Here is a 57,671-nt window from a genome sequence, read left to right as displayed (position 1 = left end):
ACACACGTTTAATAGATCATCCTGATTGATCGAATCCTTCTTCAACAATAGGTGCGTTTCTTTAGAAGTGTGGGTAGCGTCAGGAGTAATTCCGATAGACTGCGATAAACTAGAAGTCGGAGTTAATGAAATACCATCATGGGACCAAACAGTAGCCACCCAACGATAAGCCCATGATGACATTTTGCCTTGCTTACATAATTTAAATGCTAGGTAAAAATAAATTGCATTCGAAACGCTAGGAAAACGAGCTCGCAATGATTTAAAAGTGACTGCCTCACACATTAGAGAATCATCATATAAGGACCAACGATTACGCCAAGTTGCCCACCCCCATGAACTGATAAATTCACCTTTAAAAAAAGGCTTAGCTAAACCTTGTCGAGGAGTAACAAAAGAATTGATTAAAAATACTTCATTTGAATCAGCGTATGCTGGAAGCATAACTCGCATCGCATCAAAATATGTAGAATCAATAATAACATCATCCTCATTGATAACACCAAATTCAACTTGCTCAAAAAACCAATCAATCGCTTTAGTCATAGCATACCTACAACCTAGGTTTTTTTCTGAGTATAAAATCCTGGATTCGTCTACGATATATTTACGAGCGACTTCACGTGCTGAAGCAACAGCAACGGATTCACCTGAATTTTTAGGTCCATCAAATGCGATGAATACATCAACAAAATCAATGCGAGACAGCTGTTCCAGCACTAATTGAACCTTATCAGGCCGATTATACGCAGTGACAAGAACGGGTAAGCGATCGAGTATCTTCATGAAATTTGGAATTTTTTAGGACTCATACGTATTCAAATTAAAATTACATTGAATCAAACCACTCTCGAACAATGAGGACTTTTAACATCTTTAATGTCTCCACTCGCATTAGCATCAAATAGGCCTGCAAGACCTCCGACAGAAAAAAACAAAATAAAATTCTGCTCTAGGCTAGAATTGAACATAGATAAAACCAATGAGTAAAAGAATAACACACACAGTAATTGCCCCAAGCTTGAAGATATAATTTCACATCTATTACGATAGAAATCTAGAGCAAACAGTAGTAGGAATAGAAACGATAGACCGGCGCCAAATGCACCAAACCGAATGAGTATTTCGATTACTATATTGTGAGGGTAATGACCCACATCATAGTCAGCTATCCCAAACATAACAGAACGAGCAGTATCCATCCACGAGTGGTAATAGTTCGCTAAAATTGTGTCTCGACCCGATGAAAAGCCTCCCAATTGTCCTTCGCTATAGGTAAAACGCTTAAAGACATATTGTAACTGATTCTTTAAAGGCGTACCAACATATACAAATATGCTACCTAAAAATATAATGACGGCCTGGCATCCAGATACACGACGATAGTTTATGATAGACAATAATAGCGCGGAAACACCTGCCGCAATAATTGCTCCGCGTGAAGCAGTAAAAACAACGATACATGCTGACGTCATTGATGCAATAAAAGCTATGAAAGCTCCTAAACCAACTCCACGAATAGCAGCAAACAACATAAGTAAAAACACTGCCGAATAATTGATAGCTAAGCCGACAGCAGAAAATGAGTCTTGATCGAAATTATAACGCTCGCCGGCAGAGATACCGCCTGACATAAACAATCCGATGACTGAAAGGCACGCAACGACAGTAGCAATATAGATCAGTATATTTATTCTACTTAGATCTAAACCATGTTTTCCAAATTCATAAGCAGCCACAAAGAACACACCACACTTTCCAAGTAGATAAAAGTACCGGAAATCAAATCCAACCTGAGCATTGATGATACTCACGACACTCAGCAAAACTAGACTCAGCGATAAGGCTAAGATGCGAGAGCCGATCATATAGCCCGAGCGACGGAGCTCCAGAACGGTCGCAATCAACAAAGTTAATAAGATTAGAGATAGTATTAATGGACGAGTTGAGGAAGGAAGGAATGCCGAAAGAGATGGACTAATCAAAATTCCAACCAAGCAATAAAATACTATAGAAGTGTAGTGCATTAGTATACCTCCGTATTCAGCTTCATTATAAACCTGCTAAAATAAACCTCTAAACTGTTCGACCGAACACCTGGACTGAACCCTAGAAAAAGACTGCTCATCTACAGGTTTAGCCACCACTTCAGAAACAGCTTCAATAAAACTATCCACTGAATTCAAAGTAAAAACTCTGCCACATTTCGTCTCACAGACGGCACGCCCGATTAAGCCATAATCAGTCGCTACGACCGGCTTTTGATACGATGCAGCATCCATAAGCACGCCTGAACTACCTCCAAAATCTATATAAGGTAACATCACAACATCAGCATTTTCATACGCTGACCGATAGTCAGATTCGCTTAAAAAACGATTATCTAAGATCACCTCCACACCCAGTGCTTCAATTCGCAACAAGGCCACCTCAATATCAGGATCTTGCAATACACCTGCGACATGAATACGATACTCAAAAGGGAGAGGATGCTGCACCAAGGCATTCAAGGCCCAAGCAGTCCCCTTTCTCTTGCCATGTGCTCCAATAAATAACAGCGTAGGAACCGCTCTCATGCCCTGATACTCTTGGAGAACTTCAGATGGATATGGCTCTTTCGCCCAGTAATCGCAGGGTTTCAATGATACGGAATGGGCAATAGACCTCGCCAGTAAATCATCGAGAAAAAACAACCGCTCGGTATCCTTTACCCATCTAGTAAGAAGCCAACGCGAGCAAGCCCCTTTAGCTTGGCTAATGAGCGAAGAGCGATACATGAAATTTGAACGAAACCAAATACCACCGATCGAAACTCTTGAAACAGATGCCCCTAAACCGAAAATGAGCCTTAAAAACACTGGAATATCCAGCTGATCTGCTTCCATCAGAAAGAACTCTGAAGGAGCACCATGGTCTCGGATATGCTTTTTCAGCATATCTATGCGCAAACGATGCGTCTTAGGAGGATCATCCGATACAGTGATCGACATTCCCTTTGAACGTTCAGCAAAATTCCGTAAATGCTTCGAGTCACCGACAAAACCAGTAATCGAGGGCAGATCACTGATACAACTGGTATAAAACAAGTGATGCCCCCCAGCATTAAAATCTACGATACAAATTGACATACTTAATTCAAATCAAGCGAAGTTAGAGCAGCCTCATCTACCAAAAATCCTTTAAGTGACTTATAGAAGTATAACAATGATAATGGAACACCGACTCCACCAACGCTAAGTAGTCCCACAACAAGAACCCCATCAACACCTCTCGAAACTGCAAATGGAAGTAACAAGCAAAATACCACTGCCGTAGATAAGTTCACCAAAACACATGCGGTCTTTAACTTCATAACGAATAAAGATAGTGTAAAAATGTGAAAAATACAATTTATGGAAAAATAGCACCCAAAAAGAAACATGATATGGTTCGAGATTGCAGCCTCCGCTCCGACCCAGGCTGTAGTTAATGCTTCACCATAAATTTTACCAATGAGCGCGAGCACAACTCCCATTCCAACAAATAGAAGTGTGATTTGGACGACTCTCCTAATTGCCCACAAAAAGTCCCCCGAAGTCCACGCATCCGACAGACTACCGAACATCGGCTGAGTGAGAGAAAGGGTAATTCCTCCTAAAATCGAAAGCAGGACCATCAGCAACGAATAGGTTGTAACATCCACAAGGGCTCCTTCGCTCGCGAATGTGAGTTTTGGAACTTCCCGAATAACTAATGGCAATACAGTTTGTGCAATAACAAAAGCCCCACCACCAAAGATCATACTCCGAACAAGAGAAGGACGCATACCGTCAAAACGAGGACATGTCTCCGGATGCCTTATCACAAAATGAATACTACTCAGTATCTGGAAGAATAAAGATGGCAAATAAAAGGCTAATAGATATGCAATCACATTCCCCGAAGGATTTACGTTATAGTATATCAGTATACTCACCGCCGAGGCAAATGAACCGAGACCGCCATATACGTTGTTATAGTACAGTTCCTGATAGGCATTTTGTGCAGAAATGAAAATCGAAATCATTAACTGCAACAGGCCAAAAAATAATACCAAGCATAATACGTCTACAACTAATTCAGGTGCGTAATCATAGACGCCGCCAAAAACTTCAGAAAGTCCGTAAATCCTACAATATCCATACAATAAGAAAATGAATACAAGTCCTACTGAAATTGTTGTTACAAGCGCATTTGAGAGTATTGCAGAAACCTCTCTTCCGCTGCTTTTTCGCGCGCTAGGAAGCAGGACAACAAGATATCCCCCAATTCCCAGATTTGAAAACATAAAGAAAGCAAGAATTGAACTCGACAAGGCGAATATTGCAAAATCCTGGACACCTAAAGACCGGACAACTAAAGGCAGAGCAAACAATTGAAGCGCGGCGCCACCGAATTTTGAGCCAAACGCAGTCAGCACTGACAATGCGATTCGCCCATCTCGACTAGCCTTAAAACTTTTTAAACGACTTAAAATCACTACTTAGATTTCCTGCAGCTTTAATTTTCGCCTCATGTATTTAAGAGCAAGCGGCATCAATACTCGCTGAGTGGCATGAGCCTCAGCCACAAATTCGGTTTTTTTAAATTCAACATTAACTTCTTTTACTCGACCCAGATACTTCAAGCATTGATGTGTAAGTTCCTCCCCAAGAGTCAGATAATTGAGTTGATGCTTCAAAGAAACCAGAGTCAAAATACTTTGATCATGTCGGTGGGCCTTAAACGATGAACTTTGAAACTGTTTTCGATCTTCTCCCACATCTCCTACTAAATTGAAATCGCGGCAACAATTTTCCCATTCAGTAATCGCAGCCATTGTGGATTCACTTTTAATCCACATTGAGAAAGTGGCCTGAATTTGAGGAGAGTTACGATATTTAGAAGTGTTACAGTCCATCTGTTCAAAACATTCTTTTCGTGTCCACTGCTGATTCGAACCAAACTGTGGAACTAAAACACCCGTAAACCCAGAAGAGCGGAATTCTTCGATCAAATACTTGGCTCCGGTGGAAAGTCTAAAACCACCATCGTACCGACCAGAGTCCGAATAGAAAACCAAACCACCTGGAGCAACATCCTCTAGAGCCTTACGAATAATGAATGGTTTCCACCAGAAATACATACTTCCAGTATGATCCTTAATATTCTTATCCAAACTCCGGTATTCAGGCGTCTCCATCAAACGCGCTCGATCCCAAACCTCTATGGCATCAAAAATGCCAAGCCCTTCCGCATCTCGGACGATTTGGTCACGGGGTTGCAGAAATACACCATCTCCATAGCATACAAAAACTGAGTTATGATCTCTTTGATCAACCATAAATAATCTAATAAATCCTAGACGTTCAATTTTATTAAAACCACTCAAACCGTCTCAAACTATCAAGCTCCCCCTGAGGCATAATCCTTCTGATACTGATCCTCGTGCTTACCATATCCATACTGGTAACGATAACTATAGCTTTCGTATCCATAATCAGCCGCACTACCATAGCCAGCAGCAAGACGTAAGTCCTTCACTCCATTAAAGACAACACCGAGGACGGGTGCCTTCGAACGATCCATTTGAGCCACAGAATGTCGTGTCTTTTGGCGTGTAGTTTCATTCTGACGAGCGACGAAGAGACAATGGTCTGCATAGTCAGCTACCAACGTCGCATCGTGAAAAACGCCAACGGGCGGGGTATCGAAAATAATAAGCTCGAATTCCTGCTTCAGTCGAGAGACCAAGGTATCCATTCGCTTATCTTCGAGTACCGCGCTGGCATGCGTGGTCGACCCACCGGAGCTTAATAAGAAGAGCTTGCCACTCTCTCCTAATTTTTGGACTCCGAGTTTCTCGTCAGCAAATAGATCCTCGGCGACTGGCGCACCTGAATGCAACCATTCAATCAGTCCCTGTTTATTCTCAAGATTATGGTAACGGTGCTGACTGGGGCGACGCAGGTCGCAGTCCACCACGATGGTTTTCATTCCATGTGCGGCCAGCTCCGCTGCCAAATTAGAGGCGATGACTGACTTTCCTTCGGAGGGCACGGAACTGGTCACGACTAATGAGAGCGGTGACGGGAATTGGCCCAAGCTCAAGCGCAAGCTTCCATAGATTGAAGCAAACGCCTCCCCTAACAGATCATCCTTAGTTTGCGCTAGCTCAGCGATTTCAACGTCAGACTTACCTTTTATTAAACGCACATCCCCCAGGACAGGCTTGCCGACGAATCGCTCAATATCTGAAAATGTCCGAAGGCGATTGTCTAGAAACTCAATTCCAAAAGGCACACCAACAAAGAAGAAACCACATAACATGACCGAAGCTAGACCAATTTTTTTCTTATCTGGCCAAACCGCATGCTTCGGCAAAGCCGCTAAATCCAAAATTCGAATCGTGGTCAAATTCATCTGCTGCGCGATGCTGGTTTCATTGAACCGTGAAGTCACTCGATCGAAAATATCGCGTTGCGCTTCAACCTTACGCGAAAGCACGCGATACTCAATTGATAAACTTTCCAGCCGACGAGCTTCCTGCTCGGCTTCGTAATACTTAGTTTCAAGGCTTGCAAGCTCCTCGGTAACGGCTTGCTGCTCTCCTTTGAATTCACTGCGCGCCTGATTGATCGCAGTCCACAACGCAGCCGTGACAGCCTCTTGGGAGGCCGCATTTTCAACCATCTTTGGATGCCTCTCAAGGTAGGTCTTAGACAGCACTTGCTCCTCCTTTCTTAAACGTTGCAGCTCAGTATAGATTTCAGTGACATTCTCACGACCGCCTATCAGTGCAATATTCATGAGTAAGTCTAAATCTTCGCCAGCGGAGCCGATCTGACTCAAACGACTTTCAACTCCCAGCAAGCGTAGCCGCGTCTTGGTAATCGCAGAACTCAACTCACTTAGGCGCTCCGTAACAATCAACTGATTCTGCTCAACAGTTACCAGATCGTTTTCAGCACGATATTTCTGCAAAGCCCCTTCTTCTTTTTCCAAACGATCGCGCAGCTCCACCGTCTGCTCATCAAGAAAGTTCACTGCAATATCCGTGGACTGCCCACGAAGCTCCGATTGCAAACGAATATAGCGATTCACATAGCGATCCGCGATAAGCTTAGCCATGTGACGGTCAGCTAACTTAATCCGCACACTCAAAACCTGCGAGTCTGGAAGCCAACTGATGCGCAGAATATCTTCAGTCAAAAGGCTCGCAGGATCGGGCAGCTCGACTTCAGGATCCCGCCCTTCAACCGGGCCTACAACAGCGAGCATGAGGCGCTCGACCTGATCAGCGTCCAACGAATCGACTACAATTTGCGCCAAGGTTCGGCTCCTTAGCCGAGCGATATGCGTATTCATTGCGGTTTCGAGCAGACTACTATTTTGCACACCACTCTCAACGACTTCCTGAACATTCACAACGTTGTCGGTATTGAGCTCCACGACCATCGAAGCCTCGGCCTCGTATTGAGGGGTTTGGTTAAGAAAATAAAAGGCAAAGAGCGCCGCCACAACGATACCGAAACTCGAACCCAAAATCCAGCGCTGCCGGATGATATGAAAGAGGTCCATAATTGAGATAAATTGTATCGAACTACTTGCGTTCGGAACATTGCCTTGCTGTGGAGAATTTTTCTCTTTCATTGTTAAAAAATTAAACTGTGCAAACCTAACGGCCTTTTTTTGTTCTATACCTGTCGTATCGCCGGTCGCTAGTTTCCTAAAACGCTACCGCCATTGGTCGTATTCTGGAAAATCCGGAAAAACCAATCTGACTGACTTTGTTATGAATGAATGTCCACATGGTGGAGTGATAACTTTAGGGCAGATGAATCAGCGGACACAGATAGGGTAAGCAATCCGCTGTGAAACAATGGAAGACAGAAATCACTCAGTGACTCCTAAATATTTAAGTGTTGTCTAACGAAAGAACCCGCTAAAACAGACGACGTGGGACGAAGATAATATCGTCCGGTAAGGCGAGAAAGAGCTGTTCGGCTTTAGATTTACCACTGGCTTGAAGAATGGCCGCAACATCCACATCGAATGAGACCTCATCGGTCTGCCCGGCCCCCGTGAGAGTGCGTGTCACCTTTACGTCAGCCTTTTGTGCAGCACCAGTAAAGCCCCCGGCTTGGGCGATCGCAATTTGAATAGGAATCCCATTGCGGCCCTGGGGGATCACGATGGACCCTGGACTCTCGACTTCTCCTAGCACCGTGACGACTTTAGGCGAGAACTCTTCAATACTGATCGTCACCACTGGCTTCACTAAATAGCGTTGATTTACAAAGGCTTCTTCCAGCAATTTCTGGGCTTCAAAAACTGGCAAGCCTCCAATAGTCACATCGCCCAGCAAAGGCATTGAGATCGCCCCTTGATCGGAAATGCGCTGCTCACTTTGCAAGTCATCCTGACCATAGACAGAGATAATTAGCTTATCAAAGGGCGACAGTAAATAAGTATGGCCGACAGACTGAGAGTTTTCTGCATTGAGTGCCGAACAGACGTTCGCACTATACGCGAGCACTATGAATGTGAATATACGAAACATTGAACTAAAATACTAAAATGCATGCGATACTTGCATGAATGACATCATACTGAGCCGTCACAGCATCCGAACTGTGATCTGCATAGCTTAAACGACCACGTAAAAGCCAACGATCTTCCACCAGTTGATAATCTCCGCTGACATAGAACGCTAATTCATCATCCGAACGACTGCCAACTGCTTGCTCATAATCCACTTCCTCATATCGCATGCCAATGGCGGCGGATAAGCGCTCATCGTATTCGTGCTGCAGCGTCAATTCGGTGAAAAAAGTCTCACTCGATTGATTCGCAGCCGAAGTCCCGTAATCATTACCAATCGAAGCAAGTAAACGTGAGCGATCAGCGATAAACCACGTCAACATGGCTTGTGCAAAGGCAGCTCCCTCATCATCGAAGTTGGATTGACTATCAAATTCACGGTACTGATAACCAACATTTATTTCATACTGCACCAAAGGTGAAAGCAAATCTTCGATAGCAAAGAACACGGCGTGATCATCGCTATTGGCGGCGGGTGTAACCTCGGAAACTTCAGTGTTTCTATAACGGTAGCCTAAACCTAAGTTAAGCGTCTCGTCGTATTTATAATACACTGCAAATGGAACTTCATAGGTTTCGAGATCCGCAAAGCCTGCCGTCTTAGATTCGCTATTAAGATAAGTGACCCCAGAGCGTAACGACACATATTCACTAATATAATAAGTCCCTAAGGCTGAAAGCGATAAGTCCTCGGTTTCAGTCACTTGCTGCAAAGCAGAGGTGGCACTGGTATTCTGGTTGAAGCCCGCATTTAGGACCAATGAATAATTCTCTCCCGCCATCTCGTCTGGAAATACGACGGTCACCCCACTCTTAAAGTTTTCAGAATCGTTATTATCCAATCGATCATAACGTAAAAGCTCGACTCCCACAAAAGCATCAATTGAAACCGCCCCGGCGTCCGATCTAAATTTAACGCTTGGTAGCGCAGAAAAAATAGTATCGGAGGTCTCGGCACTGGAAAGCGTCGCGTTTGACGTCGATTCAACTTTGGTATCTAATCCCAAAGCCAATGCGCCACTGTCACCAAGAGAAACTTCAGCATTTAAGTATGCGCCAGACAGCATCAATAACACATATAAAGAGTTTTTAGAACCTACATTCATAATATCATCCGAGTTAAACATTAGCTTATCCACTAGAGCGTAAAAGATTTTAGAATGAATAACCACTTATCATGCCAGATTAGCGATTCGACCATTTTTTCACACATCAAAAATTTGATACTATCCAAAAGCTGAACTGGCTCAAACTTCTCGAAAATACGTGTGTCGACGGAATCGTAGCCCACAAAAGCTCAAGAGTCATTATGGCATTTCGAAAAAAAAGACCGAGTGTCACCACTCGGTCTTGAAAAGTGCTAATGAGCGCGACCTGCAACCGGCCTACTCTACTGCCTGATTTCTAGTGCTTAAAGTGGCGCTTGCCGGTGAAGACCATCACCATATTACGCTCGTCAGCGGCAGCGATCACTTCGTCGTCGCGCACGGAGCCGCCGGGCTGGATCGCAGCCACGGCACCGGCTTCGGCTGCGGCGATTAGGCCGTCGGCAAAGGGGAAGAAGGCGTCGGAGGCCACGATGGAACCTTCAAGTGGTAGCCCGGCTTCGCCCGCTTTCCAAACGGCGATCTTAGAGCTATCGACACGCGACATTTGCCCCGCGCCGACGCCTAGGGTGCGTTCGCAACCTGCGTATACGATGGCGTTGGACTTGACGTGCTTGACGACGTTCCAACCGAAGATCATAGCGCGCATCTCTTCGTCGCTAGGCTGACGTTTGGAAACGATCTTCCAGTCGCTGGGGCGATCGGGCATGGTGTCGCGGTCTTGCATCAGAACACCACCGACCACCGAGCGCATCTCTTGCAGGGAGTCTGCGGGCAGGCTGCCCTTTACAGTCATCAGGCGCAGATTCTTCTTCTTAGCAAAGATTTCGCGGGCGGCGGGCGTAAAGTCAGGCGCGATGATGACTTCACAGAAGATCTTACTAATGATCGCAGCGAGGTCGGCATCCATGGTCTGATTAACTACGATAATGCCACCGAAAGGAGCTTGTTGGTCGGTCACAAAGGCTTGCTCCCAGGCTTCTACAAGTGTTTCGGCCGAAGCGACACCACATGGATTCGTGTGCTTGAGGATGGCAACGGTAGGCTTTTGGAATTCGCCGATCAGGTATGTGGCGGCGGTGATATCGATGATATTGTTAAAGCTGAGCTCCTTGCCTTGTAGCTGCTCGAAGCAATCAAAGAAGTTGCCGTAAAGTGCAGCCTTTTGGTGTGGGTTTTCACCGTAGCGTAAGCTTTGCACCTGTGGTAGTTGCAAATCCAACTTGGCAGGGATGCCGGAAATTTCACCAAGATCGGGGGCTTCCGCGACCTGCGCTTCGAGATAGGCGGCAATGGCACCATCGTAAGAGGAGGTGCGCTGGAAGACCTTGAGCGCTAGCTCGCGGCGTAGTTTGAGCAGCGCGGCTTCGTCGCTCATGGCTGCAAGCACGCGATCGTAATCAGCGGCATCGACCACCACAGAGACGGAGGCGTGGTTCTTAGCCGCGGAACGCAGCATGGAGGGACCACCGATGTCGATGTTCTCGATCGCGAGCTCAAAAGTAACGTCGGGCTTGGCAACAGTCTCTTCGAAGGGGTAAAGATTCACCACTACTAGATCGATCATTTCAATGCCGTGCTCTGCAGCTGCAGCCATATGATCCTCTTTGTCGCGGCGCGCCAATAGTCCACCGTGGATCTTAGGGTGCAGTGTCTTGACACGCCCTTCCATCATTTCCGGGAAGCCAGTGTAGTCACTGACCTCGGTGACAGGGATGCCCTCTTGCTCAAGCAACTTTGCGGTGCCACCAGTGGAAAGCAGGCGGTAGCCGTGTTGCTCAACCAGAGCTTTAGCGAAGGGCACAAGGCCTGATTTATCGCTGACGGAGAGGAGTGCGTTTTTTTGCATAATATGACGAGTTGATTAGAAAATAGAAAGTGAAGCAGCGGATTAAAGGGCCTACGCGAGATTCGCCAAGCGTTTTAGAAAAAATAATGCTGAGGCCGCAGGTGATTTTAAATTGCCATCCGCTCACAAAATATTCTGCGTGGCTTGATCTCTTAAGCGATAAAAGGTATCCCACTAACATGAAGCAGGCATCCACATTTAGCCAACTCAAACATGACGGCATCAAAATATCGATGCTAACGTGCTACGATTACCCGTCAGCCAAGATACAAGACGCCTGCGGCATCGACGTGATCTTCGTAGGCGACAGCTTGGCGACCAATGTGCTGGGGTACGCCCACCAGAACGACCTGAGTCTGGAAGAGATGCGCCACCATGTGCGTGCTGTCGCACGCGGAGTCGAGCGTTCGTATTTGTTGGCTGACATTCCTTTTGCGGCTTCCAGCAGCCTCGCCAGCATCATGGACGCCGCCGATCAATTGCGACAAGACGGCGTCGATGGCGTGAAAGTGGAAGGCTTCAAACCGGAGGTCTTTGAGGCGCTGGCCCAATCTGAAGTGGATGGTTGGGCCCATTTGGGCTTTACCCCGCAGCTGATTGAAAAGCCATCGATGCAAGCCAAAGACGACGAATCTGCCGAACGACTCGTGGACGAATGCTTGAAACTGGAAGCAGCCGGGGCGGTCGGTGTGATTTTGGAGCTAGTGCCGGGCCTAGTGGCCCAGCGCGTCAGCCAAGCACTCAAGATCCCAGTCATCGGTATCGGAGCTGGCCTCCACTGCGACGGACAAGTGCAAGTTTGGCACGATCTAATCGGCCTTGAAACACGAGTCTATAAGCACGCGTTTCGCCAATGCGATGCACACGCTGCCCAGACCGAAGCGGTCAAGGCCTACATCCGCTTAATTGCGGACTAGCACTTACGCATCCCGGGCACAGCGAAAGCCTAAATTCGTAGTGGCGGAATCAGGCGTATTGGCGGTGCGGGCCCCAAGACGATAGCGATTGCAATAACTCTCGTGACACAAGAAGGAGCCGCCTTTCATCACGCGGCTCTCGCCGCTACTGGGCCCCGTGGGATTGATACGAGTGGCCTCGCTTTCTTTCGCATGCCAGCTGGGATGAAACCAATCGGCACACCACTCCCAAACATTGCCGAGCAGGTTATAAAATCCGCTCTCATATTTACGATATGCGGTGACCGGAGCCGTCCACGCATAGCCATCTGCCTCTGAATTGACATGTGGGAAGTCCCCCTGCCACACGTTGCAACGATGCTTCCCGCCTGGTTCCAGTTCGCTGCCCCATGGATACATCGTTTGTACGTTATCGGGACCACGTGCGGCCACTTCCCACTCCGCCTCGGTGGGCAGACGTTTGCCTGCCCAATGCGCATAAGCCAGCGCGTCATTCCAAGAGACACTCACTACGGGGTGGTCCATGCGTTTCTTAATATTGGAGCCAGGCCCCTCAGGCTTACGCCAATAGGCCCCGTCGATGGCATACCACCACTGCAAGCCCTGCACGGTCTTTGTTTCGCGAAGCTTGCGTTGCTTTGAGTTCGAAAGCTGCCCGATAAAGACATAGGCCCAGCCAAATTTCTCCGACTCGGTGACATAGCCGGTTGCGGCTACAAATTCCGCAAACTGAGCATTGGTGACGGCAGTTTGATCCAGCCAATAAGTATCGAGTGTAATCGTTCGCACGGGGCCTTCGCCATCAGCCACCCACGCACCAGGACCTTCGTAACCAATCTTAAATTGACCGCCTTGAACGCGCACCATGCCCTGAGTCGATCCTAACTTGGCAGCGCCCTCCGCCGATCGTAAATCAATCACGGGGGCCGCAGCACCCGAACTGCGCTGAGGCGCACAGCATCCCTTTTTAGCTTCACTCATAGTCACAATTAACAGAACTGCTGCAACTGAGATCAAGCCAAACCGTCGACTTTCATAATCGCGCAAAAAGATGGCCTACTCGAATCCGGTCACCTAAAAGCGAAGGGGGAAGGTCGCAGCCGTCGCTACCATGTGGCCGCCAGCGAGATCAGCAAATGGCAGACACAGCTGGCAGAAGACGCAGGCATTTCGCTCTCTGCGGTGGCAAAACAAATTCGCGCACAGGTCACGCGCCCGCAGCGGCAAAGGGACCCCGTCGGCTACAAGGACGCTTTTTTAGACGATTACCAGCCGAATCAAAGCGCTTACTTGAGTGAATCCATCCGCCAAGATCTCGCGCAGGAAGGCCACGTTGGGGCCAGTCAATTACCTGCGGGCACCTATGTGCGCAAAGTTCTTGATCGTTGGTTGATCGACCTGTCTTGGAACTCCAGCCGGCTTGAGGGCAACACCTACTCAATCCTAGAGGCACAGCGTCTATTGGAACTGGGTGAAGCTTCCGATGGCAAGGCGACGGTGGAAGCACAAATGCTACTCAATCACAAAGCAGCGATCGAACTCTTGGCAGATCAAGTCGACGAAATCGGCTTCAACCACTACACCATTTGCAACCTCCATGCGCTGCTCGCCGATAATCTGATGCCAGATCCTGATAGCTGTGGTCGTATTCGCGAGCGCTCGGTCGGCATTGCTGCCTCGGTGTATTACCCGCCTGAAGGTCATCTCCGCATCAAGGAGCGCTTCAATGTGTTTTTAGAAAAAGCTGAAGCGATCGAGAACCCCTTCGAACAGGCCTTCTTTGCGATGGTGCATCTACCGTATTTGCAGGCCTTTGAAGACGTCAACAAACGAGTCTCGCGCCTGGCAGCCAACATCCCACTCGTCCGGCACAATCTGTGTCCACTCTCTTTCGTAGATGTGCCACAAAGTGATTACGTGCATGCGATTCTCGGAGTCTACGAGCTCAATCGGATCGAATACCTGCGCGAGGTTTTTGTGTGGCCTACAAACGCTCGGCAATGCGCTGCTCGGCCGTGCGCGAAACGCTCGGCGAGCCAGACCCTTTTCGCCTACAGCATCGGCACATCATCCACGCCTGCGTGCGCGAAATCGTGCAGCAAAATCACTCCCAAGCAGAGGCCAGCTCAAGTATCGAGGCCTTTGCACACGAGCTGGCTCCAGATGCTCGAGCACAATTCATACAAGTCATCCAGGTCGAATTAAACAGCCTACACGAAGGTAATATCGCACGCTACCGCTTACGTCCGCGAGAATTTGCAGCTTGGCAAGAGCGCCCCTAACTCACACTAACGCACAGTGCAAAAGATCAGTCTCGCACGACTGTCAGCACTGCAGACACATGCATGCCGAGACCACGACCGCAGTCGTTGAGGCCCTCGCCAGTGGTCGCGGTGATACATACATCCTCGACATCGATTGCCAGTAGGCTGGCCAAAGAGGCACGCAAAGCGGGCACTTTGGGGTCAATCTTGGGGCGCAAACATTCCACAGCCACAGACAGATGACTAATCTGCCAAGCGCCGCCCCCCATCTTTGCGAGGTCTTCCAGGGCCACTGCGAGGTAAGCCTTGCTGTCGGTAATGCCCTGCTTGCACATGGCATCGGCCACAGCACCAATCACCGTGCGCCCGGTGACTCCGCTAATCGCATCGGTCACCGCGTGTAAAATGACATCGGCATCGCTATTGCCAGCCAGTGCCGGGGCATCCTCAAACTGGAGCCCTCCTAAAATAAAGGGACGGTCCGACTCGCCTTCGACGAATCGATGGCTGTCGAGACCGATCCCTGTTTTAACCTTCACTGTTTAGAGCTCTGGGAAAAAGCGTTTTTTCTCATCTGCAGCCGCTTCGGGACTGTCCGATGCGTGCACGACGTTTTGCATCATGTCAGTGCCAAGATCCCCGCGAATGGTCCCCTTAGCCGCTTCTTGAGAGTTTGTAGGACCGAGCAAATCACGGACCTTTGCAATCACGTCTTCGCCACGAAGAATCATAGGCATGACCGGGCGGCTGCTCATGAATTCTTCGATCTCAGGAAAGAAAGGCTTGTCGGCCACGTGTGCATAGTGCTCGCGCAAGATGGGACCATCTAATTGCATAACTTTCGAGGCAACGATTTCGAAACCGGCCTTTTCAAAGCGTGAGATAACTTCACCTGCGACACGATTTTTCATGCAGTCAGGTTTGAGAATGATAAGTGTTTCTTCCATAAGGTTTTGTAGTGGGGGAATTGGGATGCAACAGACTGCCCTCTTTGACAAGACAAAATACCGCAACTAGAACAAGAATTCGCGAGGATTAAAGCACCCCCTGGCGCAGGGCTTTGACGGCGAGCGCGCGATGGCTGAGTTGACTTTTGCTGGTTTCACCAAGCTCTGCAAAGGATTTGCTAAAACCCACTGGCACAAAGATGGGATCGTATCCGAAGCCTGCTGCCCCAGTCGGCTCGGTCGCGATGCGCCCCTCGCAAGCACCTTCGAAGAACTGCTCCCGCCCCTCGGGATCGAGCAGGCAGAGCACACAGCGAAAGCGCGCCGCGCGCTGCTCCACAGGCACTTGGGCCAACTCCGCCAGCAACTTATTCAAGTTATCCAAATCATTGGCCCCCTCGCCTGCATAGCGCGCGGAATAGATGCCGGGCGCTCCGTCGAGCGCATCGACTTCAAGCCCTGAATCGTCAGACACGATCCATGCATCGGCAGGCGCTTGCGCGCGTAGTGCCAGCGCTTTGATCCGTGCATTGGCTGCAAAGCTACCGCCGTCCTCGACGACTTCGGGCATGCCGCCGCAAACTTTGGCAGAGTGAACTTCGAAACCGCAGTCAGCCAAGAGACCATCGAACTCTTCGACTTTGTGCGCGTTACCTGTGGCGACTATTAATTGCTTCATTTTTGTAGAAATCCTCGGGTTAAATGATCCTCTCCAAACTGTGCACGCCGCAATGCTTGCAGCGTCCAGGCTTGGTGCATGTGCTGCGTATTGCGCAGCGAGCCCAAGCCAGGCGCTGCCGCATCTGCGAGCAGTTTGGGGGCTTGGTAAATAAATAAGTAGTCCACCAAGGCCGACTCAATGACCCGCGTGGCGAGCCTGGGCCCGACTTCCACATAGACACCATAGATCTCGGCCTCGAGGCAACGCGCCCGAAAGGCCTGCCAATCGAGCTGCCCTTCCACCTCTGGCAAAATCCAGACTTCTATGTCATGACGAGCCGCTCGTGCCTGCAGCTCGGTCGCAGCCGATTCGGCACACAGCAGCACCGTATTGGACGCATAAGCATCCGAATATATCTGCGGCAGTTGCGCCGGCTCCAGCGTCTTTAGACTACGATCAAAAACAAAGCGCTGCGGACACCAGACTTGCTCGCCGATGCGCGAGGTCAGGCTCGGGTTGTCGTGCAACACGGTATTCGCTCCCACCGCGATCGCGGGGAAGTAACGACGCCAACGCATGACATCCGCCCGTGCCAACTCACCAGTCACCCAACGCGAATGCCCGGAAGCGGCCGCAAATTTGCCATCTAAGGTGAGCGCCATTTTGGCGGCTATTAGCGGCGTATTCTGCGTGATCCAATGATTAAAAATAAGATTCAAGTCGGCACACTCCTGCGCCAATACGCCCGAAGTCACAGCGATGCCGGCTTCGCGAAGAATCGCCAAGCCACGCCCGGCATGAGCTGGATTCGGGTCCTGCGCGCCCACCACCACAGCTGCGAATCCGGCCGCGATGATCGCATCCGTGCACGCGCCCGTGCGCCCGCAAGTGCTGCAGGGCTCAAGTGTCACATAGATCGTCGCCCCGCCCGTAGGTTTGCGCCCCAAGGCCCGGATCGCCTCAATCTCGGCATGCGCTTTCCCGGCCGCATGGTGCCAACCTTCGGCCACAATCTCGCCGTCTTCGACGATGACAGCGCCCACCATCGGGTTCGGGTGCGTCTGTCCCCATGCTCGCTGCGCCAGTTCCAGCGCGCGCCGCATAAAGCGTTCATCTTTGAGCGGATCCGACATTACCCTTTCACGTATGGGTTACTCGCCTTTTCCTGAATCACCGAAGTCGCCGGACCGTGGCCCGGATAGAGCGTGGTCTCATCTGGCAAAGTATAGACCTGAGTCTTAATCGATTTTTCCAATACCGAGAAATCCCCGCCCGGCAGGTCATAGCGCCCCACACTGCCTGCAAAGATGACATCCCCCACGATGGCGGCTTTTTCGCTGGCGATGTAGACCAAGACATTGCCAGGGCAGTGCCCCGGCACATGACGAATCTCCATCTGTGTGCCTAGCAGCTCGAGCTGATCGCCGCCTTGAATCCAATGGTCAATCGGCACTTCCTTCAACTCCAGCCCAGGGATCGCGTAGCTGGCCATTTTGGACGGCGCAGCAAACATCTCGCGATCGTCCGCATGTCCATAGGTAGGCACGCCCGCCGCCGCGAACTGATGCCCATCCAAAATATGATCCCAGTGCCCATGCGTCAAAATGAGGGCCACAATTTTGCAGCCATGCTGATCCGCCACTTGCTGCGCCCACGCATACGCATCGGCAGGCGCATCGACAATCACACATTGCTGCAGCGATGGCTCAATAAGGGCAAAGGCATTGGTGCCAATCGGAGGGAGTTCTTGAAATTCGATAATCATGATGCGGCTGACGATGCAGGCCACGCCGCCGGTTTCAATCCGTAAGTATTGAGCGGTCACCAGATTGTCACAATGCCGCACTTGCGCCATGATTCTGGGCCTCTAGGTTGCGCGCCCTATGCATATTGCACTTGTTACGGAAACCTACCCGCCGGAGGTCAACGGCGTGGCAATGACGAATCAGCGTCTCGTGCGTGGTCTACTCGCCAAAGGGCATCGCATCACACTGATCAAGCCGCGCCATCAAGAGGCCCCACCCGCCGAGCACGCCTCCTTACAGGTGCACGAAGTCTTTGGCATCCCGATTCCCAACTACGCGGGCCTCAAACTCGGCCTGCCTCGCCCAGGTGAGCTCGAACGCCTATTTGAAGCAGACAAACCTGACATCGTGCACGTCGCCACCGAAGGGCCGCTGGGCTTCTCCTCGCTGCGCTCGGCCCGCAAGTTACGCATCCCCGTCAGCTCGACCTTTCATACCAACTTCCAGGATTACTGCGCCGATTACGGAGCCGCCTTTGCTGCGCGCTGGATGATGGCCTACCTGCGCTGGTTTCACAATCAGTGTGCCCTCACCACCGTGCCCGATCCCAGCCTCATCCAACGCCTGGAAAAAGACGGCGTCCAACGCCTGCAGATGCTAGGCCGTGGCGCGGACACCGTGCTGTTTAGCCCCGACAAGCGCGACCCCGAACTGCGTCGCAGCTGGGGCGCCGCAGCCCACAGCCCGGTTGCGCTCTATGTGGGCCGAGTCGCCGCCGAAAAGGACATTCCGCTCACACTCGAAGCATGGGCAGCCGCACGCAAGCATTGCCCCGAGCTCAAGATGGTGGTCGTGGGCGATGGGCCCGTGCGCAAGAAATTGGAACGCCAGTGGCCCGAGGTGCATTTTGCAGGCATGCGTTATGATGAGGACCTCGCACGCCATTACGCCTCCGCCGACATCTTTATTTTTGCCAGCACCAGCGAAACCTTCGGCAACGTCGTGATCGAAGCCATGGCCAGCGGACTCGCGGTCATCACCTATGATTACGCTGCCGGCAAACAGTTCATCCAGTCCGGGTCCAATGGACATTTAGTGTCATTAGCCGACCGCCAGGCCTTTATTCAATGCACCGAATCCGTGATCCAAGAACAGTCCAAGATGCCCCCCATCCGCACCGCCGCTCGCGCCACAGCCATCAATTACCCTTGGTCCGCCACCATCGACCGCTTCAACCACTTACTGCAAAAAGCCGCAAAAACGGAACAAACTACGCCTCAAATTGACATTGTGTCTAACAGCGAACAGTCTACGCTGTAGCATGATGGCAATCACTCGAATCAATAATTTCTTTAGAAGACAGAGCTTTCAACTGCTACTCCTCAGTATATTGACGCTACCGGTAGGCGCTCAAAGCAGTGGCGAGAGTTCCCAAAAACTGGAAGACCTGGAAGATGCGGCCATCGCAACAAACACACAAACCGGAACCACCTCGAGCAGCCAAGTCTCACAGAGCAGCCCCAACGCACTGGTGACTGAAGCCTATCAGCTCTTACAATCCGGCGATTCCGACGGTGCACTAGAACACTTTCAGCAGGCCCTCCTCATCGACCATCAAGATCTTGCCGCGCTGCTGGGCCAAGCCATGATCTACGCGGAGTCGGAGCGCCACAACGAGGCATTTGCCTCCTACGACGCGATCGTGCAAACTCACCCACGCCACGCTTTCGCTTGGAATGGCCGCGGGCTCGCCGCCTTCAATATGGAAGATTTCGACACCGCACTCCGATCCTTCGAACAAGCCACTTCCGAACAGCCCATCAATGGCTTCTTTTACGAAACACTCGCATGGACACAAATGTGCCGGGGCGATTTCTCTCAAGCAGCGCTCTCCGCGAAGACGGCCACTTTGATGTATAACAAGAAAAACGAGAGCTCCGTTTACCCGCAGCTGATCGCCTACTTCTCATACCTCGAAACCGGCGAAGTGCAGCAGGCGCAGAACTCCCTTAAGTATGCAGTACAAAACAAGCCACTCAACCACTGGCCCGCCCCAGTGGTCGACTACTTGAACGACAGCATCGACGCCGCCGAACTCATTAGCTACGTAATGGACACCGCGCAAGAGACTGAGGCGCACACCTACATTGGCCTCAAGCTACGTGCAAATCACCAGCCAGAACAAGCCAAACCGCACTTCGAATGGGTGGCACGCCATGGTGACACCCGCGTATTTGAATACACTCTCGCGCGCGTGCTCACTCTGCACGACAGCGTCGCCCTGCTCGCTCCTTAATTTCGCCACGCCCCGACGTGAAACACTTCAATCGTATTCTGCTGCTGTTGTTGAGCGCCACATGCGCCTACGCAACAGGTAACGACAATGAACTGCCCGATCGAGTCGAACTCAAAAAAGTGCCCATGATCCGGCAAAAGGGCAACTACTGCGTGCCCGCTTCAGCCGCGATGATTGCCCAATTCCATGGTATCAAGACTGACCAAGACCAAGTGGCCGAGCTCTCTTCTGCCATGTCTGCCAACAATCAAGGCACCTACCCCAGCGACATGCTGCTCGCCATGCAAAAACTCGGCTTTAGCGGAGAAACCCTGCGCTGGGAAGGCTCAGCAGACTTTTACCAACACGCCCTACCAGAGATCCGAAAAAGCCTCGCCCACACAGGCCCCATTTACATCTCCTTTCGCCCAAATGTCTTCGGCTCGATGGGCCACGGCTGTGTGATCGTAGGCTACAATGATCGCCATAAGGAACTCAAATTCCACAACCCATGGGGCCAGGTATTTGAAAAATCCTATCAACAAACCGCCCAGGAAGGCTACGGCATCGTTTTGATCGAAGCTCCAGCTGAGGCGCCCAGCGCCAGCGAAGACTTTATTCAAAAAATACAAAGCATCGTGCCCCAATTTGATGGCAACTTCCTGATGCTGCAGCAACGCCTCGCCCGTGCGAATCAAGCACACGAGCTCGTCTGGTGCAGCCGCCGCGATGCGCGCGATAATGCACGCTTCGCCCGTGATACCGCGCGCGACGATGGACGCATGATACTCGAGCTCGCCTTCGAACGCGCCCCCGCCGTATTCATCCCACTCAGCCAGTCCGGAGACACCCAAGCCTACCTCTTTGTCACCCGCCCCCCAAAAGGCGGCGCTCGCTTTCTAGTGCGTAAAATCGACGAACGCGGCTGGCAACCTGCCCAGCTCATGACACTCGGCAGCCTCACCCGCAACTGGGCCACTGCCTTCCAGCAAAACGGTCACGACGAAAAAATATGGGAATTGCCCATGATCGAGTTGCATCCAGCGCCGAGCTTGTAAGGGTAGCCGCCTATGAAAATGTTGGATAAGCTGGAAAAGCGCCTCGGTATACTTGCCGTGCCGAATGTTGTGATGACGCTAATCGTCGCGCAGCTCATAATCTATGCCGGTATGCTCACCGGGCGCCTAGAGTTTGAAGGCCTATTGCTAGTGCCCAAAGCCGTCTTTGCCGGCGAGTGGTGGCGCTTACTCTCTTTTTTGATCACCCCGCCCTTCGTCCCGGCCACCGCCTTCCAGGCGATATTCCTAGCCTTCTTCTGGTATATACTATGGATGATGAGCCAAAATCTCGAAGCACAATGGGGCACCTTCCGACTCAATGTCTTCCTGCTTACCTGTATTGTATTAGCCATTGCAGGCGCCTTTATCGGACAACTCATTTCCCCGGCCGCGACACTCTATGTCGCGCCCCGCTTTCTCTACTATAGCCTCTTTCTCGCCTTCGCCACACTCAACCCCAACATCCAATTCCTGATGATGTTTGTCATCCCCGTGAAGGTTAAATGGCTGGCATGGATCATCGTCGGCTTCGGCTTCTTCGCCGTCTTAGCATTGCCCTCACTGGGGCACCGGATCGCATTCCTAGCCCCCTACCTCGCATACCTACTCTTTTTCAAGGGCATGCTGCAACAATCACTCGAAACCCGTCAGCGTAGAGCCAAGTTTGAAGGTGAACGCAAAGAACGCGCCCACACGGCACTCCACACCTGCGAAGAGTGCGGGGCAAGCGATCAAAGTGCCCCGGAGCGCGACTTCCGCTACAAATCCGTCGGCAAGGACATGATTTGCCTGTGTAATATCTGCCGCGAACGCCAGTAAGCGACACAATACACCTCATCCGCGGTTCTGAGCCCTCCCCAACTGCAGCCAAGGTGCCATCACAGTGAGCTCGAGCTACAGTCGATCCACTTGAACCGTCACATGACTAAATTTGTCGGGATCTAAACGACTACGGTAAGCAGCAACCGAATCCGGAGTCTCCGACACGAGTGCTACGATTACGCTATAACGATTGGGCCCAATTAACCACACATGCAAATCGCTGATCTGGCTATGTTCATCACCTTCAATTGCGCGCCTGACCTCACTTATAAGGGTCTCCGATGCTTGATAGTCGAGTAGAACTTGACTCGTCTGTTTTAGTAAACCGACCGACCATTTAGCAACGAGCAAGGAGCCGACGATTCCCATCAACGGGTCCATCCAGATCCACCCAAAGTACTTTGCCGCTAAAAGTGCAATGATTGCCGTCAAGGAGGTCAAAGCGTCCGCCAAAACATGTAGATACGCAGACCGCAAATTGTGATCGTGATGATGCCCATGATCATGATGGTGATGATCGCCATGTCCATGCTCGTGCTCGTGATGGTGCTCATGGCTGTGTGAATGATCATGACCGTGATCATGGTCGGCCCCCAGGATAAAAACGGAAACCCCATTCACGATTAATCCAATGATCGCCACCGCAATGGCAGAATTGAATACGATCTCAGTTGGATTCAATAATCGCTCCACACTCTCCCAAGCCATCACAAGGGCAAAGACAGCGAGCAGCAAAGCCCCGGTGAATCCCCCCAAGGCATTCACTTTGCCAGTGCCGAAACTGAAGCGTGTATCATGCGCATATTTGCGCGCATAAATGTAGGCAAAGGCAGTGATACCCAAAGCCGCGGTGTGCGAGGCCATGTGCAAGCCATCCGCTAACAATGCCATCGAGCCAAAAGCCATGCCAGCTGCGATCTCAATGACCATCATCAGCGCAGTAATAGCAATCACCCACAAAGTGCGCGACTCCCCCTCTTTACGAACTTCTTGTCCAAAACTATGACTATGCTGCCATTTCGTAATATCGATCTTCCCCATAATACTCCCCTATTTTAAATAGCTGTTAATGATCGCCTGCACCTCCTTCGAAGCTTCACGCACCGAATCCGTAGCGCCTTCTGCACCGAGCAAATGATGCTCAATATGCTCGTGAATCAACTCGCGGGTCAGCGAATTCAATGCCCCTCGGCAGGCCGCGACACTTTGTAACACCGTATAGCAGTCTTCCTGCTCAGTCAGCATTCGCTCCACGCCTTCCAACTGTCCTTTCAAACGACGCACCCGCGCGACCAACTTCTTGTTATCTCCGTGTAAATGTCCCATTCCTAAATACTATACCCCCCTATAGTATTATCAAGCCACAAATGACGGTCGACCTATATATCCGTAATAGACTCAAAGAAAGTTCTTGAAATATTTCGCTGGCACACGTCGCCGTGCACACTACGACTATCTATATGCAAGAAGACCACATCTCCCTCGTGATCGACGGCTCCGGCAGCTCGGTATTTGCGGGGCTGCTCAACTCCCAAGATCAATGGCTGGCCACGATCGACCGCCCCGGCACGCCCTTGGAAGAATTGTTTCCCGCGATCGAGCAGAGTTTAGCTGAGGCCAAGCTTAGCTTGGCCGACATCGATCGTTACATTTACTGTGAGGGCCCCGGCTCGGTCTTGGGACTGCGCCTCTGCGCCATGGCGATCGAAACATGGACGCGCCTCTACCCAGCCTCGGCTAAGCTATATAAATACAACAGCCTACAGCTGATCGCGCACGCCTTATGCCACGCCCAGCCAGAACTGCAAGACGCCCTCATTGTAGCCGATTGGAAAAAGGGCGCATGGAACGCACTCTACATTCGCGACGGCCAGGTCGGCAGCAGCGAAGTGATCGACGATGCAGGCCTAGCCGCTTGGACGGGGCCACTCTTCCACTTGCCCCAGCGTAAAGGTTGGCAAAGCCCGCCCGCTCGGGCGCAAACCTTGAGTTACCGGCCCGCTCAACTCAGCTCGGTTCGCACAGAGCCCGGCCTACTGCAAGCAAGCGAAAGCGTGGAGCTTTACAGCTCCGGTATCAATACCTTTCAGAAATGGACACCGACCCGCCACCGGGCACAGGCCTGATCTTCACCTCCTCAGAAAAAAGTGAGCACAGCCACCACCTCCCCTCTACGCTGCTGGGCGGAAATCGACCTCGCGGCCTTTGAGCGTAACTTGAAGCGCATACAAGCTGCGCTGCCTGCGCGCATGCGCTACGTGGCCGTGGTCAAAGCCGACGCCTACGGCCATGGCATGCCACAAATTGTGCGTCGCTTGATGCAAAGCGGAGTCGACTGTTTCGCAGTGGCCAATGTGACTGAAGCCGCCGACATACGCCACATGGGCGCCGGTTGGCCGATACTAGTGCTGAGCCCGCTACTGCCGCAGGAGGACCACTTCGTGGTCGAGTATGATCTCACCGCCACCGTCAGCACCCTCGGCGAGTGCGAGCGTCTCAATGCACTGGGGCAAGCCAATGGCTGCCGTATCAAAGTGCACCTCAAAATCGATACCGGCATGGGGCGCCTCGGTATCTGGCACCGCGATGCACCGGCCCTATTGACACAAATACAGGCCATGCCCGCGCTCCAGCTCGAAGGCGTCTACACTCATTTTTCCAGCGCCGACAGTGATACTCAATTTACCGAAGTGCAACGCGAACGCTTTTTACGAGCCCTACAATCAGAGCGAGGCTTAGCGGAGTCACTACTGATCCATGCCGACAACTCGGCGGGCATCGACACGCTCAGTAATGACAGCCCCTACAATGCGGTGCGCATCGGACTACTGCAATTTGGCGTGCCGCCCTATCCAAAATCCGCACTAGGCCGAGTGGCCGTCGAGCCCATTTTCAGCTTCCACACCCGCATAGGTCTGATCAAGGACTTGCCCGGCGGCACCGACATCAGCTACGCACGCACGCATCAACTCAAGCGTGACTCACGCATCGCGGTGCTCACAGCGGGCTATGGCGACGGTGTGCCCCTGGAGCTCAGTAATCGCGGCAGCGTGCTGATCCATGCACAGCGCTGCCCGATCCTGGGCCGCGTCACCATGGATCAAACGATCGTCGATGTCACCGACTGCCCCAGCGCACAAATCGGAGATCCAGTCGTGCTGATCGGCAAAGACGGTGCACACGAGATCACGACTACTGAGTTCAGCGAACAGGCACAGACCATCCCTTGGGAAACCCTCTGCTCCGTGACCAAACGCGTCACTCGTGTGTATGTCGGCTCACGCGAACTGTAAGTTTAGGCGCCCGAATCCCCCGCAGTGGACACAGGCTTCAGCAATTCGAGCAATGCAGCCCCATAAGGCAACCGACTCACATGCCCCCCAGCACCTTTTGCACGCGTCAGCTCTTTGATCTGCGGATGCGCATTTACAGGGCACATCACTCGACTAAAAGATTCAAAAACAGGCAGATCGTTTAAAAAGTCCCCCACCGCGAGGGCCTGATCCAAGCTCAGCCCCAAATGAGCCGTGAGTAAATGTATGCCATCCAACTTATGAATGCCTGGCAAAATATCGATGTAGCGATCCGAACGTAAAAAGTCCAACTGGTCCACCTGCGCCCCTTCTAATTCCTCGCGAGCGAGTGCCTCGATACGAGTCAGCATTTCTGCGCCGTCGACGCCCTCTGGTATCACGAAGGACAAATTTCCGATTTTCTCTACAGGCGTAAGGTCCGCCCGATAATGAGCCTCCAACAAAGCCTGTCCACGATGGCGGTACCAATCAAAGAGTGTCTCAATAATCTCGATATTGCGGTAGCGGCTCGCCAGTTCGGGTAAGTCATGTGAGGCAGCCAGCTGGGCACAATTGATAAAAGCAGCACGTTCTCGATCGTAGAGCACGCAGGCATGCTCGAGCAAAAAATAGCGCGCCTTCGACGACTTAAAATGCTGCACCAAATTCCGCACCAAGGCCCATGGGCGCCCCGTATTGATCACGAAATGTGTGAGCGAAGAGGCCTCCACCGCAGCGTCAATCGCCTGCAACATGGCAATTTGACGCGTAGAGGGCTGCCAATCAACCGCCACGCCGAAGCCCTCACCATCTTCTGGGTTTAGGCAGCCGTCCACATCTTGAAAAATTATTTTTATTTCCGCACTCAACATAGTATAATAAATATCTGTATCCGAAACCTTGTCACGCCCCATTGAAAACGATCCACTCTGTTCATTCATTCGACTCTACACACAACACTCTGACAGATACGAAATCTCACCATGAAAATAGCCGCCGCCCAAACAGATGCATGGAATATCGCCAAAGGTAAGAATCCTGAGCAAGCCAGCCTCCTGCGCTTTCGGCCCAGTCTACAGAAATTTTTAGCCGACGAAAACTACCCTCGCCGACTCACAATTACCTGGGACTTCAGCCCCGGAGATGCCGACGGCATGCCCACAGACACGCAGAGCGCGGACATGAAGGACTTCGAAAAACTCTTGTTAGACTCACTCGACCCCGACCGTCTAGCCGTCCTCGCCTTTGTCTACACCACCCGTGGCAGCCGCGAGTGGCACTTCTACTTCTCGGATGCCGACGAAGTCAGCCAACGCATCAATCAAGCCCTCGCAGGTGTGCCCACGCTCCCGATTCAGTTACACGTCGAAGAAGACCCCAATTGGGAGCCACTGCGCCAAGTGTATCAAATCTGCAACCCTCCGGTGCAAGCCTAGCCGTGAAAACTCCGCCGCTCGGACTGGCTTTGCGCACTAAGCGCAAAGCCTAGCCAGCGACGAGACCGCGCCTAGTAAGCGCGGCCAGTCTTGTTTTCGAAGTAGTTAATAAAGGCTTTGTTCACGGTCGCAGTGCCACCGGGAGTTGGATAATCTCCAGTAAAATACCAATCCCCATTATTGTTTGGGAGCGCTTCGCGCATCTTGTCCACCGGCAGGAAGACGATCTCGAGCTCGCCGGTCCAAGGCACATTCTTGGGATACACTAATTCCGCGATCTTAGCGGAAATTTGCTCGTCGCTGTAGCGCTCGTAGATGCGCTTGACGTGATTGACCATTTCGCTGGAGGGCTTGTCGGCCTGTGCGATACAGTCAACATACACTTCTTGCAATAAATGCGAGCAGCCGTCGTCTTTCAGTAATTCAACAGTGGCCTTGAAGGCGATGAACTTACCGAGTTCGGACATGTCGATGCCGTAACAGTCGGGATAGCGAATCTGCGGCGCGGTGGATGCAACCACGATTTTGCGCGGCTGAGTGCGACTAAGGATCTTAAGAATCGACTCCTTGAGCGTGGTGCCGCGGACGATAGAGTCATCGATGCAGACCAAGCAGTCCTTCTTTTCGACGATCCCGTATGTGATATCGTAAACGTGGGAGACGAGCTTGGCGCGGCCTTCTTCTTGCGAAATAAAGGTGCGCAGCTTGATGTCCTTGTGCGCGATCTTTTCCCCACGCGGCCAGTTGCCCATGATCAGCTCGTCGATCAATTTTGCATCCAGTGTGCCGTTTTCTTGCGCCGCCAACAGCGAGTCGCGCACTTCTTTACGACGATGCAGGCGGACTGAATCCAACAAGCCGTAATAAGCGACCTCAGCGGTATTGGGAACGAAGCTAAAGACGCTGTCTGCGAAATTATTATCAATCGCTTTAACGACTTGCTCGAGCAAGGCACCACCGAGTGCTTTGCGCTCTGCGTAAATGTCGGCGTCGTTACCACGTGAGAAGTAAATACGCTCGAAAGAACAAGGTGTGATGGGGCGCGGCTCGGTGAAACGTTCGCTGTAAATCTTGCCGTCACTCTTCACCACCATGGCACAGCCGGGCTCGACTTCGCGCACATTCTCGATCGGTTGATCAAAAATTGTCATCAAAGCCACGCGCTCAGAGGCGAAGGCGATGACTTCATCGTTCTGGAAATAGAAGCAAGGGCGAATGCCCTGCGGGTCCCGCATCACGAAGCTGTCACCATTACCAATCAACCCGGCAATCGCGTAGCCGCCGTCCCAATTGGAAGCGGCATTTCTCAAAATACGAATCGGATCCAGCTGCTCACTAATGATGCGAGGGATCTTGGTGCCTTCGACATTTTGATCACGCATCTTGTGGTAGATGGCATCGTGTGCTTCGTCGAGATGGAAGCCGACTTCTTCCAAGACAGCTTGCGTGTCGGTACCGAAGATCGGGTGTTGGCCACGATTGATCAGGTCGGCGTTGAGGTCCTTTTCGTTGGTAATGGTAAAATTACCTGCCAACATTAAATTCTTGGTCGGCCAATTCGACTGGCGCACGTAGGGGTGGCAGCTATTTGAAGAATACACTCCCGAGGTGCCATAGCGCAGGTGGCCTAGCAGAATCTCGCCACCATAATCGAAGTTATCTTTGACCGTCTGAGGAAATTCAGGGTGGATCACGCCCTTATCCACCATCTTTTGGTAGGCCTTGAGTTGCCCCTTAAAAATGCGTGCCAAGGAGTTTTGTTTAATCGTACGCTCGCGCGCCATATAAGGCTGGCCGGGGGCGACATCAAGCTTCACACAGCCGATGCCCGCGCCGTCTTGGCCGCGATTGTGTTGTTTCTCCATCAGCAAGAACAGCTGATTAAAACCGTATAGAGGCGTATTATACTTCTCTTGGTAATAAGAAATAGGCTTCAAAAGGCGGATCATTGCGATCCCGCATTCGTGCTTTAAAAAATCGCTCATAAGAGGAAAAGACAGTCGCTGAAAGTGGCTAGTTGAGAGGTTGCGAGAGCTTACGTTTCAATTCGGTTACGCATGCGCAGACAAGCTATATTTCCTGAACTGGGGCGCTTTTATCTTCCGAACCGTCCAAGCCTGAGAGACCACGATTCATAATATGTTCTCTATTCGCAGGTTCCACATGCACCAAAACCTTAGAAACCTCTGGATGTTTTTCTACCATTCGCCGCTTTACCGAGCGCGCAATCGCATGCCCGGCCACGACAGTAATCTCAGGATCTACCTGTAAATGCAAATCGACTTCGTAGAGATCCCCCACGCGGCGCACCCGAAAGTCATGGTAAGCAATGGCTCCGGGGGTCGGCAAAATGTGCTCGCGTAAATCTTCTATGATTTCGCGCTCAGGCGCCGCATCGAGCAAATCGGCACACGCTCGCAGAAAAATCTTACTGGACTCAAAGATCAAATAACAACCAAGCACCAAAGTGACCACGCCATCCAGGAAGGCCCAGCTCTCGCCTCCCAGCCAGACGCCGACCAAAGCAGCCGCCACACCGAGCGAAGAAATGCTGTCCATACGGTGATGCCAGGCGTTGGCCATCAATAAATCAGACTTCAAGCGTCGTGCCACCCCACGCGTCCACCAGAAGAGCGCCTCTTTCAGCACGAGTGAAATCAGCGCCAGTACGACGGCTTCCCCCGCTTGTGGGCGCCCCACGCCTCCGCTGCGGTAATCGAGCAAGGCAGTGATCACCAAGCCCAGCGAAAACAGTAGCAACATGCCTCCCACGGCGAACTTAGCAAAACTGGCAAACTTGTGGTGTCCGTAGAGATGATTCTCATCCTCCGGCTTATTAGCCAGCGAAAGTCCCACCAGCACCGCCACATCGGTCAGCAGGTCCAGCAAGCTGTGCGCCCCATCGGCCAGCAGGGCCTTCGACTGTAGCAACCAACCGCCGAGCACTTTCACGCAGCCGAGTAGCAAGTTCAGCAATAAGCCGACCCAGGTAATTTTTTTCGCTGAACTGTGCGGAGACATCTGAATTTTCGCTCTTGGAGATTACACTTTACTTGTTACGTTGCTAGTTAATGAATGTTCTTTAGCTTGGAGCAATGCCTATCGCCGACCAATATAAAGTCGCATACCTGCCTAAGTTCACTCGCTGCAAGCACAGAACACATTGTGACTGCAGCCGAGGCAGGGCCAGCGGATTTTACTATGAGATCATCCGCAACGGCCCCGTCGCTGTGCCCCCCCCTTAAATATATATGAAAATAATGCCCTCAAACGAATTATGAAGCTGACCGACCTCAACCGACACGGCGAAATTGGCGCGAACTCGATGTTCGTACAGCTTGGCGACTTTAATATCTTGATCGATTCCGGCCTGCACCCGAAAAAACTCGGCTACGACGCCCTGCCCGATTTCGAACCGATCGAAAACCTTGACCTCGATCTGATCATCCTGACCCACTGTCACCTCGACCACCTAGGCTCGATGCCGATTGTGACGGCCCACAATCCAAAGACTCCAGTCATCACCGCCGCGCCCAATGTCACACTGGCTCCGCGCATGCTGCGCAATTCCATCAATGTAATGAAGCGGCAACGCGAAGAGCATGGCATCGCCGAATATCCACTCTTTTTACACCGTGATGTCGCGCAATTTACCAAACAGCTGACCATCCAACGTTTCGGACGCGGCGAAATCTACACCAAGGGCAAAGATCAAGTTGAAGTCATCCTCCACTGCTCGGGCCACGTCGCCGGGGCGGCGGCAGTCGAACTCATCTACCAAGATCGCCGTGTTGTCTTTTCCGGTGATGTGCTCTTCGACGCACAACGCACCTTACCCGGCGCAGAGCTTCCGATGGGCCCCGTCGACACGCTGGTGCTGGAAACCACCCGTGGCGCCAATGACCGCGAATGCAAAAAAACACGCGAATCGGAAATCGATCGCCTGATCGAACAAATCGCGAGCACTCTGGAGCGAGGAGGTAGCTGCCTGATCCCCGTATTCGCCCTAGGTCGCATGCAAGAACTATTTCGAATCATCTACGACGCTCGCAATGCGGGCCGTCTACCGCAGTGCCCCATCCACGCCGCGGGCTTGGGCATGGCGATCTGTGAGTATTTCGATAAAATTCGCAAACAGACCAATCTGGTCGATTTCGATCTTAAAATGCTCGAAAAGATGGACGTGCGCGCCGTCGATTTAAATATGCGACCTGGTCGTGACCTACCACGCAAAGGAATCTACCTGGTCAGTAGCGGCATGATGGTCGAGCACACGCCGTCCTATAAGATTGCCGCTTCGCTACTGCCACATCCCAACAACGGCCTCTGTTTTGTCGGCTATTGCGACCCCGACTCGCCCGGTGGCCAACTTTTGGCAGAACGCGACGAAGCGAGCTTCTTTTTTGATGCGCTCGACTACAGCGCCCCGATCCGAGCCAGCATCGATCAATTCGACCTCAGCGGCCACGCCGACCGCAGCGAGCTACTCGCTTATGCGGAACAGAGCGATGCGCGCGCGATTGTGCTCACCCACGGGGACCAAAACGCTCGTGACTGGTTTTCGCAAGAGCTCACCTCGCGCATGCCAGAGACCACGATTCTCGACCCTGAGCCACTCACTGAGTATCACATTTAATCTCCGCAAGGCCCACGCAGCACTCTGAGCACCACCCGCCAAGCCTTACACGTCGCGCTCCGACTGCTACTGAGCCTCGGATGTCTCGCGATCTTAGCCTACGCAGCCGATCGCTGGCTGCCTCATTCGGCGGCCTTTCCCTCAGCCGCGGTCGAGAACGAGCCCGCAAGCGAGACGATTGCCGAATCCAAGCAAGCAGCCGAGCCCCTCACAACTCAGACTGCGACCGCCCCAGAGACGGCTGCCTCCGCAGCCACATCCGTTAAGGAATCACCACAACTCGCGCCCATCGCGACACCAGCGCCCGAACCAGTGGTCGGCCGCGCGATCACCAATGCATTGGAACTGCAGATGGCACTCGCACGTAGCGGCTTCTCTCCCGGCTCCATCGATGGCTCAATCGGCACTCAAACACGCCAAGCACTGAGCGCATATCAAACCGCACACCAATTACACCCCAGCGGAGAGTTTGATCTCGCCACCCAAGCGACACTCAAGATCGCCGAACCCCTCTACGCTCGAGTCACTCTCTCTGCCGCAGACTTCGCTCGTATCGATCCTGCTCCTGCCAGTTGGAAAGAACGCGGCACTCGTGAGCGCATGGCCTACCACTCGATACTCGAAATGCTGGCCGAAACCTGCATGAGCCACCCCGACCTGATCCAGCAACTCAACCCTGCTCTAGACTTCAATCAGCTGCAAGCGGGGCAAGAGGTCCTCGTTCCCCACATGCCCCCACTGCAAATCTACCAGCCAGTAAGCCATCTACAAATTTCACTCTCAGCCCGCACCTTACAAGCCATCAGCCCGCAAGGACGCATCGTCTTCCATTGCCCAGTCAGCATCGCTCGGCGTGTGGACAAGCGCCCCAGTGGGGCGCTACGCGTCAAGGTGCGCGTAAAAAACCCCAACTACACCTTCAACCCTGCCATATTGAGCAGTACTGCTGCAAACGAAGGCATCACGCAAAAATTTATAATACAGCCCGGCCCTAATAATCCAGTCGGCAGCACTTGGATCGGCCTCAACCTGCCCAGCTATGGCATCCACGGCACGCCCGAGCCGGAAAAAGTGGGCCGCACCGAATCCAGCGGCTGTTTCCGCCTCGCCAACTGGAATGCGCAAACCCTGCTTGGTCTGGTCGAAATAGGCACCACTGTGCACGTCGATCCTTAGGCACGACCGACGCTGTATTAAAATCAGAAATCCAAATAGAGATCCTTAAATCAACGTTTTTAAACTGAAAATGTATTAATTATGAATCAGTAAGTGCAATCCACCCTGCACCTGCCCATTTGAAAATGGCTCCGTACGATCGATCACTTGCGCTTGTTTCAAAAAACGATGCAAGGCATCCGGCGCATCGCCCGCGGGCCAATGCATCCAATAAGGCGCCCAATCGGCCACTGCTGCCGCCTGTGCCAACGGGAACAAAGCATCGCAAATCAGTGTATTTAAACGTCTAGAGCTAATTCTACCAGAAAACACATCCGTCGAAATACGCTCCATTAAACGTGCCACGCCCTGCTTTCGGCGAAAAGCAGCTCCCGACAAGCCATCCCCCACAGGACCACAAGTCACCAGGAGATCGCGCAAGCGCTCGGGCCAACCGGGCTGCGCCTGACAGATCGCCGCATACTGCGCCAAGCGATGCTTCGGCTGATTGGCGGGACGCAGTCCGCTTAGACGCCAACTGCCACGTTCCAGCTCAAAGGCTCGCTCAGGCTCGACCCGCCCGCTCGCAAAATCATCGATCGAATAGATCAACGCCAGACGCGACATCGGGGCACGATTGCGTGCATAGCCCAAAACCTCCATACAGTATTGATGACAGGCCTCCGTCCAAGATGCCCCCGCGAGGCGCTTCTGAGCGAAACCTAGCTTGCGCGCCCAACGCGCCTCGGCCCCTTCGGCCAAAATCGCACGCCTACGCTCGAGCGGCTGCTGCATGAATTTAAGCATCCACTCCGTATCTTCCACTTGCTCCAGCTCTAATAAGGCATCGTCCACTGCAAAATCTTCCAGATCTCGCTCTAAACATGGTAACAAATGAACCACCTCCGGGCGCCGCCCTTGCGCGGTGAGCACCGGAATGGACGATGGATCGGCATAGAGTACGACATGCAAGCGCACATCATTAAAGTTAGGGTTCGAGCCATGCGCATGTAAGTGCCAATCCGACTCGTAAAAGTGCACCTCAACATCTCCCACCACCAATTCACCGTCCAGCTCCAGTTGTGCCTCCAAGAAGTCCGGCCCTTCCAGTAGATTCCAGCGCCCGGGATCCACCACTCGCAGCAGCTTGCCCGAGCCTGTCGACAAATCGCTGGCATCGTAATCCCCCCGCAACCATATCTTCTGCAAGACACGTTCCGACAAGCTAAACGGCCCGTAGAGTCCCTGAATTTCCTGCACTTCGTTTTTCAACACAAACGACAGCTTGCACATACCAAGCACACAGGTCAACCCGTCAATAGGAGCCCCTGAGAGTCATACTCACGAGAAAACGCAGGCAATCATACGCATCCACCGCAAAATATAAACACTGCAAACGTATTTATTAACGCGAATAAACCCTAATAAACATTGACAGTAAGCGCATTGAATGCGTGATACTGACTCACTGATATAGATTATATCAAATATTAGAAAAAATTATGTCAGTGCCTACCAAAACAATCTCGTATTTCTCTGCGCCATTACTGGCGTTCACGACAGCACACGCTGCCCTAAACTATGAGATCTCCAGTGAGCAAGTGCATATTGGCGATTCCACCACAGTAAGCGGTAGCGGCTCGACTGCGAATTATTCAAATGAGACTGCAGTCGGCGACTATGCGGTATTCGACATCCAGACTCGAGACGAATTCGATAATGTGACCTCGGACTACGCACAGCTGAAAGTCACTTACCTCTCAGACAATGGAAACGTCGGATCGAACTTAATGATCGGGCAAACAGTCAACAGCCAAGGCCTCACAGATACAGGTACGCTCTCCGTATTAGCCACTATAAATGGCGGAGTCGGCACTGTAACACTGCAGTTTGATTGGTATACATTCGGCTCTTTCGTAGGTGGCGCAGAAACAGAGTCTTCATCTGCATTTACTGATACCATCAATTACACAACCCTCGATATCGACTTTCAACAAATCGTTACCGTCGCCAAGGAGGATGTAGCTGATTATACTTTAGAAAAAACATCGCAGCTGACTGCGACAGACAATGGCACCAGCATTGCGTTTACCGACGATGGAGCAGATACAAATGTCGATAACCCAGAAACTGCTGTTTCCTTCACCAGCAACGGCAGTGGCTCGCAGCAAATAGCCGTGGGCAAACAATCTACGGACGGCAATGCACTCTTCATCTTTGAGTTTCGCGACCCCAGTGTGATTGCACCCTTCGTGGAAGCTGAAACCATCCCCGTGCCTGAGCCGAGCACGGCTGGTCTACTACTCGGCGGAGCAGTCATCGCATTTACGATGCTACAGCGTCGCAGAAAGTAAGTAAATCGAGCCACAGAAGCACTTCACTACGCGCGCATGAGGCCGCCCTTTCGGGAATGAGCTTCATGCGCGCTTTGGTATATTCAAATGCGATTACTTTCACACGGTGGCTCCACCACAGCTGGACCCTTGACCGGCTGTGCAACCATAGCAGTGCGACCCGAGTTGTATGGGCCGCTGGACCCAATCATTTAAATCAAGCTCCCACAAACGCTCCGGTGCTGCCTTCTCCCCATGTTGCATGCCTAGCTGTTGATTAAAATCGCAATCAAACAGGTCGCCCTCCCAGCCAACACTAATCGTATCGCGGCACATCAAGCCCTCGATCGAGGCGGGATTAAAATTGTCTAGCAGCAATTGCATATAAGCCTGATAGCTGCCCTGCCGTTTCAAATAAGAGGTAAAACGAGCGATCGGCATGTTGGTAATGGCAAAGAGCTGATTAAAAACGATGTCGAAGTGCTCTTTTAACTCTCGCTTGTAGTCAGCCTCCAGCTCTGCTTGCTCTGGAGGCAATTGCGCGCCATTGGGATTAAAGACCAAGTCCAATTTTAGACGGGGATCTATGCCATAGCCGAGCGCATTTAATGTTTGCAAGGCTTGTATGCTGGAGTCGAAGACACCCTCACCACGCTGGGCATTTACATTTTTAGGGCAATAGCACGGCATCGACGCCACGATGTGCACGCCATGCTGGGCATGGAACTCAGCCACCCACTCATAGCCTGGCTCATTGATGATGGTTAAATTACAACGATCCATCACCTCACGCCCCATCTCACGAACGCCCTCGACCAGATGCGGAAAGTGCGGCATCATCTCAGGCGTGCCGCCGGTCAAGTCAACGACTTCGATCGAGGTGGAACGTAGCCAATCTAAGATACGGTCCACGGTTTCGAGCGTCATGATCTCTTTGCGATGCGGTCCAGCATTTACATGGCAGTGCACACAGGTCAGATTACACATCTTACCGGTGTTGATCTGTAGCACGCGCGGTGACTGGCGCGTCAGTGTCAACTGCTGGGTGGCCAGCGTGTCTTGAAACGATGGAATGGTCTGTAAAGTGCTCGGCATGTGACTAGGAATACAAAGCGCCGTAGTTTATTCCACAGCCTTCGCAGCAACTGATGTCACTAAAACCTACTGCGTAGTCGCCCAACAAGCAAGTGCTAGAGCACATACTCTTGCTGCATCCCTCGCCAAGAACTATGGCAGATACCAATACCCAAATAAATCTTCTTCATTGCGTGGGCCACGTTGCTTGAGGCTTTCACTGGGCATCCAGCCCTCTTCCATCAGCATACCAAGCACAAAAATAGTCGAGCTATTGGTTTCGTGAATCGTGAACTCGTTCTGAGTGACGTTCAAAGAAGGGTGCGCAGCCCAGCGCCGGAAGACGGGATATTGCTCAGGCAGTTCATAGAATGTCGCAAAATCGGCGGCATGATCACTCTTAAATAGCGGCTCCCCATCACTATCCTTAGCGGTCGGATATTTATAGACGCGGTTTCTCAGCTCGGGAAAGACGTGTGAGGATGTGTTGCCATAAATGGTGATGCCTGGATAGGGATCCAGAATATCGTCCGTCATACTGCTCTCGTGCTGAATCGAGACGGGGTAGGCAAATCCGATACCAGTGGTCCAGCTCATCCCCATAGGATTGGCTCCCAGCATGTAGGCGAGGTTGGACTCTGAAGACTGTACCAGAGTGCTACTAGGCTGGATTTGATTACCGATCAGCATCACCTTTGCGCGATTGGTCATATCACTCGCCCCCCAACTCATCCAATAATCCTGACGACGCGGCCATGACATACGATAAGGCATACTGTCATTCATCGCGGCATAGCGATTGGCGGCACTCATTAAATCTGCGGCAACGGCGGCCTGCGTGGCTGGAGAGACATAGCTCGTCTGGGCAGTCACCAATGGATGATATGCGAGGTCAAAATAGAGCCAAGGCGAGAAATCGCGATCCGTATAGGGCCAGGAGTAAGGTGCTGGCGAGTTGGCATAGAGTGCCTCGATTCCATCCAAGTAGTTAACGTCCTCACTCAGTAAAAAGAGCTGCACACGCGCCATAAGCTCGAATTTATCATTAAAATTCGCCTCCTCGGTGAAAGTCAGCGAGTATGGATCCCCCTCCCCGCGGCTACTGGCGGCTGCGATACTCAGATTATTGAGCGTGTTGGCTGGATTGACTCCATAGGCGTAAGCGGAAAGTGCCGAAAGCTCATAAGTTTGTGCCAACGCAGCATCAAAGGGCTCCAGCGCGCGCGCCAGCTCAGCTGCTGCGGCGGCATAGATCAAGCTCGACCAGCGAGTGCGCTGAGCGAAGCTCCATAGCACAGTGTCGTCATCGATGGAGGGATGTGTCGAGGTTTCCACGATGCCAGAGACCCCACCATCCGCACGCTGACTATGCTTCCAAATACGAAGGCCGTATTCGACCTCGTCCAATAGATCGGGTATACCATTACCAGACTCTGGAATATTTAATTGCCCATCGCTGTATTTCGCAGGCGCAAATTCGTAGAGTTTGAGCAGGTCAAAGATCAAAACGTAGTGATACAGATTACGATCGTAATCCGCCGCATCGTACCAGCCGCCATCGACCTCAGTAGTGCTTTGGCTGGTCACGGTAGTCGCCCCAATGATATCGAAACGAGGCCAGCTGACTGGCTTTTGCGTGCTATCTAAGATCGCCTTCGTCATGTCCGCCCAATACGGCAACATTTGTGATTCATAAATGGGATCGGTGTGATAGCGCGGACGGGTCCACGCCGTGTATTGCGCTTCAAGGGCAAAAGAAGCACGCTGATGATAGAGCCCACGCATGGCGGTATAAAAAGCCTCACCATAAACATCATCATTCACGCGGAACGGCCAAGAGCGACCCACGCCTGGCACGCGGATGTAGTAGTTGCCTGGCGTAGTGAGTCCAGTCAGGTCGAGTTGATACAGCTTTTCACCATTCATCGAAGGACGCGGCTCAGAGCCATCATCGTCATCGCTGGCATCCATCAATGAGGCATCATCACGCAGCGTAATTTTGCCATCCGCTAAACTTCCTTGGTAAACAACGGCCCCCGTGCCCGAGTCAACCACATCGAAGCTCGTAAGCTGGTCTAAAGGCAGCGGACCAAACTCCTGCAGGTAAGCACCGACATAAGCATAATTGGAGGACTTGCCTTCTTGATAGCCGACCTGATTGATTTTAATGCTGCGCGCTACGGTGGCATCGTCATCGAAGACAAAGCTTACGTATTTTCCATCATCCAGTGTGATGGTATACGACTTCCCATCCTGCATCGCCTGGGGCATTTCAATGTATGCATAGATGCCATACCGCACCGCATCGTATCCCGCACTCACCGAATCATCGTTCGAGATCAAACTGGTTGTCACGCGACTCGGCTCTAAATCGACCGCATAGGATGTATCATTAGTGCTAGATAAGGTGTAAAAGTCAGTATTAGGCATCAGCGGCTCGCTCCCGTTCTGACGAGCAGTCACCAGATGCTCCCAGCGCATCTTTTCTAATTTCGCACGATGCACCCAAACATCAGTCTGATGCTCACGAGCGATCGCATCTTCGACATCAGCCATAGTTTCCGAATACTCGCCACTCGTTAACAAATCCATTTGAGCGACGAAGTCATCGAATGGGTCCACCACCACGATCACCCACTTATTCGAGAGCACCAACAGTTGCTCCACCCCGCTGAAAAGCGGACGCTCAATTGGCGCATTCCCCTCCAGGTCCTGTAGCCATGCCTCCGAAGTGTAAGGAACTGGAGGCGCTGAATCGACATCCCCCTCATCCACAGGTGGCGCCCAGTCGGCCTCGACGCAGCGCACATTGGCAATATCGACCGTGTGGTTCGCCTCTCCTTTACCAAAATACAAATACTCGATCGAATCCATTAAACAGCCATTCGCTTTGAGCTCCGCAACAGGCACAACAGCCTCGCGCCAATTGGCATCGATATTACCCCCAGTCACATAATTCGCAATGGGTACCGAAGCGCTGCCTCCCATGTGCCAGCCATAAGCCGACAGTTCGGGAGTCACTCCAGCTAGCGAAGAACGTATCCAAAAGCGAATCTCCTCCGCATCTGATAAATCCATGCGCTTATAATCGCCGCGTAACTTAATACCAGGCGAATGCCAGGGATCGGGCGAACCTTCAAAATACCAACCACTCACCAAACTTGCATCGGCCACGGGGACTCCATATTTAAAATTGGAAGGATCGCTTTCATCCTCACGTGAGCCGTCCCAAATCACCTCACCAATCAAGCTGCTCGAAGCGAGAGGCTCCGGCGCATCTGAGGTCACCGCCCACACTTCATCGATCTCAATGGTATGGTCTGATTCACTGGTGCCGAAATACAAATATTCGACTGAACCAAGCGAGCAACCATTCGCCATCAAATCAGCGATCGGTATCACGGCCTCACGCCAATAGGTATCCAGCACACCGCCTTCCACATAGTTCTCAATCGGCACTGTAACACTGCCCCCCATGTACCAACCATGCACAGAAAAGCCGTGCGAATAACCTGCCACCGAAGTGCGCACCCAAAAACGTATTTCATCGTAGTCCGAGAGGTCCACCCGCCAGACCTCATCCTGTAACTGAATGCCTGGCGCATGCCACAAGTCCGGCGTCCCAGCGAAATACCAGCCCGTCTCCGGCGCCTCAGCCGGCGCCGCCGCGCCATATACCAAGTTATCTGCATCTATTTCGGAGGGAATCTCACCGTTCCACAATAACAGCTCATCAGCCTTCATGCAGGACGTAAGTAATATACCAGACAATATAAAGCCAACTGGATACGAAGTCCCTGAAAAGAGTCGAACGACAAGAGAGGAGATATAATGCATCATAATTAGGCCTAGTGGTAGGGTTAATTATGAGTATGTTTACCCACTCAAAATGACGACACTAAACATGGTAAAAAAAATATGATAAACGCGTAATTAATTTCACAAATAACCCTAAAATAAATAGAAATAAACACGCAGATAGTGAGAAACCATCAAGCGCATCGGGTAAAAAAATTCTTCTATTCACACAATTCATCTATACATATTGACGACACGAAAGCTTGTCTCTACAGCTAAGTCTTTAAAGTGAATGAATTCGTTTAATTCTAACATCAAAAATCTCGCACACATGAAACGCCACACACCCAAGCTAGCCTGCTTCATTCTGCTATGCTTCAACCTGATCACCAGCAGCGCGCACGCCGGCGAAATGAGCATACCTGGCATCAAACCAGTCCAAAAAGTAGAAAAGAACAGCTTTCAACTCAAGCGCTTCAGCAATAACCTCAAGCCTAGTGACTTTAGTAGTAGTGTTAGCGGCCAACAAAATGACTGGCGCAGCGTAGTGCAGAACAACAATGGCGCGCTCAAAATCGCACTCAAAACAGGTGATTGGGACCGCCCTGATTCCAATGCAACCTCCAAACTCTGGTTAAGCTACAATGGCGACTGGGCATCCGTCGCTAAGAATGGCCGCACACTTCGATTCAGCTACACATTCGGCAAATCCAGTCCCGGCGTGCTCTGCCGCTTCAGATTCGGCGCGAGCGCACAATCACGCCAAGATTATCAAGGCGATTACGCGCTCTCGCTCATTTACGGCGACACCAGTTGCAGCTTTAGCGTCGACGACAAAGACACCTCGGGCCACCTCCCCACCGCCATCGGTGAAGGCAGCACTGTCGTGATCGACCTGCGCCCAAACAATACCGCATCCATCACCATCGATGATCAGCTGATCCTAGACGACCAAGTCGTTGAGCTGGACGAGAACTTCATCTCATTAGTCGCAGTCGACACGGATGCACTCAGTGGTAATCAAGCCAAAATCTTGTATCTGCAAGAGTTCAAGGTATCGCTAGAGCGATAAGATCCTGCTTCAGCGTATTTTACCTGAGAGCGCTTTAAGCGCGCAGCCTCACTTGGTCCCACTTGGCCCCACTGGCCCCACTGGCCCCACTGGCCCCACTTCAGTCTCTGGGACTAGCTACGCGAGCGCTCGCGGTATTGAGTTGGCGTACAAGCCATTACTTTGCGAAACTGCCGGCTGAAAAAGTAAATATCATTGTAGCCAATCGATTGCGCCACAGCGTCGACAGCCCAATCCGTCTGCTCTAATAACACGCAGGCACGCTCGACTCGCTTCACAATCAAATAGCGATTGGGCGACTCATTGGTCAACTGCCGGAAGCAGCGCCCATAGTGAATGCGCGATAAATTAACCTCGGCCGCCAGTTCATCCACAGAGCGAAACATGTCTTGGCCCGCGTGGATGCGATCCAATTGTCGATAAATCAACCATGCTGCATCTGTCTGAACAGACTGGATCGACTCGCGCCACAAAAGCCCGAGCATACTAAGCGTCAAAGTCTGTAATTGCTGCTCTGCAAAACTGTCGCGGTAAGAAGACAGCCGAATCGCTAAATTGATCAAACTGTTCACATTGTTGGGCTCATGCAATTCGATCCCCAGCAAACGCCCTCTCAACAGCTCGTCATTCTTAGCCCCCAAATTAATATGAATACTGAAGTTACGCATAGACTTGGACCCAACACGCGAACGCCCCGTAATCTTAGAGCCTGCACTAAATAGAAATGCCGTCCAAGGCTGGACAGGATACTCCACGCCATCGCATTCGATCAACGCGTTCCCTTCTAAACAGATCCATAGGTTCCAGTAGCGCTCCTCACTCGACTGCCAGTTCCAGGCATCATCACTCTCATGCACAAAGGGCGGCGAAATGATCTGGACAGCGGTATCGTGTAAATCAGGAAAATCCATAAATGATTCAATAGTGCAAAAATTTGCTTCATCAGTCCATTGAAAAAGAAGCTCTAAGCAGGTATTCTTCAGGGCATGACTACAAACAAAACTGTTCGCCTCGGAATCATCGGAATGGGTAACATGGGTACCAGCCATGCCAAAAATATCATTGATGGTAAAATCCCCAATTTAGAACTCGCCGCGATTGCCGACCAAAACCCGGAACGCTTGGAAAAATTTAAAGATATCACGCATTTCAGCGAAGGCATGGACCTGATCCAGTCGGGCACAGTCGATGCCGTCTTGGTCGCCACCCCACACTACTCCCACACCACACTGGGCATCGCCTCGCTCGAAGCTGGTCTTCACACCTTGGTCGAGAAGCCAATTTCCGTGCACAAGGAGGATTGTGAGCGCCTGATCGCGGCCTGGAAGGATGAGAAACTCGTCTTCAGCGCCATGTTTAACCAACGCACCGACCCTGCTTACCGCAAAGTGAAGTCGCTCATTGAATCGGGCGAACTCGGCAGCGTAGAGCGCATCAACTGGATCATTACCGACTGGTATCGCACCGAAAACTACTACACATCAGGCGGCTGGCGTGCAACTTGGGGCGGCGAAGGCGGTGGCGTATTGCTCAATCAATGTCCCCACAACCTCGACCTACTACAGTGGATCTTTGGCATGCCCTCAAAGGTGACTGCCAATTGCCAATTTGGCCGCTTCCACAACATCGAAGTCGAAGACGCCGTAACAGCCATGCTGGAGTATCCCAACGGAGCCACCGGCGTATTCATCACCACCACCGGTGAAGCCCCCGGCACCAATCGCTTGGAGATCGCATGCGAGCGCGGCAAAATTGTTGTAGAAAATGGCAAGCTGCACTTCACACGCACCGAGCAACTCGTGAGCGAGCATAGCAAGACTGCTACAAACGGCTTCCAAAAGCCGGGAGTTTGGAACGTGGAGATCCCGCTGCCAGAGGGGAATGGCGAACAGCACAACGGTATTTTAAAGAATTTCACAAATGCGATCCTCGAAGGCGAAGCGCTCATTGCGCCCGCTGGTGAAGGCATTCACTCAGTGGAGCTGGCCAATGCGATGCTTTTCTCTGCCTTCGAAAAGAGCCCCGTGGAGCTACCGCTCGATGGCGCGGCATACGCACGCGTGCTCAAAGCGAAAATCGAAAACTCCACCTACGTAAAACCAGAGATTAAAGGCGGAAAAGTCGAAGAACTCAGCTGGTAAGCGAGCCTCGATTCAGACTAAAACCTCACGCTAAAATTACAGATACTTCCAATGACAAATGCAAATGATGGAATGAACTACGCACCGACTGCGGCCAAACCGCAGCCAGTCGTCAACCCCGGCCAATTTAGCTTTGCAGCCGCCCACTTTGATCACGGCCACATTTACGGCATGATCAACGGCCTGACCGAAGCTGGCGCTGAACTGGCAATGATCTATGAGCCCGATGCGACACGCATCGAGAGCCTCAAAGAAAAATTCCCCGGTGTGCATATAGCAGCGAGCTTCGAAGAAGTGCTAGCCTCCGATGTCCACTTAGTCGCCGCCGCGGCCATCCCCAATCAACGCGGACCGATCGGCTGTCAAGTCATGCAAGCGGGCAAGGACTACTTCACCGATAAGTGCCCCTTTACTTCCCTGGAGCAACTCGCTGAGGCGGAAAAAGTCGTCGCCGCGACCGGACAGAAATACATGGTATATTACTCGGAGCGCGTGCACGTGGAATCTGCGTGGTATGCCGACCAATTGATCCAAGACGGCGTCATTGGCGACATCGTGCACATGGAGATTTTTGGTCCACACCGCCTAGGCAAAGCGGGCCGGCCAGACTGGTTCTTTGATAAAGCGCAATACGGCGGCATCCTGACCGACATCGCTTCGCACCAATTCGACCAATTTCTGCACTACACTCGCTGCACCAAGGGCAGCATCGCCCACGCCGCGGTGGACAACCGTGCCAATGCGGACAAGCCTGGTTTGGAAGATGTCGGCCAAGCAGTCATGATCCTTGAAAATGGCGTCCAGTGCTTCTCACGCGTCAATTGGTTCACCCCCGACGGCATGCGCGGTTGGGGCGACGGCCGCAGTTTCATTACCGGCACCAAGGGCACCATTGAAATTCGCAAGTACTTTGATTTTGGGCGTAGCAACGACTCCGACACCATCATACTCGCGAACAACGAAGGCGAACAAGTCATGCAGGTAAAGGGGCAAGTCGGCTTTCCCTTCTTTGGTCAACTGATACTCGACTGCCTCAATCGCACCGAAAACGCAATGACACAAGAACATGCCTTTGCCGCCTCCAGACTATCACTACAAGCACAAGCAGTCGCCGATCAAGCACGCTAAAGATCCAAAAATTTCAAAACTATTATGAAAATTGAACAAGTTGCTCTCATCACGTACACCATTCGTGACTTTATCCAGACTCCCGAAGACTTCCGTGCGAGTATGAAAAAGATAGCCGACATCGGCTACAAGGCAGTGCAAATCTCCGGCATGGGCCACGATGTCATGCCAGCCGAAGAAATCGCAGCTGTGTGTGCTGAAAATGGTCTCACCATCTGCGCCACTCACGAGCCCAGCGGTATGATTCTCGACGAGCCTGAAAAGGTCGTCGAGCGCCTAAAGAAGCTAGGCACCCAATACACCGCCTATCCATTCCCAAGAGACGTCGATTTCACAGATGCGGAGTCACGCAATAAATTAATCCAGCAACTCGACAAAGCAGGTGCAGTGTTGCGGGAGGCGGGCCTCGTATTAACTTACCACAACCACGCCAACGAATTCTACAAGTGGGACGGCAAGCCAGCATTGCAACACATCGCAGAGCAAACCTCCGCCGAAAACCTCCACTTCGAGCCCGACACCTACTGGGTGCAACTCGGCGGCGGCAACGTCGTAGAATGGTGCAAAATGCTCAAGGGGCGCCTGCCCCTACTCCACCTCAAGGATGTCGGCGTGCGCGAAGGCAACACCCCCATCATGCATGAGATCGGCTACGGAAACCTCGACTTCAAGCCCATCATCGCCGCAGCCGAGGAATCCGGTTGCGAGTGGTTCATCGTCGAACAAGACAGCTGCCCCGGCGATCCCTTCGATTCCCTAAAAATGAGCTTCGATTACATCAAAGCCAACTTGGTGTCTTAAGCCCCAAGCTAACAGCTTTTCTCCACAGCCCGCACAGGCCTCGCCCTGCAGCGGGCTGTTTTGTGTCCACTCAGGCCCAACAGAAAACAGGCAAATAAAAACCCCAAGCTAATACCAAGCAAGGGGTTGAGAATGGAGCCGAAGAACGGAGTCGAACCGTCGACCTATTCATTACGAATGAATTGCTCTACCAACTGAGCTACTTCGGCAAAATCTTTATTTTCAACTATTTACAAAGGGAAGAAATTTAGTTCAAATTCCTACTTGGACACTTCTTGGACGTTTTGAGCTTCCGCCGTGCTTGTGGACGCTTTGGAAAAACTCTAGAACGATGAAGATACGCAAAGAACTGAAAACGCACAGGCTGTTATCTCTTACGGGTTCGTCAACATAGAATTGATACCCACGGGGGGAATTTTCGAGGTAATCTAGACGATAAAAGTGGCAGGGATTTTTGGTCGAATTTTTCAGCCTAGTTTGACCCACTCGTATGTGAGGCCTAGATTGTCGACCTCGATGATTTTCAAAACCATCCCCTTGAAGCTGACTAGCGTCGGGGAGCCGTCTTCGTTGAGATTGAATTTGAACTCTTTCTCTTTTAAATCTAGGCCGTGCTGCTCGGACAGTGTGAAGATGATCAGGTCGTTGTAATAACCATCGAAGACGATTGTCGTGAGATTGCTCAATTGATCGTCGTATACGGGCTCTTCGGCCCAGCTATACCTTAGGCCGTCCTCAGGCCTTACTGGCCTAGACCAGACTGTATCCATGTTGTTGTGATCGCTGTTATCGACGAACCAGTCCATTCCCCCTGTAACTTTATCGACTCGGAGCCCTACTTAATCAGCGGAACAGCCTCCTCGTGTGACATAATCGTCCAACCTATGCCCTTAGCGTATTCGAGGATACGAGCTTGAACGGTTTTCTGTGATCCGGGGTTTGATGCGGTGGAAAGCAATTATTGTGAGTCTGAACCTCCAATGCGGTTCTGAATGTCTATCGCGGCTGCGCTATTATGAGTTGCGAGGTTCAGTGTGAGCGTCTTAAAGGCAGCAAGTGCACTGGGATTTTTGCGAATATCCTCGAACCGATTGTTCCACCCAAACTCAAGAAGCCTTTCAAAATCCCCTCGCTCGATTCCAGTTTCCCAGAAGTAACCTTTCGCTTCTTTCCAGCTGCTGTGGAACCACTCCAGCGTATCAATGAAGATGGGGGCAGCCGCATCTTTGATTAAGAACGCTACCAACGTGCTCTGAGTGTAGGAGTCATACTGAATGCGCTCGATAAATCTTCGGTAGTGAGTCGCGAGTTTCTGGACAAGAGGGGCGAATGCGGCTTCGCCATCAGATGCGAAATCGGAGCCAAAAAGCAGAATGACTTTCCACACATCATCCGCGTCTCTACTCTTGGAGGTGGCCCAGACATCTTGTGCGGCCAAGAAGTCAGCGAAAGGGCCCCAAAGTCCCATCAATTGATCAGTCTTAGGTGGATCTGTTCTTACAGCTTCAAGCAATACAACGTTGAGAAACTGCTCAATATGGTGATGTGCTGCAGGAGGCAGCCGAAGAACACTTTGCCAAAACTCTAGCCCTTCTTCCTCGGAGGACTCCAACAGCCTTGCGGCTACAACTTCGAAGACTTTCTCATCATTGGACCAAACCTCGTAGTCCCACTTGGCATCGTCTGAACCATCAGTTTCAGGGAGCGTCCGGTGAAATACCGCTAATAGTTCCTTCGCTATTACCAACCAGTGCCTTCGCTCGTCAGAATCTCGGGCATCCACAAGTTGAGGTGCATGCCCAAACGCAGCGAGCATAACGCCCAGCTCTAGATTATATCCAATTCGGTGAAGCTCGCGTCGCTCTGGAGGCATTACCCTGATTTGTTCCGGATTCTTCGGTGTTATAGACGCTGTTTCCTTCGTTTTGCCCCGCCGAACCTGTTGCATAAACCTCTCTAGACCTTTGCAAATCTTCTGGCTCAGTTTTGCTCTTTGCACGCGCCGTTGACCATAATTCGCTTTTGGTGTCTCTTCTTTAGCCTCAATGGATGCCCAATCGTCGGTCCATTTAGGACCTTCTCCGTCTGCAAACTTCGAAATCCATTCACTTGCCCAAACGTAGATGAGCTTGTTTTCAGTATCCTTGTTGCCGTAGAAGTCAGATTTCGTGGCTTCTTGTCGAATACTCGAGAATGAAAGAGCGAATGCCTCGAGTTCGATGTATGCATTTCCCAGCTTCGCACGACATCTGAACGCTTCATCAAATAAACACTGAACTGTCCGGTAGCGATATGACGTAACGAAGCGAGCGACCGCCCCCCTCCAGTCAGGATCGTTCACATTGGCAGCCCAGCGTCGAACGACAGCCCGAGCCAAAAAGCCTTCGTAGTCGTCACTACTATCTTCAGGCGAGTAAACAGTGATTTTTGGCTGATCATTTAGGATCTTCCAAATTTCGGCATCTACAAACTCGAATTTGGATGTGTCGTTCTGCAACCATTCCTCCCCCATGCAGGTAATTACCGCAAGCAGTCCTGCGCGTGTATGCCGCCCATCCAAAAACTGAGAACCCTCGGGCTCCGCAGCAAACAATTTATTTGCGTGGTCAAAAAAATCTTCATTTTGCAGCTGTCTCCAAATATAGTCACAGCCCGCAGCATCAAAGGTTTGCCGATTCTTCAATATCTCTGCGTATTTGTAAGGCAGTGTTAATAGCGCCTGCTTTACCGAAAGATCTTTCTCCGCGGTCGGATCCTGAAAATCGATGAGTCGTTTATTATTGAACTCAATGCCTCCATCCTCCCTCTCCCAAAGATTCGGATCAAACTCAACTGCCCAGCGTTCCACTTCCTTTCGGTCTTGAGAACTTTCTGGTAGTGCTTCGGCTTCAAGATACCACGCGGCCGAGATGTCTTCGAATACCTCAGAGAACTCTGCTTTGTTCAGCATCCATGACCAACATGCATCTCCCAGCGACACCTTTCGACCAGGAAGGTTCGCCCAATCACGTTTTGCATTGAAAACGAACTCACCTTCTCGCGGCGACGCCCCAACACCAACGCTCCAGCGAATTGACACAAGATCTAGTTCATAAAGCTTTCGGACGAAAAGAAGAGACTTCAGCTCAGCCGTAAAAAGCGATTCGTGGCGCTTCCCAACACAAATGAGAACGCCAGCCAGAGCGAGAGAGCGCCCCTCTTTAAACAAAAGATCAATCACGTTGGACACCGATTCCTCTGCTTCAAATCTCTCATCAAACCACTTTTCCAGAGCCATTAGCGCACAAGTCACCACTGCTGGGGTATTCATGTGGTATCGATTCCAAGCGAAAACCTGATGGTTTCCTTTCCATTCCGATTTACCATCGGACGTTTTTATGGCTACGGATTCAACCTCAGGAGAATACGGCCACCAATCCTCATAGCGATCAGTTGCAAAGTTAGTGAGGGCAACAATAAGTTCGACTGCAGGTCGCCAGTTTGATCGGAGATATCCGATAAACGGACCCTTAGACCAAAATGCGGATTTCAACTGGTCTGCTTCGAATCTAAATCCGTGGTTTCGAGCTCCAATATCATAGTCGCCCTTACTGATTTCGGTCTTTGGCCAATCAATCAAAAGAGCCAAGGTGATCTCACAAGCCGCGGCAGGGCATTTCGTAAATAACGGAAGCGATGCGTTCGCCTCGAACCAGGGCTGATAGAAGTCGCGACTAATCGTGCGGCGCGGGCCGTCTGGCCAAGCCTCAACAGGCTGGACAACGCGGCTACCCCGACCTCCAAAAAATGACGGCTCATGCCACTCTCCTCGCCAGCCTTCATCGGCCTCTTCGGTCAGATCGTCTTCATCCCATTCTTTGCGCCCAGCGGCCTTGAGTGCAAAACTCACTGCTCGTTCAGGGTTTTGGGATGCTGCTCGCAGTGCTGCTGAGTAGATCGTAGCGCGGGAATTGCTTCCACCGCGGAGGGACCTAGAACCACGATCGTGTCTGTAAGCACCCGCCACCTCTCGGCGCAGTTCCTTCTCTGCATTGAGAAGAATCAACTCTGCAAGCGAACTCCAATTGATCCCGAGATACTCGTCCAGTTTTCCCCACATTAATCCCAGCTCAGCGAGGGTTACTGGGAGGCAATCTGTAGTTTCCTCTGGATTCGCAATCAGGAACTCAGTAAATGACGGCCAAAGGCTCACGACGGGCAACCTGAACCGAAGAGCCGCGTAATCGGCGGTCTCTGGATCGATCTGGTGAAACTGGTTTTGAACGACGGGATCCGGAATGGTGGCGTTGTGCATAAGGCGCCGAAGAAGTCGCTTCAACAACCATGCGTCGTCCGCAAATAGCTGATCTCTATTCTGTGCGAGCAGTGCTGACGGATCGCTACAGTATGCAATTCCCTCAAGCCAAGTGTCGAGGATCTGTAGATCTCGAGATTCTGGCTCTTTCTGATCAGGGGTGACAGCCCTGCACGACTCAACGATTGTCTGCCACCTATCGTGATCGGAAGCACGTTCCAGAAGATGTTGAGAAAAGAGCCGGACAGCCCTCAACCAAGGAGGATTCTCCGAGTGCTCACGAATAAAAGCTAGAACGTCGTCTCCCAGAGACCGTAGATGCATGACCCGAGACCAATCCGCAAGCAGATCGTGATCAAATCGGATGCGGCCATCATTCGTGCAGGAAAAGATTTGCCTGTTGATCAGTGAGTTGGTCGCCTCGTGATCAACGGCAACGATATCAGGTGACGCCTCACTTACCAAAGAGTCAGCGAGATGAGTGGCTAACCTGCGGGCAATGCTTTCTTCTCCGCAGAAACTCTTGCCAGCTTTGACCTGTTCGTCCCACCACCACTCGATAACATCAGGTTCGCCGATCGATAGTCGGCTCAAGTCAGGCTCATTACGCAAAAGCAAATCAAGCATTTTGGGCGATCGCAGGAATCGCCCCATTTGTGGTTGTGCGGAAAGCTTCTGGATTGCTGGAACTGCACCTAGAACAATTTGAAAATCACCATCAGAAAGTCGCCCACATTCTATCCGTTCAGACAAGACGTTGTGACCTGCCAGGTATCTCAACAAATGGTTTGAAACCCGCGACCAACTTGGAGTTTGGCATGAAAAAAACACCTTCCAAACGCTTTCCAAAGGACCAATGACTGAAGCGACGAATCGACTGATCGCTTCAATACTGTCTGAAGTGTAACAGCTCTCAAGGGAATCGATTACCAAGAAACCTGAGGTGCGATCGGTCTCAAGAAGTAGGTAAGCAAGGTCTGGCACAGAATTTTGCAGTTCAGAAAAGTGCTCAGCCTTAATCCAGACTACTTCCGAATCGTTCTGAACCCTATTCGCGAGTTGCTTGAGCAACGCGCTTTTCCCCAGCCCGCTCTCTCCCAATACGTGTCCGCCAGGTCCCTCTTCATAGGCTTTATCTAGAGCGGCAGCTTCCTCGGAGCGAGGTAGCTCAATGCCATTGGGCAGAGATGTGTGTATCTGGGCTATCCATTCTTCCGACGCTTGTCTAACATTAGCCCACTTTTTTTTTTAACGTCTTCAGGTGCTACAGGCTCGAAAAATCCAGCTTCGATGCCCCGAAGCAGCAACGATAGAGCGTTTTTGGCCGCGACCTCTCGAAATTGTCCTTTGGTTCCATTTTCAATTAGCTTTTTTCTCTCGTCGGCAAAGTCTGAGATTCCTCGGATCGCGAGAATCCTCGGGGGCGGTTCTCGAAGACTACTAGCGTCGTAGACGCCCGCCGATTCCATTTCCAATGCCGCGAATTTTCGGTCCACCTTCGATTTAAGCCACTCAACGAAATCCTCACTTTTCCCAACCGTAGGACCGCTTGCCAATTTATGGTCGTCACCCGCGAAGATTCTAACTTCGGATCGCATCGTGAACCCAGCTTCTCCCATTTTGGCTCGAACTTCCTCAGTAGCAACTGGGGCATACCTTTCCGCGCAGTCAGCCTCCCAACGTTCAAACTGTTCTCTGTGCGTAGTTTTGAGATATTGGAAGCGGTTCAATAAACGAGGATTTGAAGCGTAACTATTTCCCGACGTTTCGAGTTCCCATTCCTCTTTGTCTTCAACGTTCTTTGCAGCCGAATTAGCCAAATACTCAACAACGCTGTCAGGAATGAGAACATCCCCTGGCTGGAGGTCATCAGAAAGTGATCCTGCTATCCCCAACACAACGACATTGTTGCAGCTCGATCGTCCAAGAATCCCCGAAACCACCGTCGCCGCCCGAGTTGCTCCCATCTTACCCGCTGGAACAATAGCCAGTCGTATTTCTTTCTTAAGCACAGGAGATGTCACGCTCACTGAGAATACTTGAAGCGCCAGATCAGTAAGTTCTGTAACCTCAAGTTTTGCGTGAAGATCTTCGGCAAAAGCCGACGTAAGAGCTTCAAATTCTTCGTTCAGCGCGACGTAAAGGAGCACGTCGATTTCAAGTTGATCAGCACTCATGAAGCTAACTTTGGAGTTAAAAGATGTGTCCTGCGGAATTTTCCGCCAACGAGGGTAAGGATGTCTTCGAAGTGCTTGTAGAGCTTAGAGACCATGTGAAGAATCCAGCCGTAATTGGCGATTCCGGCGGGCGGGGTTTCGTAGCCGCCCCAGCGTGGATCGTCGGTCAGTTCATTAGGGCCGCGCCAGTCCTTTAAGTTGAAGGGCGGATTGGCCATAATGAAATCGGCTTTAAGGTCGGGGTGCTGGTCTTTGAAAAAGGTGTCGGAGGGGACTTCGCCAAGAATGACGTGCTTATCCTCAGAATACTCGACAGTGCCGCGTAGCTTATTGGCGACATCCCAGAGGTTTTCCCCGAAGGATTCTTGTTTATTGAGGTCTTTCTTGGCAGGCATCTAGCGAAAAGCTAGTTAGGCAAACCATGTAGGCAAGAAGTTTTAAACAGAAGTTTTACAATTCGGGAGACCGTAGGAGCAGCTAGGCTCAGAGCGATTTGGACTCGAAGTCTAGTAAGCTCGCAATCTGGGCTTGAAGCTCCTCTGGGAGTGGGAAATCGACTTGTTCTGGATTTAGCGAGCAATCGAGGTCGCTGTCGTGTCCGGTCGAGGTAATCTCATAGTCGAGCTGGCCATTTTTAAATGGGTCTTTAAGGTCAGCTATGCGCGTGGCCCATCTTAGCCAATCCCCTGCCCCCGCCTGAATATGATCAAGCGTCCCGTATCTAGCTTCTGATTCAACCTCTTTGCAGAACTGACGGATGCGCTTAGATTCCTGCCAATCGCTAGCTAGCTGGCTGAGGTTCGCTCGCCTGGTTTGCTCTTCGGACTGAGCCCTAGCTAGCTCTTCGCGTTTTCGGCGCAAGTAGCTAGCTTTCAACTCTTCCGCCTTTCTTCTGCGCTCGTAACGTTCGTGATTAAGGCGGATGACTTCCCTCTGTTCAGCTTCGATAGTTCTCTCTCGCTTGAGGTATGCGGCATACAGCGGAAGGGTTTCTACAAAGCGAGACAACTTCGCTTCGAGCTTTTCGGAATCGCTATCCTGCCAACACTTTTGAAGTCGAGCTCCTGAGAACCTCCAGTCGGTGACCTCAAAAAGTAGAACTTTAGATGGCTGGTAGCTATGCTCAATCCAGCCTAGTATGGGGCTTCTGGACTTTGTAGCGGATAGCTTCTCACGAAAACGAACGGGAATCTGCTCTCCATCGATTAAGACACTCATTTTCGGGTCTTCATCGCTGGTCTGAATCCGCCATCCCAGCCCCTCTATTGCCGCAACCCAAGCTTCTGCGATGCGGAGAGCGCGGTCTAGGCTATCCTCGGAAACTTGCATATTAAGGCATCCAGATCCGCTTGAGAGCATTAAGCCGCGATGGAGCCACTTGGTGCTTTCCAGTTCAAGCTTAGTTCTGCGGATCAAAGGCTGACAGCACTTTAGCTTCTTTGGGATTTTGATGTCGATCCCATGTGCGGAGTCGCCGCTTCTACTCTTAAGGTCAGCTACTTCATTGCGCATAGCTCGCCTAGACCTGCTGTCTACTTTGATGGTGGCTGACTCGGGAGTTTGCCGCTTGGGGGCTGGTAATGGAGTTCGTTGCTTTTTGCGCTGTTTGTCACCTTTTCCCCAGTAGCCTCTGCCGGGGCGCGGGACTTCGAGCTTTTTGCATATCTTAGCGAGACCGACATCGGAGATGCCGATGTCGGAGGCAGCGGTTGTTACCGGTTTTGACCAGACTAGTTCGTAAAGCTCTTCTCGGGTAAACGTGATAGATCCATCCATAGCACTCGCAAAGTAGGTCTATGGATGCTCGCTAGCTCAAGTATTTTCAGGATGTTTCGCGAAGGTGCCTCCTCTGAAGTCGTGAAGTTGTTCACAAGAAAAGCACTAGGCTAGAAAAACACTAGCAAAGGGATGAAAGTCATTTTTCAGCTATAGCTGCGATGCGCTAGCTAAAGGCATCATGCGCTAGCTAGGGTAGCTAAGGTAGCTAAGCTCGACACAAAGAAGGACACAGAGCCAATTAGCTCTGCGCCCTTCGATGGTCGTTGAGTGAATTGTTACGTGAGCGTCTGGTCTAGCAGGTGAGTCCTGAAGCCTCTGCGAGGAAGCGGTTAACTTCACTTTGACGAATGCGAATACACCTCGCATTATAGCGAGCGGCTCGCAACGCTCCGCTTTTAATCAGGCGTAAGACGCTGTGGTTAGTCTTTGATCGATAGCCGAGCTGCTGTGAGACCTGTCGCGGGGTTAGCCAAGGGTCTTTAGCAGGGCTGACTTCGGTTTGTGGCATTTAGTTGTTTTTGTTGGTTTAGCGATTGTTTTTGACTGCGTAGGATAGCTGAAAGTCCCTGTAGGCGCTCTCAGCGATGTGGACATGTGACTCCTCGAAATAAGGGTCCACCGTGAGGTAGGAGTTTTCCAGGGTGAAAAGACCTCCCAAGCGTGGGCTGACTTTGCGGCGAATCTGGAAGATCGGGCACTTTTCTGACGGGTGTTCACGATTGAGTCGGTCTCGAAGCTGGAAGAGTTTGTCGAGACCATCCCAGTCAGTAGATTCGTCACCATAGGACTGCGAAGGAAAGGCTTTCTTGAGCTTCTTAAAGACGAGCTTCGAAGGGCAATCCTGCTTACGTATGTGCCATTTCTTACGCGCTCTTCTGCGGTTCTTATCTCTGATCATTGCTAGTTCTAGGGGCGATCCCCATCGTCGACCAAAATCGTTGATCGACTTTCCTAGGTAAACGAGGTCGGGGTTGGTTGGATGCGGTGAGCCTGGTTTTAGTTCAGTAGTTTTCGTCATGTTTTTATTTATCGGTGTTTTGGGGGTTAGAAATCGTCGGATTCGGCGGCTAGGTATTCCTGGCGTGCTTTTGCCGCTTTCTCCAAGCTCTCGATGCCGTATTTAGCAGCAGTCTCCTTTGCCATTTCAAGGGACATGCCACAGGCGCGAGCTAGCTCAGCTAATCGCTTCTTGGCGGCTCGCTCTCTAGGCGCATTCCTATCCGTCATGACACTCTCGTGCAGAAGGATCTGGTAATCATACTTGCTGGAGTGCGGGCGCTTTTCTCTGGCGAGCCAACCCGTGTCGATCAGGCGCTTGATGGCGTTTTCGACAGAGGTCGACTTACATCCGATAGCTTCCGCGATTCGATTGGCCGCGAAGTCTTTCCAGATTGCGGCATAGTTCGCGATGTAGCACCAGACGCGGACATCCTTATCTCTTAGGCGGGTATCCTCAATCAGGCTGATTGGTGCCTTGGTGAAGTTGCCGCATATGGGCGCTGTAGGGCCGCAGGAGCGGCTTTTGTTTTCTTTTAATCTCATAACAGTGGGAAAGGTGATTCTAGGTCTTTAGGCACAATTATGCCTTACACAGCTATCGCTTGCTGTGGCGGGGAAGAGTGCCTTATCACGGCGGGGACTAAGTAATACTTTAAAAAATTAAAACTAATCTTTAAGATTAACTATAGGTTAACTATAGACTAACTATAGGTTAACTAAAGTCTGGCTTTCAGTGGTTCTTGTTTGAGGAAGACAAACATGGTAAAACCATGCATAAGCCATTCACTGTGGCAGTGCACTATGTTTCCAGGCTGAATGGCTTTTGACGAACATTTGCTGTCAGCCTGAAATCATAGTTACCGCATATGGGCGCTGTAGACCCACAGAAGGGGCTCTTGTCTCCTTTTTAATCTCATAGTAGCGAGAAAGGTGAATCTAGGATTCTAGGCACATTTATGTCTCACACAGCCATAGCTTGCTGTTACGGGGAAGAGTGCCTTGTTACGGCGGGGACTAAGTAATACTTTAAAAATTAAAACTAATCTTTAAGATTAACTATAGTATAACTATAGGTTACCTAAAGTGTGACTTTTAGTGATTCTTACTTAGGGAAGACAAACATGGTAAGACCATGCATAAGTCATTTACTATAGCAGAGCACTATGTTCTCAGGCTGAATAGCTGTGAGCGAACGTTTGCTGTCAGCCTGAAATCATAGAGAGTAATACTTCTGTGAGGTCTTCTTAGATGCGGGTATCATGGTTCTTAATCGCAAAGATGACATTTATTACACACAAATTGGAAACTTCTTTTATCGAATTGAAAATTAATCTGATTCGGTCTTTTGCCAGAAGCTCGCAAAGGACGAAAATTTGACACTTTGTTATTCTGTATAGGTGGTCTATTAGAATTATCCTTGATAATCAAACACTTACAGAAAACCCAAAAAGCAACCATTAGACCAAGACTCAACCACGTTACTATAGACGATCTATAAGCGTTACCCGAAAGTAGATGTCTACAGGTCAATGACGGCCTTTTGAGTTCCCAGATAGCTCTTCGAGGTCGTCGACACGTCGCTATGTCCTAGGTGGTTTCGAGCTGCTTCAATCCCGAAGCTCTCATTAATCAGGCTGCCAGACATCTTGCGTAGCTCGTGGATCGGCTTACTACTCTCGATCCCTTTTTCCTTTAGCCATCTAGCTAGCTTGCTCCAGGTCTTCCAAGGCTTGAGGTCGGCCCTGTAGTAAGGGTGCTTGCTGTTGGGCTTGGCTTTGCCGCCTCGCAGCACGAAATGCTGATTCGTCTTCTGACTCAGAGGATCTAACTTCTTGAGCTTCTTTAGCTCTACGATGAGCTTCTCGGACAAATGAATGGTGCGGGTGGACTCTAGGGTCTTAGGCTTGAAATGCGGGGTCTCTTTGATGTGAAGGAGCTGATTGGAGAAATCTATCTGCTCCCATGTCAGACAGTCGGCCTCGGCACGCCGTAGACCACAGAAGATGCAGAGTAAAAGCGCCTTGTAGGACTCGGGTTCGTCCTTAGCTAGCTCGCTGCTAGCTACCCCGACAAGCTCTTTGGGGTCGATGCTTTGAACATAACGCTTGGTGCTAGGCTTCCATTTAAAACGGTCATCGTCAAAGGGCAATACTTCGGGCAGCGTAAGCTGCTCCTTGAGTGAAGTAATCAGCTTCTTCCCAAATAAACTGCGGGCTCTGCGAAGGGTCGAAGCGGCGTTGTCCTTGTCGCGTCGCTGCTGCGCAGGATTGTCCTTGTTCTTGTCGCCTTGCTTCTTCTCCCAGGCAAGGAGCGCCGAAGGCGTCAGCTTCGTAAGGCTCACAGCATCGACTTGAGCCACCCAGCGCTGATTGCCAGACTGAGTGATGCCCTCATCCTTCTCCTTCTGAGAAATCCTATAGCTGTATTTCTCTCTAGTGTCTGGTATCTTTGCGATGTCGTTGGCAAGTCTACGCAAGGCGATAGCGTATTGAGTGAAAGTTCGCTCGGATATGGTCGAAACTTCGCGAGCAACGCGCAATACGTCGCCGACAGTGGCAATCGCTTCTGGCTTCTCTTCCGTAGGTTGCTTGTATTTGAGTTTGGTTTCCTCCCAGCCTACAGCCCTCAGGCACATGTAGATGTCGCGGGCTTTCTCGGCGGCCTTTTGCTTGTTCGGCTCGCCGGTATTGAAGGTCTCGCGGTGCCCCTTGTGCTGCATTTTACAGCTATAGGTCGAGACCTCTTTTTTCGCTCCACTTTTGGACGTGAATGTTTGTTTGAATAGCCTGGATTTCCAATAATCAGTCTGTGTTTTTGCGCTCATACTTGGACACTTCTTGGACACTTTTGAAGTTCACTAGTGTTCCCCACGTTAAACTTCGGTTCACTACCTCCACCCTTCGACCCGCTTAAACACTGGTCAAATAGGCAATGCAGTGAACAAAAATGAACCAGTGTTAAGCCGCAAGATATTTATTACGAATGAATTGCTCTACCAACTGAGCTACTTCGGCCTAGCCATTAAAAATCTAGAGTCACGAAATTTGAGGCTGAACTATGCGAACGCAAGCAAAAGGATTCACAAAAATTAAAAGGAATACAAGCAAGCTCCCCCGCCTCTCTGGCGGAGCGGTTGTGAAATATCGCCGTGCACTCGAAACCAACGATTACGATGCTGACTCAACACTCTAGCACGCTTGAAGTTCATGGAGATTGTAGGGGCGCGACTTGTCACAATGCCATTGCATATTAAAAATATGATAAGCCAGCAACAATATCTGTACTTTGAATGAAAAGGATCTAATAAGTT

At 51.2% G+C, this 57,671-nt stretch carries 48 protein-coding genes, 1 tRNA gene and 1 pseudogene (1 of these 50 running past the window's edge); 16 read left to right on the top strand and 34 right to left on the bottom strand.

The annotated features are described in order from the left end of the window. The 9 genes from QEH52_RS11900 to purH form a co-directional block, all read right to left on the bottom strand. On the bottom strand, positions 1 to 786 hold the 5' portion of the coding sequence (locus QEH52_RS11900) for a hypothetical protein (protein WP_308950711.1). 147 nt of this gene lie to the left of the window's left edge; the window shows 786 of its 933 coding nt (coding positions 1-786); it begins with the start codon at positions 784 to 786; its stop codon lies beyond the left edge, outside the window. A 53-nt stretch (positions 787 to 839) separates the two neighbouring features. Then, the gene (locus tag QEH52_RS11895) at positions 840 to 1,814 is read right to left on the bottom strand and encodes an O-antigen ligase family protein (RefSeq protein WP_308950709.1); all 975 of its coding nucleotides are present in this window, start codon (positions 1,812 to 1,814) and stop codon (positions 840 to 842) included. A gap of 249 nt (positions 1,815 to 2,063) precedes the next feature. Beyond that, positions 2,064 to 3,128, bottom strand: coding sequence for a glycosyltransferase family 4 protein (locus tag QEH52_RS11890; RefSeq protein ID WP_308950708.1), 1,065 nt, complete (start codon positions 3,126 to 3,128; stop codon positions 2,064 to 2,066). A 2-nt stretch (positions 3,129 to 3,130) separates the two neighbouring features. Beyond that, entirely contained in the window at positions 3,131 to 4,498 is a 1,368-nt protein-coding gene (locus QEH52_RS11885) for a lipopolysaccharide biosynthesis protein (RefSeq protein WP_308950707.1), read from the bottom strand. A gap of 3 nt (positions 4,499 to 4,501) precedes the next feature. After that, the gene (locus QEH52_RS11880; RefSeq protein WP_308950705.1) at positions 4,502 to 5,389 is read right to left on the bottom strand and encodes a hypothetical protein; all 888 of its coding nucleotides are present in this window, start codon (positions 5,387 to 5,389) and stop codon (positions 4,502 to 4,504) included. 14 nt (positions 5,390 to 5,403) lie between these two features. Further along, positions 5,404 to 7,650: a GumC family protein gene (locus QEH52_RS11875; RefSeq protein ID WP_308950703.1), complete on the bottom strand. Its 2,247-nt coding sequence runs from the start codon at positions 7,648 to 7,650 to the stop codon at positions 5,404 to 5,406. Positions 7,651 to 7,942: 292 nt separating this feature from the next. After that, on the bottom strand, positions 7,943 to 8,560 hold the full coding sequence (locus QEH52_RS11870; protein WP_308950701.1) for a polysaccharide biosynthesis/export family protein: 618 nt from the start codon (positions 8,558 to 8,560) through the stop codon (positions 7,943 to 7,945). A gap of 4 nt (positions 8,561 to 8,564) precedes the next feature. Then, positions 8,565 to 9,728: an outer membrane beta-barrel protein gene (locus QEH52_RS11865; protein ID WP_308950699.1), complete on the bottom strand. Its 1,164-nt coding sequence runs from the start codon at positions 9,726 to 9,728 to the stop codon at positions 8,565 to 8,567. Positions 9,729 to 10,005: 277 nt separating this feature from the next. Next, positions 10,006 to 11,556 (bottom strand): bifunctional phosphoribosylaminoimidazolecarboxamide formyltransferase/IMP cyclohydrolase, encoded by a 1,551-nt coding sequence (gene purH / locus QEH52_RS11860; protein ID WP_308950698.1) that lies wholly within the window; start codon positions 11,554 to 11,556, stop codon positions 10,006 to 10,008. 179 nt (positions 11,557 to 11,735) lie between these two features. Between purH and QEH52_RS11855 the strand changes: the two genes are divergently transcribed. Further along, entirely contained in the window at positions 11,736 to 12,473 is a 738-nt protein-coding gene (locus tag QEH52_RS11855) for a 3-methyl-2-oxobutanoate hydroxymethyltransferase (RefSeq protein WP_308950697.1), read from the top strand. 3 nt (positions 12,474 to 12,476) lie between these two features. Here the strand turns inward: QEH52_RS11855 and QEH52_RS11850 are convergent, their stop codons facing one another. Continuing rightward, positions 12,477 to 13,454 carry a formylglycine-generating enzyme family protein gene (locus tag QEH52_RS11850; protein WP_308950695.1) on the bottom strand — a complete coding sequence of 326 codons (978 nt, stop codon included), beginning with the start codon at positions 13,452 to 13,454 and terminating at the stop codon, positions 12,477 to 12,479. 132 nt (positions 13,455 to 13,586) lie between these two features. Between QEH52_RS11850 and QEH52_RS11845 the strand changes: the two genes are divergently transcribed. Then, positions 13,587 to 14,678: a Fic family protein gene (locus tag QEH52_RS11845; RefSeq protein WP_308950694.1), complete on the top strand. Its 1,092-nt coding sequence runs from the start codon at positions 13,587 to 13,589 to the stop codon at positions 14,676 to 14,678. 103 nt (positions 14,679 to 14,781) lie between these two features. Here the strand turns inward: QEH52_RS11845 and ispF are convergent, their stop codons facing one another. The 5 genes from ispF to QEH52_RS11820 all read right to left on the bottom strand — a co-directional run bounded on the left by ispF (position 14,782) and on the right by QEH52_RS11820 (position 18,200). Continuing rightward, the gene (ispF, locus tag QEH52_RS11840; protein WP_308950692.1) at positions 14,782 to 15,276 is read right to left on the bottom strand and encodes a 2-C-methyl-D-erythritol 2,4-cyclodiphosphate synthase; all 495 of its coding nucleotides are present in this window, start codon (positions 15,274 to 15,276) and stop codon (positions 14,782 to 14,784) included. 3 nt (positions 15,277 to 15,279) lie between these two features. Beyond that, a complete protein-coding gene (ndk, locus tag QEH52_RS11835) occupies positions 15,280 to 15,684 on the bottom strand; it encodes a nucleoside-diphosphate kinase (RefSeq protein WP_308950691.1) in 405 nt (134 codons plus the stop codon). An 88-nt stretch (positions 15,685 to 15,772) separates the two neighbouring features. After that, positions 15,773 to 16,363, bottom strand: a complete 591-nt coding sequence (gene rdgB, locus QEH52_RS11830; RefSeq protein ID WP_308950689.1) for an RdgB/HAM1 family non-canonical purine NTP pyrophosphatase — start codon at positions 16,361 to 16,363, stop codon at positions 15,773 to 15,775. Then, positions 16,360 to 17,478, bottom strand: a complete 1,119-nt coding sequence (ribD, locus tag QEH52_RS11825; RefSeq protein ID WP_308950688.1) for a bifunctional diaminohydroxyphosphoribosylaminopyrimidine deaminase/5-amino-6-(5-phosphoribosylamino)uracil reductase RibD — start codon at positions 17,476 to 17,478, stop codon at positions 16,360 to 16,362. The genes rdgB and ribD overlap by 4 nt, the downstream gene beginning before the upstream one ends. After that, complete coding sequence (locus QEH52_RS11820; RefSeq protein WP_308950686.1) at positions 17,478 to 18,200, bottom strand: MBL fold metallo-hydrolase; 723 nt, start codon at positions 18,198 to 18,200, stop codon at positions 17,478 to 17,480. Before QEH52_RS11820 ends, ribD begins: the two co-directional genes overlap by 1 nt. Positions 18,201 to 18,228: 28 nt before the next feature. On the opposite strand from QEH52_RS11820, the gene QEH52_RS11815 reads away from it, so the two are divergent. From QEH52_RS11815 to QEH52_RS11800, 4 genes are read left to right on the top strand one after another with little or no spacing between them, the layout of a single operon-like run. Next, positions 18,229 to 19,410 carry a glycosyltransferase family 4 protein gene (locus QEH52_RS11815; protein ID WP_308950684.1) on the top strand — a complete coding sequence of 394 codons (1,182 nt, stop codon included), beginning with the start codon at positions 18,229 to 18,231 and terminating at the stop codon, positions 19,408 to 19,410. 1 nt (position 19,411) lies between these two features. Then, positions 19,412 to 20,386, top strand: a complete 975-nt coding sequence (locus QEH52_RS11810; RefSeq protein WP_308950683.1) for a tetratricopeptide repeat protein — start codon at positions 19,412 to 19,414, stop codon at positions 20,384 to 20,386. 17 nt (positions 20,387 to 20,403) lie between these two features. Beyond that, positions 20,404 to 21,423 carry a C39 family peptidase gene (locus QEH52_RS11805; protein WP_308950682.1) on the top strand — a complete coding sequence of 340 codons (1,020 nt, stop codon included), beginning with the start codon at positions 20,404 to 20,406 and terminating at the stop codon, positions 21,421 to 21,423. A 12-nt stretch (positions 21,424 to 21,435) separates the two neighbouring features. Further along, positions 21,436 to 22,242, top strand: coding sequence for a hypothetical protein (locus QEH52_RS11800; RefSeq protein WP_308950681.1), 807 nt, complete (start codon positions 21,436 to 21,438; stop codon positions 22,240 to 22,242). A 75-nt stretch (positions 22,243 to 22,317) separates the two neighbouring features. Here QEH52_RS11800 and dmeF read toward each other — a convergent pair whose 3' ends face one another. Continuing rightward, a complete protein-coding gene (gene dmeF / locus QEH52_RS11795; RefSeq protein ID WP_308950680.1) occupies positions 22,318 to 23,286 on the bottom strand; it encodes a CDF family Co(II)/Ni(II) efflux transporter DmeF in 969 nt (322 codons plus the stop codon). Between the two features lie 9 nt (positions 23,287 to 23,295). After that, positions 23,296 to 23,571, bottom strand: a complete 276-nt coding sequence (locus QEH52_RS11790) for a metal/formaldehyde-sensitive transcriptional repressor (protein ID WP_308950679.1) — start codon at positions 23,569 to 23,571, stop codon at positions 23,296 to 23,298. A 134-nt stretch (positions 23,572 to 23,705) separates the two neighbouring features. Between QEH52_RS11790 and QEH52_RS11785 the strand changes: the two genes are divergently transcribed. Both QEH52_RS11785 and alr read left to right on the top strand, forming a co-directional pair. Continuing rightward, positions 23,706 to 24,371 (top strand): hypothetical protein, encoded by a 666-nt coding sequence (locus QEH52_RS11785; protein ID WP_308950678.1) that lies wholly within the window; start codon positions 23,706 to 23,708, stop codon positions 24,369 to 24,371. Positions 24,372 to 24,392: 21 nt separating this feature from the next. Further along, positions 24,393 to 25,538, top strand: coding sequence for an alanine racemase (gene alr, locus QEH52_RS11780; RefSeq protein WP_308950677.1), 1,146 nt, complete (start codon positions 24,393 to 24,395; stop codon positions 25,536 to 25,538). Positions 25,539 to 25,540: 2 nt separating this feature from the next. Here alr and QEH52_RS11775 read toward each other — a convergent pair whose 3' ends face one another. Next, entirely contained in the window at positions 25,541 to 26,479 is a 939-nt protein-coding gene (locus tag QEH52_RS11775; protein WP_308950676.1) for an HAD family hydrolase, read from the bottom strand. Positions 26,480 to 26,521: 42 nt separating this feature from the next. Here QEH52_RS11775 and QEH52_RS11770 point away from each other — a divergent pair, with 42 nt between their 5' ends. Next, complete coding sequence (locus tag QEH52_RS11770) at positions 26,522 to 26,974, top strand: DUF695 domain-containing protein (RefSeq protein WP_308950674.1); 453 nt, start codon at positions 26,522 to 26,524, stop codon at positions 26,972 to 26,974. Positions 26,975 to 27,045: 71 nt separating this feature from the next. Here the strand turns inward: QEH52_RS11770 and QEH52_RS11765 are convergent, their stop codons facing one another. Both QEH52_RS11765 and QEH52_RS11760 read right to left on the bottom strand, forming a co-directional pair. Then, positions 27,046 to 28,959, bottom strand: a complete 1,914-nt coding sequence (locus QEH52_RS11765) for an amidophosphoribosyltransferase (RefSeq protein WP_308950673.1) — start codon at positions 28,957 to 28,959, stop codon at positions 27,046 to 27,048. An 85-nt stretch (positions 28,960 to 29,044) separates the two neighbouring features. After that, a complete protein-coding gene (locus tag QEH52_RS11760) occupies positions 29,045 to 29,995 on the bottom strand; it encodes a cation diffusion facilitator family transporter (RefSeq protein WP_308950671.1) in 951 nt (316 codons plus the stop codon). A 256-nt stretch (positions 29,996 to 30,251) separates the two neighbouring features. On the opposite strand from QEH52_RS11760, the gene QEH52_RS11755 reads away from it, so the two are divergent. Beyond that, positions 30,252 to 31,610 (top strand): MBL fold metallo-hydrolase, encoded by a 1,359-nt coding sequence (locus QEH52_RS11755; protein WP_308950670.1) that lies wholly within the window; start codon positions 30,252 to 30,254, stop codon positions 31,608 to 31,610. A gap of 351 nt (positions 31,611 to 31,961) precedes the next feature. Then, entirely contained in the window at positions 31,962 to 32,786 is an 825-nt protein-coding gene (locus tag QEH52_RS11750) for a L,D-transpeptidase family protein (protein WP_308950669.1), read from the top strand. A gap of 75 nt (positions 32,787 to 32,861) precedes the next feature. Here the strand turns inward: QEH52_RS11750 and QEH52_RS11745 are convergent, their stop codons facing one another. Next, positions 32,862 to 34,040, bottom strand: coding sequence for a DUF2851 family protein (locus tag QEH52_RS11745; RefSeq protein ID WP_308950668.1), 1,179 nt, complete (start codon positions 34,038 to 34,040; stop codon positions 32,862 to 32,864). Positions 34,041 to 34,267: 227 nt separating this feature from the next. Between QEH52_RS11745 and QEH52_RS11740 the strand changes: the two genes are divergently transcribed. Continuing rightward, positions 34,268 to 35,119: a PEP-CTERM sorting domain-containing protein gene (locus QEH52_RS11740; protein WP_308950667.1), complete on the top strand. Its 852-nt coding sequence runs from the start codon at positions 34,268 to 34,270 to the stop codon at positions 35,117 to 35,119. Positions 35,120 to 35,218: 99 nt separating this feature from the next. Here the strand turns inward: QEH52_RS11740 and arsS are convergent, their stop codons facing one another. Together arsS and QEH52_RS11730 are read right to left on the bottom strand one after the other, a co-directional pair. Next, complete coding sequence (gene arsS, locus QEH52_RS11735) at positions 35,219 to 36,193, bottom strand: arsenosugar biosynthesis radical SAM (seleno)protein ArsS (protein ID WP_308950665.1); 975 nt, start codon at positions 36,191 to 36,193, stop codon at positions 35,219 to 35,221. A 132-nt stretch (positions 36,194 to 36,325) separates the two neighbouring features. Then, on the bottom strand, positions 36,326 to 40,012 hold the full coding sequence (locus QEH52_RS11730; RefSeq protein ID WP_308950663.1) for a glycoside hydrolase family 9 protein: 3,687 nt from the start codon (positions 40,010 to 40,012) through the stop codon (positions 36,326 to 36,328). A 289-nt stretch (positions 40,013 to 40,301) separates the two neighbouring features. On the opposite strand from QEH52_RS11730, the gene QEH52_RS11725 reads away from it, so the two are divergent. Further along, positions 40,302 to 41,042: a hypothetical protein gene (locus QEH52_RS11725; RefSeq protein ID WP_308950661.1), complete on the top strand. Its 741-nt coding sequence runs from the start codon at positions 40,302 to 40,304 to the stop codon at positions 41,040 to 41,042. Positions 41,043 to 41,155: 113 nt separating this feature from the next. On the opposite strand, the gene QEH52_RS11720 is transcribed toward QEH52_RS11725, so the two are convergent. Beyond that, entirely contained in the window at positions 41,156 to 41,953 is a 798-nt protein-coding gene (locus tag QEH52_RS11720; protein ID WP_308950659.1) for a helix-turn-helix domain-containing protein, read from the bottom strand. 75 nt (positions 41,954 to 42,028) lie between these two features. Here QEH52_RS11720 and QEH52_RS11715 point away from each other — a divergent pair, with 75 nt between their 5' ends. From QEH52_RS11715 to QEH52_RS11705, 3 genes are read left to right on the top strand one after another with little or no spacing between them, the layout of a single operon-like run. Then, a complete protein-coding gene (locus QEH52_RS11715) occupies positions 42,029 to 43,183 on the top strand; it encodes a Gfo/Idh/MocA family protein (RefSeq protein WP_308950657.1) in 1,155 nt (384 codons plus the stop codon). Between the two features lie 51 nt (positions 43,184 to 43,234). Further along, positions 43,235 to 44,311 (top strand): Gfo/Idh/MocA family protein, encoded by a 1,077-nt coding sequence (locus QEH52_RS11710; protein ID WP_308950656.1) that lies wholly within the window; start codon positions 43,235 to 43,237, stop codon positions 44,309 to 44,311. Between the two features lie 24 nt (positions 44,312 to 44,335). After that, entirely contained in the window at positions 44,336 to 45,112 is a 777-nt protein-coding gene (locus tag QEH52_RS11705) for a sugar phosphate isomerase/epimerase family protein (RefSeq protein ID WP_308950654.1), read from the top strand. Positions 45,113 to 45,245: 133 nt separating this feature from the next. Here QEH52_RS11705 and QEH52_RS11700 read toward each other — a convergent pair. From QEH52_RS11700 to QEH52_RS11655, 10 genes and pseudogenes are all read right to left on the bottom strand, one after another. Then, positions 45,246 to 45,321, bottom strand: a tRNA-Thr gene (locus QEH52_RS11700). A gap of 258 nt (positions 45,322 to 45,579) precedes the next feature. After that, the gene (locus QEH52_RS11695; RefSeq protein ID WP_308950653.1) at positions 45,580 to 45,918 is read right to left on the bottom strand and encodes a hypothetical protein; all 339 of its coding nucleotides are present in this window, start codon (positions 45,916 to 45,918) and stop codon (positions 45,580 to 45,582) included. 152 nt (positions 45,919 to 46,070) lie between these two features. Then, complete coding sequence (locus QEH52_RS11690; RefSeq protein WP_308950652.1) at positions 46,071 to 50,477, bottom strand: NACHT domain-containing protein; 4,407 nt, start codon at positions 50,475 to 50,477, stop codon at positions 46,071 to 46,073. Positions 50,478 to 50,608: 131 nt separating this feature from the next. Beyond that, a complete protein-coding gene (locus QEH52_RS11685) occupies positions 50,609 to 51,583 on the bottom strand; it encodes a 5'-methylthioadenosine/S-adenosylhomocysteine nucleosidase family protein (protein ID WP_308950651.1) in 975 nt (324 codons plus the stop codon). Between the two features lie 80 nt (positions 51,584 to 51,663). Then, positions 51,664 to 51,867, bottom strand: a pseudogene (locus tag QEH52_RS20550) (N-6 DNA methylase); the annotation flags it as partial. 199 nt (positions 51,868 to 52,066) lie between these two features. Continuing rightward, positions 52,067 to 52,912 (bottom strand): hypothetical protein, encoded by an 846-nt coding sequence (locus tag QEH52_RS11675; RefSeq protein WP_308950649.1) that lies wholly within the window; start codon positions 52,910 to 52,912, stop codon positions 52,067 to 52,069. A gap of 742 nt (positions 52,913 to 53,654) precedes the next feature. Beyond that, the gene (locus tag QEH52_RS11670) at positions 53,655 to 53,870 is read right to left on the bottom strand and encodes a helix-turn-helix domain-containing protein (RefSeq protein WP_308950646.1); all 216 of its coding nucleotides are present in this window, start codon (positions 53,868 to 53,870) and stop codon (positions 53,655 to 53,657) included. Between the two features lie 18 nt (positions 53,871 to 53,888). Then, on the bottom strand, positions 53,889 to 54,380 hold the full coding sequence (locus QEH52_RS11665) for a hypothetical protein (protein WP_308950645.1): 492 nt from the start codon (positions 54,378 to 54,380) through the stop codon (positions 53,889 to 53,891). Between the two features lie 26 nt (positions 54,381 to 54,406). Next, positions 54,407 to 54,904 (bottom strand): helix-turn-helix domain-containing protein, encoded by a 498-nt coding sequence (locus QEH52_RS11660; protein WP_308950644.1) that lies wholly within the window; start codon positions 54,902 to 54,904, stop codon positions 54,407 to 54,409. A gap of 976 nt (positions 54,905 to 55,880) precedes the next feature. Then, a complete protein-coding gene (locus QEH52_RS11655) occupies positions 55,881 to 57,185 on the bottom strand; it encodes a tyrosine-type recombinase/integrase (protein WP_308950643.1) in 1,305 nt (434 codons plus the stop codon). Positions 57,186 to 57,671: the final 486 nt, after the last annotated feature.

This window comes from Thalassobacterium maritimum, from assembly GCF_031127805.1.
Classification (GTDB): domain Bacteria; phylum Verrucomicrobiota; class Verrucomicrobiia; order Opitutales; family Coraliomargaritaceae; genus Thalassobacterium; species Thalassobacterium maritimum.
This window is presented reverse-complemented; position numbering and strand designations above follow the sequence as displayed.

Bases quoted from the DNA above. Each gene is read 5' to 3' on its own strand.
- QEH52_RS11890 (WP_308950708.1), bottom strand. From the start codon at position 3,128: ATGTCAATTTGTATCGTAGATTTTAATGCTGGGGGGCATCACTTGTTT.
- QEH52_RS11875 (WP_308950703.1), bottom strand. From the start codon at position 7,650: ATGAAAGAGAAAAATTCTCCACAGCAAGGCAATGTTCCGAACGCAAGT.
- QEH52_RS11870 (WP_308950701.1), bottom strand. From the start codon at position 8,560: ATGTTTCGTATATTCACATTCATAGTGCTCGCGTATAGTGCGAACGTC.
- QEH52_RS11865 (WP_308950699.1), bottom strand. From the start codon at position 9,728: ATGTTTAACTCGGATGATATTATGAATGTAGGTTCTAAAAACTCTTTA.
- purH (WP_308950698.1), bottom strand. From the start codon at position 11,556: ATGCAAAAAAACGCACTCCTCTCCGTCAGCGATAAATCAGGCCTTGTG.
- QEH52_RS11855 (WP_308950697.1), top strand. From the start codon at position 11,736: ATGAAGCAGGCATCCACATTTAGCCAACTCAAACATGACGGCATCAAA.
- QEH52_RS11850 (WP_308950695.1), bottom strand. From the start codon at position 13,454: ATGAGTGAAGCTAAAAAGGGATGCTGTGCGCCTCAGCGCAGTTCGGGT.
- ndk (WP_308950691.1), bottom strand. From the start codon at position 15,684: ATGGAAGAAACACTTATCATTCTCAAACCTGACTGCATGAAAAATCGT.
- rdgB (WP_308950689.1), bottom strand. From the start codon at position 16,363: ATGAAGCAATTAATAGTCGCCACAGGTAACGCGCACAAAGTCGAAGAG.
- ribD (WP_308950688.1), bottom strand. From the start codon at position 17,478: ATGTCGGATCCGCTCAAAGATGAACGCTTTATGCGGCGCGCGCTGGAA.
- QEH52_RS11820 (WP_308950686.1), bottom strand. From the start codon at position 18,200: ATGGCGCAAGTGCGGCATTGTGACAATCTGGTGACCGCTCAATACTTA.
- QEH52_RS11815 (WP_308950684.1), top strand. From the start codon at position 18,229: ATGCATATTGCACTTGTTACGGAAACCTACCCGCCGGAGGTCAACGGC.
- QEH52_RS11810 (WP_308950683.1), top strand. From the start codon at position 19,412: ATGATGGCAATCACTCGAATCAATAATTTCTTTAGAAGACAGAGCTTT.
- QEH52_RS11800 (WP_308950681.1), top strand. From the start codon at position 21,436: ATGAAAATGTTGGATAAGCTGGAAAAGCGCCTCGGTATACTTGCCGTG.
- dmeF (WP_308950680.1), bottom strand. From the start codon at position 23,286: ATGGGGAAGATCGATATTACGAAATGGCAGCATAGTCATAGTTTTGGA.
- QEH52_RS11790 (WP_308950679.1), bottom strand. From the start codon at position 23,571: ATGGGACATTTACACGGAGATAACAAGAAGTTGGTCGCGCGGGTGCGT.
- QEH52_RS11785 (WP_308950678.1), top strand. From the start codon at position 23,706: ATGCAAGAAGACCACATCTCCCTCGTGATCGACGGCTCCGGCAGCTCG.
- QEH52_RS11775 (WP_308950676.1), bottom strand. From the start codon at position 26,479: ATGAATGAACAGAGTGGATCGTTTTCAATGGGGCGTGACAAGGTTTCG.
- QEH52_RS11770 (WP_308950674.1), top strand. From the start codon at position 26,522: ATGAAAATAGCCGCCGCCCAAACAGATGCATGGAATATCGCCAAAGGT.
- QEH52_RS11765 (WP_308950673.1), bottom strand. From the start codon at position 28,959: ATGAGCGATTTTTTAAAGCACGAATGCGGGATCGCAATGATCCGCCTT.
- QEH52_RS11760 (WP_308950671.1), bottom strand. From the start codon at position 29,995: ATGTCTCCGCACAGTTCAGCGAAAAAAATTACCTGGGTCGGCTTATTG.
- QEH52_RS11755 (WP_308950670.1), top strand. From the start codon at position 30,252: ATGAAGCTGACCGACCTCAACCGACACGGCGAAATTGGCGCGAACTCG.
- QEH52_RS11750 (WP_308950669.1), top strand. From the start codon at position 31,962: ATGGCACTCGCACGTAGCGGCTTCTCTCCCGGCTCCATCGATGGCTCA.
- QEH52_RS11740 (WP_308950667.1), top strand. From the start codon at position 34,268: ATGTCAGTGCCTACCAAAACAATCTCGTATTTCTCTGCGCCATTACTG.
- arsS (WP_308950665.1), bottom strand. From the start codon at position 36,193: ATGCCGAGCACTTTACAGACCATTCCATCGTTTCAAGACACGCTGGCC.
- QEH52_RS11730 (WP_308950663.1), bottom strand. From the start codon at position 40,012: ATGATGCATTATATCTCCTCTCTTGTCGTTCGACTCTTTTCAGGGACT.
- QEH52_RS11725 (WP_308950661.1), top strand. From the start codon at position 40,302: ATGAAACGCCACACACCCAAGCTAGCCTGCTTCATTCTGCTATGCTTC.
- QEH52_RS11720 (WP_308950659.1), bottom strand. From the start codon at position 41,953: ATGGATTTTCCTGATTTACACGATACCGCTGTCCAGATCATTTCGCCG.
- QEH52_RS11715 (WP_308950657.1), top strand. From the start codon at position 42,029: ATGACTACAAACAAAACTGTTCGCCTCGGAATCATCGGAATGGGTAAC.
- QEH52_RS11710 (WP_308950656.1), top strand. From the start codon at position 43,235: ATGACAAATGCAAATGATGGAATGAACTACGCACCGACTGCGGCCAAA.
- QEH52_RS11705 (WP_308950654.1), top strand. From the start codon at position 44,336: ATGAAAATTGAACAAGTTGCTCTCATCACGTACACCATTCGTGACTTT.
- QEH52_RS11695 (WP_308950653.1), bottom strand. From the start codon at position 45,918: ATGGACTGGTTCGTCGATAACAGCGATCACAACAACATGGATACAGTC.
- QEH52_RS11685 (WP_308950651.1), bottom strand. From the start codon at position 51,583: ATGAGTGCTGATCAACTTGAAATCGACGTGCTCCTTTACGTCGCGCTG.
- QEH52_RS11675 (WP_308950649.1), bottom strand. From the start codon at position 52,912: ATGCAAGTTTCCGAGGATAGCCTAGACCGCGCTCTCCGCATCGCAGAA.
- QEH52_RS11670 (WP_308950646.1), bottom strand. From the start codon at position 53,870: ATGCCACAAACCGAAGTCAGCCCTGCTAAAGACCCTTGGCTAACCCCG.
- QEH52_RS11665 (WP_308950645.1), bottom strand. From the start codon at position 54,380: ATGACGAAAACTACTGAACTAAAACCAGGCTCACCGCATCCAACCAAC.
- QEH52_RS11660 (WP_308950644.1), bottom strand. From the start codon at position 54,904: ATGAGATTAAAAGAAAACAAAAGCCGCTCCTGCGGCCCTACAGCGCCC.
- QEH52_RS11655 (WP_308950643.1), bottom strand. From the start codon at position 57,185: ATGAGCGCAAAAACACAGACTGATTATTGGAAATCCAGGCTATTCAAA.